The sequence below is a fragment of the Paraburkholderia caffeinilytica genome, assembly GCF_003368325.1.
Lineage (GTDB): Bacteria > Pseudomonadota > Gammaproteobacteria > Burkholderiales > Burkholderiaceae > Paraburkholderia > Paraburkholderia caffeinilytica.
In genome coordinates this window covers 919181-973714 of the sequence record NZ_CP031466.1, presented here as the reverse complement: position 1 = coordinate 973714, position 54534 = coordinate 919181, and the positions used below count along the sequence as shown (strand labels likewise).

The following is a 54534-nucleotide window of genomic DNA, read 5'->3' as shown; positions in this document are numbered from 1 at the left end:
GAAGGCAATGCAGTGCTGCGCGGGCTTGGCGTGAGATAACGCGCGCTTTACATTCCAGTTACGCCTGCCATACACCGTACCCCGCCTCGCGCAGTCCGACCGCCAATTCCACCTCCATATCCTGTGCGCCGCGGTAAGGCATAGGATTGAATACGTCATACAATTCGGGCATGAGGCGCAAGCCGTAATCGCGCACATAGCGATTTGCCTGAATCCCGGCCTTGTGCCGGTCGAATCTCAGATCCGGGTCCAGTCCGGTCATTCCCACATACACGCAGGGCTTGTCGAACCGGTAGTCCGGATTCGCGCGGCGAAAGCGCGCTTCGTTCCAGACGGTGTCGTCGAGCGCGACGACGTAGACGTAGTAGTGATGCTTGCGACGAACCATGTGTGCCGCGGCTCAGCTTCGCGAGGTTCCGTGCAGCAGCATCCGATACTCGGTCGGCGTGACGCCGACGGTCGCCTTGAATTGACGCGTGAACGCGCTGTGGTCGGTGTAGCCGCAGAGCGCGGCGACGTCGGTGACCTTGTCGTGCGAAACCAGCAGTGCCGTGGCGGCATCCAGCCGCGTTTTCAGCAGCACCTGGCGCGGCGTCAAGTGAAACACTTTGTGAAAGTAGCGCTCCAGTTGCGCCACCGACATATCCGCCATTGCAGCAAGCTGTTTCAGATTGAGCGGCTGCACGTAGTTTTCCTGGATGGACTGCACCACCGCGGCCAGCCGGCTATAAGCGGGATGACTGCTTTCATCCGCTTTCAGGTCGCGGGAGATACCGGCGAGGCCGACGACCTTGCCCGCCGGATCGCGCAACGGCTGCTTGCAGGTCAGGCACCACCCCGGCTGACGGCCGGGATACAGATGCAGCTCCAGCTGATCGATCATCTGGCTGCCGACGTTGATGATCGCTTTGTCCTGCGCGGTGTAGATGCGGCCGAAGCGGCGCGGAAAGACGTCCTCGGCGGTCTTGCCGAGCAACGCGGACTTTTCCTTGAAGCCACAGCGCGAAGCCAGCGTGCGATTGACCAGTGCGTAGCGGGCGTGCGCGTCCTTGACGAAAAACACGACGTCCGGCATCGCATCGAACACGGGCTCGAGTAGCGTGAAATGCGACAGCATGCCGGATAGCGTTGCGTCGTCCGGTTCGAGCGGATGAGCCAGCGTGTTCATCGTGCGGGTTCCGTGGTCGGTGCGGTTGTGCGTTGCCAGGTGCTTTGGTTATGCGATGCTGGTGTGCTCAGCGGTGCGTTTGCGCATTTGCCGGTTCATTTGCCGGTTCATTTGCCGAGGCGTTGCCGGTCCATTTACCGGTGCGTTCTACCGCGCAACTAGGCGGGCGCTTGCGGTCGATTATAGAGCCACGCGCTGCTGAGGATATCCAGCGGCCGATCGAATACCGGTGTCATTCGACTGACGGCTGCTCCTCGCCGGCCGCCATCAACGTGCCGATTTGGGCCGGGCTGAACGGCGGCCGCGGCGCTGCGGCTTGCCAGCCGAAATACAACGAAGCCGCGGCACCGCAAACCCGTCCCTGACATGCCCCCATCCCGCAGCGGGTATGCAGCTTGGCCTCGCGCCAATCCGGATAGGCGCGCACGTCGCCGAAGCTGACGTCTTCGCAACGGCAGAGCAGCGTGGCGTCGTCGGGTGGCGTGCGCGCGGCGGCCTGCAAGGAGAAAGCTGCTTCGACGTGCCTCGCGAAACGCTGCCATCGAGCGCGTTGCGCGTGCAGTGCGGTGCGATTTGCCGAGATGCGGCTCGCCGAGGCGCCGCTCGCGGAGAGCCCGGCAAGCTCGCCTTCCACACGAGCCAGTTCCTCGCCGCCGACGCCCGTGCATTCGCCCGCCGCCAACACGCCGCCCACTGAAGTTCGCTGCTCACCGTCGACGATAATCTCGCCCGCTTCGCTGATCGCACAGCCGAGCGCTTGCGCAAGCGTGATGTTCGGTACGAGTCCATAGCCGCAGGCGACGCGGTCGCAGTCGAGCGTTGACTCCTGCCGGCCGCGCCGGATCGTCACGCGCTCGACACGGCCAGCGCCATCCGCTTTGCGAACGATGCTGCCGGTCCAGTAACGCACGCCCGCGAAGCCGCGCGTCATGACAACGGCTTGCCGCAACTTCGCCGGTTCGCCGAACAGGGACACGCCAAAGCGGGCGACCTCGAGCGCCGAAGCCTGCTCCACTACCGCGACCACCCGCGCCCCGGCAGCACGCACGGTGGCGAGCGCCGCGATCAGCAATGGGCCGCTGCCCGCGATCACGATCCGTTCGCCGCGCACCGGCATGCCGCCTTTGACGAGTGCCTGCAGTGCGCCAGCGCCGGTCACGCCGGGCAAGGTCCAGCCGGCGAATGGCAAGAGCCGCTCGCGCGCGCCGGTCGCGAGGATCAACCGATCGTAGCTGATCGATACGGCACCATGCTCGGCCGACTCGAGCAGCAAGCCGCGCGGACCCAAAGGCGCGATCACGCGAGTCGACGGCAAATGGGCGACCCTGGTTTGCGTCTGCAAGGCGGCGAGCAATTCTTGTAGCGGCACTTGCGGCGGATGGCCGGGACCTTGCCGCCAGATTTGACCGCCGACGCGCGGATTGTCGTCGAGCAACGCGACCGTGGCACCCTCACGCGCCGCTGCCTGCGCGGCGTTCAACCCGGCCGGACCGGCCCCTACCACGACGATATCGAAGTGCTGGTTCATCGTTTGTCCGTGGCGATTGTGGGGGTAATGGTGCTGGGCGCGTTGGCTGCGTTGGCTGCGTTGGCTCCGCTAGGCCCGCTGGATAAGTTGGTCGAGCTGGATACGTTGGTTGCGTTGGCCGCGTTGTTTGCAGCCCTGGCACTGCAAACAACCTGCCCTTCGCGGCAAAGTGTCTGGCATGCCAAAGCGTGCGCCCGGCCGTCGATCGTGACGCGGCACTCCTGGCACACGCCCATCCCGCACAGTGCTGCGCGCGGCTGGCCGCTGACCGACGTCCGCGTGCCGCCCCCGCCTGCCATGGCCAGCGCCGCGGCGACGGTCGTGCCCGCTTCGACCTCGACGTTTCTACCGTCGATCGTCACGTGAAGGCGTGCTGCATTGGCGTCAGTCACAAATCACCTTTTGCGCAAAACGGACCGGCAGGTACGGCTCGGTGGAAATCCGCGCCACGTCCCCCGTGATTTGCGCGGCGAGCAACTTTGCAGTGGCCAGCGAGGTCGTCACGCCAAGGCCCTCGTGTCCCACCGCAAGCCACACACCGGGCGCAAAATCACCGGCCGGACCGATCAATGGCAAACCGTCCGGCGACGCCGCGCGAAAGCCGGTCCACGCGCGGATGCCATTGAGCGTCGGCAGAACCGGCAGATAGCGCGCCGCGCGCTGCAGCATCCGGGCGAGCACCGCCATGTCGACGGCGGAATCGGTTGTATCGAACTGGCGCGATGAGCCGATCAGCAACTGGCCTGTCGGTCGCGGCTGCGCATTGAACGCCACCGAGGTGCCCACCGCGTGATGCGCGCTCTTGATGTAGCCCAATTCGAGCAGCTGATGGCGAATGAGTCCAGGATAACGGTCGGTGATCAGCAGATGACCTTTCTTCGGTTCCAGCGGCAGCGACCTCAGCAGTTGCCGGGCGCCCAGACCATTGGCAACGATCACATGCGCCGCGCTGATGTGCTCACCGTCGGCCAGCGTCGCGCCACGCGCGCTGATGGCGGCAACCCGCGTGCCGAGCCGCACATGGATATTCTCGACTCCTGAGGATTGCGTCAGCAGCCACTCGGCAACGGTTGGCGCATACACGATGCTGTCGTGCTCGATCCTCAAGCCGCCTGCCATCGATGCCGCCAACGCCGGCTCGCACGCCCGCAACGCCGCCGCGTCGAGCAGTTGAGCGGAGACGCCCTGCGCGTCGAACGCGGCATGCATGGTGCGGGCGGCCTGCCATTCCTCGTCGTCGGCTGCGACCCATAAAGTGCCGCAGCGCGCGAACGCGTCGCGCGTGCGCAGCTGCGGCGCGAGTTCCAGCCACAAGTCGCGCGAATAGCGGCTCAACGCGAATTCCGCCGGCGAGTCGTTCATCACCACGATGTGGCCCATGCCCGCCGCCGTCGCGCCGCCGCCGATACCTTGTGCGTCGAGTACCTCGACCCGCATGCCGCGCGCGGCCAGCTCCGCCGCGCAGGCCGCGCCGACAATGCCGGCCCCGACGATCAACGCGTCCGCTGTCATGCCGTGCGGATGCCCCATGCGAACGGATCGCGCGCGTCGAAACACAAACGCCCTTCGGCCATGATGTGCGCGTGGCCGGTGATGGTCGGAATCACCGAGACGCCATCGCCGGCGTGCCGATAGCTCGCCTCGAATACGCTGCCGATAATGCTCTCCTGCCGCCACACCGCGCCTTCGGCCAGCTTGCCGTCGGCGGCGAGGCAGGCGATTTTCGCGCTTGTGCCGGTACCGCACGGCGAGCGGTCATACGCGTTGCCGGGACAAAGGACGAAGCTGCGGCTGTCGATACCTTCGCGCGAGCCAGGCCCGAAGAGTTCGATGTGGTCGATCAAGGCGCCGTCCGCGCCGGTGATGCCTTGCGCGATCAGCGCGTCGCGTATCGCCGAACTGAACGCGCCCAGTTCGGCGATACGCGACGCCTCCAGCGTGCGCCCATGGTCGGCTACGAGAAAGAACCAGTTGCCGCCCCAGCCGATGTCGCCGCTCAACGTGCCGTAGCCCGGCACGTCGACCGGCACGCCTTGCCGGTAGCGATAGGCCGGCACGTTGCGCACGGCCACACTGCCGTCCTCGTTGAGCGTCGCCTCGACGATGCCGACCGGCGTCTCGATCCGATGAAGCCCCGGTCCGATCCGTCCCATGTGCGCGAGCGAGACGACGAGACCGATCGTGCCGTGCCCGCACATGCCGAGATAGCCGACGTTGTTGAAGAAAATCACGCCGGCCACGCACGCGGGATCGTCCGGCTCGCACAACAGCGCGCCGACCACCACGTCCGAGCCGCGCGGTTCGGTGACGATGCCCGCGCGCCAGTCGTCGAAATGCGTGCGAAACACCTCGAGACGCTGAGCCAGCGTGCCGCCGCCGAGCGCCGGGCCACCCGACACCACCAGGCGGGTCGGTTCACCGCCGGTGTGCGAGTCGATGATGTCTAGGGTTTTCATGATGCACATGGTAGGAATGCCGGGCGCCGGAGTCTTGGTGCCCATAATCGTGGATTGTGACGATTTCAGCATACCTAATCCGTCCGTCCGCGCACGCTCCGGCTATTGAAATCAGGCGGAACCCGCGTCTGAACCCGCCTCTATCGGGCGAGATCGGAAGCGCATGCAAGGCCCGGTCCACGCGCTTTCGACCCATTGTGCGTCCTGTGCTGAAATAGCCGGCCTTCTTGACCTCGTCGGGCGTGCAGGCAGAATCCCTATGCTGAAATCGTCATTCACCACGCGCGAATCACGCAAGACGGCGGCATTTTCCCTGCTTACACTGCGCTTCGACTCAACACATTCAGGAGAGCAGTCGTGGCGCATATCTGGGAAGGCGTATGGCCCGCGGTGACTACCAAGTTTCACGCGGATTTCAGCATAGATCGCGAATGGACCGGCAAGAATATCGAGGCGCAGATCGACGCGGGTGTGGACGGCATCATCGTGTGCGGATCGCTCGGCGAAGCATCGACGCTCTCGCTGGACGAGAAGCTGCAAGTGCTCGACATCGCCGTCGTTGCCTCGCGCGGCCGTGTGCCCGTTTTGCTGACGATCGCCGAGAACAGCACGCTCGACGCATGCCGCCAGGCCGAAGCCGGCAGCCGGCATGGCGCGGCCGGGTTCATGGTGTTGCCCGGGCTGCGCTATCTGTCCGATCGGCGCGAAACGCTGCACCACTTTCGCAGCGTCGCCGATGCGAGCGCGCTGCCGTTGATGATCTATAACAATCCGCTTGCCTATGGCGTCGACATGACACCCGAGATGTTTGCGGAAATCGCCGACGAAAAGAAGATCGTCGCGATCAAGGAATCATGCGGCGACGTGCGGCGCGTGACCGATCTGATCAACGTGGTCGGCGACCGCTTCGCGATTCTGTGCGGGGTCGACAACCTCGCGATGGAAGCGATATTGATGGGCGCGCATGGCTGGGTGGCCGGCCTCGTGTGCGCGTTTCCGCGCGAGACGGTCGTGATTTACAAGTTACTGAAGGCGGGCCGTCTTGAAGAAGCGCGTGCGATCTATCGCTGGTTCGCGCCCCTGCTCGCGCTCGACGTCTCCTCGAAGCTGGTGCAGAACATCAAGCTGGCCGAGACGATCGTCGGGCTCGGCACGGAGCCGGTGCGGCCGCCGCGTCTGCCGCTGGCCGGGGGCGAGCGCGAGGCAGTGGAAGCGTTGATCCGCCGGGCGATTGAAAACCGGCCGACGCTGCCGCAGGTTTGAGTTGCGGCACGTTGATCGGGCGCCGCTCCCGGCCGCGACGCGGTCGGCGATGTGCCGCGGTGACTTGCCGCGGTAATTTGCCGATTTGTCAGGCCGCCTGCTTTTCCGCGGGCGCCTCGCCTTGCCGCAAATGCAGCAGCCGATAGCCGCTCTTGTACACGGGTTGCAGCCGGAAATCGTTTTGCGGCTCGATCTCAAGCAGCAAGCGCAGACGCGACACATGGCTGTCGATCGTGCGGGTGAACTCGCGGAACTCACGGCCCCATACCATCGCGAAGATGTGGTCGCGCGACATCACGCGGCCAATATTCGAGAAGAACAGTGATGCCAACCGGTACTGCGTACCCGATAACTGCACGGGCTGGCCGCGCAGCATGACGAGTTGGCGATGCGTGTCGAAATGTTATGGCCCCCGCATCGCCAGATTCTGGCGCAAAAACATAGGTTTACAGACGCTTTTGGGAGCAAGAACCGACTGTAAAAACAGGCTGGCACGTCCTAATAAAATCAATCACTTACGGAAGGTTATGAACAGGGGTGCCAAGGATCGGCAGTTCTCCTCCCCCGTGCAGGTGAGCGCCGCAAATGTCATGCAACCAGCGTACGCGTGGAGATCGGTAATCCAGTCGCCACCCATCCGTGAATAACTTTGCAAGCGAGTCAGCATCGCAAAGCGCGGAGACATTTAGAAAATTTGGAGCGATGGCTGCTGACGCGTGGCCGAGCTCATACCGCGCCAACCAGGCTCCCCATGCGCCGTTGGAGTCCGTCCACATCCGTGCGGACTCGACGAGATGGTCCGTACGCAACCATTCGCCCGTACCGGCATGCGCCACAAGTTGAGCGACAACCAGATAGCAAAGGAGCTCAACTCGCGCATCGTGATCGAGATTGGTGCCGCCAGTCATGCAGGTCTCCTAGGATCAATCCCAAGATGTTGCCAGATGGAGCCCCAAGACGAGCGCTGCAACGCTGCGGCGCTCGTTTCTTCTTGATCGCTTGCTCGTCCTTCGCACACAAGCGCGTAACCCTTTCAGCCCGCCTAGTGCAGGGGATGAAATGACAAGTCGCAAATCCCGCAGATAGGGATTTGTCGCAGCGTTGTAGCAAATCCGTAGAGACAAGATAAGCTCACTGCCGCGGGCTATTTGATTTTTTGCTCAAAATGAGCTGCCCATTTCGGGCTTCGCAAAACGTCGTTCGACTACTTGATCTGTTACATTCCCCAAAATGGCCTCTTAAAATCAATTCCGTACGACTCGTATTCGGGATTGAGGCACCGTGATGGTCCAGCCTCTGTTAGATCTGTCGCGGGCGAGACCGACTGTTGCACGAAGGCCGCCTGCCGACCGAACTACGTTGCGATGCTTTAAACTTGAGCGCGAAGGCCACTCACGATGGCCAGCGACGCAAATGTCATAATCAGTCAACGCGCCGAGTATATTGGCTCCTTTCAACACCCGGGGATCATCGTCCATGCCAGATCGTTTCCTCATCCCGAGCACCATTGACGCGCTTCCCCTTGATCGCTGCCCACATTGCAACGTCGCAAAACCGAACGTAAGCAGGCTTTCCCCAGCGTTCCAATCGAAGGATGCACGCGGAGGCTCACTGAGAAATTGGGCAATGTTTGCGTGCTCTTTCTGTGGTGGCGTTGTAACCGCTGGATGGATTTTTAACACTGATCAGTGTGAGCTTTATCCGATGCCCTCTGTTTTTAGTGCGGACGTACCAGAGGAGCCACTTGACTACCTAAAGCAAGCCGCCGAAACGTTGCATTCCCCCCGCGCGTCTGTCGTGACGAGCGCCGGCGCGGTTGATTCCATGCTAAAAGCCAGAGGCTACGCCGACGGGCCCCTCTATTCGCGCATCGAGAAAGCAGTCACCGATCATCTGCTAACTTCCGAAATGGCAGAATGGGCGCACGATGTACGATTGGATGCAAATGATCAGCGGCATGCAGATCTTAAGGCTATCCCGCCCACCACAGAAGATGCACGGCGCTGTCTTGACTTTGCGAAGGCCCTTGCCGATATACTTTTTGTTCTTCCTGCCCGAGTCACCCGAGGGACGACAGAGGCGAAATCGACGTTGGCGAAGCTGAAGGAAAAGACGAATTAAAACTCACTCGGCGGCTCTAGGATATGCGGCAAGCTTACAGTTCGATGACCGTAGGGAATGTGCATTTACAAGCGCTGCCGATGCAGCAGTATCTCCACCTTATCTGGATAGCTCTTCCCCTATAATCCATGCTGCAAATCACGTCTATGTGCAGAAACTCCATTACACCGCCACATTTTCGATCTCTCGCACGAAAAAAGCAAACCAAGCGAATGCACATTGGCCCAAGGTAGTTGAAAAGATAAACATAAAAATTCTTGATTAATGTCAATTCGGGGAGCAATTAAATGGATCACGCACTAGAAAATCTAGGGCCAGAAGAATTTCAACATCTTTGTCAAGCGTTATTGATACGGGAGTTTCCCGGTCTAACGTGTTTTCCTGTAGGTCAAGCCGACGGGGGGCGCGACGCTCTACTTTTACAGGACGCGGAAGACAGCGATAAGTTTAATGTCGCTGTCTTTCAGGTTAAATTTTCTCGCAACCCCAAACAAGCTGACGAAGCCCGGGACTGGGTGCTTGCTGCTGCAAAAGGCGAAATTCAAAAGGTAAAAACACTTATTGATCGAGGAGCAACGAAGTACTTCTTTATAACAAATGTTTCAGGGACAAGCCATCTAGACGTTGGTTCAATAGACAAACTGCAAAACGAACTGACACGTATGATCGGGCTGCCTGTTACCTGCTGGTGGCGGGACGACATTAATAGGCGGCTAGATAACTCATGGGACATTAAACTTCGTTATCCGCAAATCTTAACTGGAAGTGACTTTCTACGCCTCCTACTTGAAACCAAGTTGGGATCAGACCAGAATCGTCGGTTAATGGCAATTACAGCCTTTCTTGCCGATCAATTTGACGAAGATACCGAGGTTAAGTTTAAGCAGGTGGAACTCCAGAATAAACTTCTTGATTTATTCGTCGATCTTCCATTTCGCGTTAGATTAAAATCAGAGCTGGAGTCCTTGCATGACTTGTTCAACGACCCGATGGTTCCGCTTTCGGTAGTTGAGTATGCTTCAAAGCATCAAGTCGAATTGCATGCATCTCCGGACACGATGGTTGGAACGGCGACACTTTTGTTGCGCACGCATCATGTATCCGCGCTTGGTCAATTGGTTGTTGAGGGAGCGCCAGGACAAGGCAAATCAACACTCGCGCAATACCTTTGTCAAGTTCATCGAATTCGGTGGCTAAGGAAATTAGATGACCTAGCTTCTTTGCCTGACGAGCATAAGACGGCGCCTCTTTGTTTGCCATTCAAAGTTGATCTTCGTGATTTGGCAAAATGGATCGGGGGAGTCGATCCGTTCAGTCAGTCTGTTCCGCCGGCTTCCGCGCCCGATCATGGTACGCTCGAAACGTTTCTTGCCCACCTCGTGAAGACGCGGAGCGGAGGGCGGGAGTTTTCAGTCGACGATCTGCTTGCGGTAGCCGGAGTCACGCCGCTATTTATCGTACTCGACGGCCTTGATGAGGTTGCCGAAATCAAACGGCGGGGAGACATCGTGTCCGCGGTAACGAAGGCGGCGAATCGCCTCAAGGAAACGTGTGCAAGTCTCAGAATAATAGTCACTTCGCGGCCGTCCGCCTTTGCAAATTCGCCGGGTTTTGATTCATCTCGTTTTCCAACATTGGAGTTAGGATCCTTACAGAAAGAGCAGATAGAGGCATATGCTGAGAAGTGGATGATTGCTCGAAATTTGGACCATCGAGAGCAAGCTGAATTCCGTAAGATTCTTAATGAGCGTATGGAAGAATCACATCTGCGCGATTTGGCTCGAAATCCGATGCAACTCACGATTCTCCTAAGCTTGATCCTCACGCGCGGCGCAGCGCTACCTGACAAGCGAACCAGTCTCTACGACTACTACGTGGACCTGTTTTTTAGTCGTGAATCGTCGAAAAGTTCGACAGTGCGAAAGTATTCTGATCTATTGCGCAACATCCACGGTTACCTTGCTTGGACACTCCACTCGAATGCAGAAACGGACAGGCATGAATCGGCCGGACGCATCTCGACGAAGGATCTGCACGCGTTGCTACGTGAATACTTGGAGAAGGAGCGACACGGGATCGAGATGTTGGATGAAGTCTTTGGCGCAACGGTCGAGAGAGTATTTATGATCGTTTCTCGAATCGAAGGGACTTACGAATTCGAAGTACAACCATTGCGGGAATACTTTGCCGCGCGTTATCTGTACGACACTGCGCCGTACTCGCCGCCGGGACGGGAACGACAGGGAACTAAGCCGGATCGCTTTGACGCAATTGCGCGAAATCCCTATTGGCTCAATGTAGTCAGATTTTTTTGCGGATGCTTCAGTAAGGGAGAGCTTCAGGATTTGGCAGAGCGTCTCAAGGATTTATCCAGAGACGCCTCGCTTAAAAATTCTCGCTATCCGATAGTTTTGATCGCGATGTTACTTTCAGATTGGGTATTTTCTCAAGTTCCAAGAGCTATGAATGACCTCGCCGAGTTTATTTCAACCCGGGAGAACATTTATAAACTTTTACCAGATCTTTATAGTGATTCAGATTCCTCATCTGCCGTTCGAATCCCGGAAATGTGTGGAGGTAACATTGTCGCGGAAGCCGTGCTATCCTTGATCGTCAGCGTCGGCACGATGGGTGATGTTATACACCGCGCGGTCGCATTCCTCTTGGAAAACTGCAGCCACGACCACCTAAAATCACTCTGGATCATCTCAGCCGACTTGCTAAAGGGGAATAATCCGGCGCGTTGGGCATTTCTCGGTCGCGAGTTTAAAATGATAAAAGATGTTTCGGCGGATACGATTGAAGAGATGGTGCCGTTAGATAAATTGAATGGTAGTGATTGGTATCAAATAGCAGCAGCGGCTAGGTACGACGTGTTGCTAGCGAGTCCTGCCAGGGAAAGCAAAACGCTATCCATACTTTTGGATTCGATTGGCCCTCCGGACCTCGAGTACTCTGACTCCTTGTATCTGGTTCCCGTGTTCTTATCGGTTAGTGCAATGTGGGGATACGGACGCGGAAAATATGTCCCCGAACAGCTGCTAGCGGCGGTCCGCCGTTTTCGTGATGCCAGTGTCGCCAAATCTGTAAGCGAACAAGCCGTCGCGCCAAGCCTCTCTGAATCAATGCGGAACGTTAGCGAACGCATTGCAGGTTGCTTTAAATTGGACTCATCGACGCCTTTAACAAGCGTTGATGAGTTGGAGGTCGTCGTCGAATTAATGCGCCAGACTTGGGGCGAGAGAGCGGGAGTTATCTTGACGGCGTTGGGCTTGAGTCAAATTCCTAAGACTGGCCGTAGCAAGACTTGCGGCTTGTTTGATAGAAACTTCTCCCTTAGCCAACGAATTCGTTTCGCAAAGAGCAAGGCGAAGAACCGCGACTACTGGAGAAGCCAGCTTCGCTCCGCGCGCTTGACAGAGGACATTTATTTTTTTCACATGCTGTTTGCAGTATTTGCGCCAATTCCCATTGTCATTGAAATGCAAGAGGAAACTGCTGCGAGTCTGGACATGTTGACGAATGAACAGACGGCTCGGCTGCTGGATTTGGTAAACGCAGCGGACGTGACCTTTGAAAGAGGTGGTTCCAATAAGCAACAGTCTTTCGATGGAACTATGACGTCGGCAGCTCAGGCATGGTTGACAACTCGCGGCTCTGGACGCGCCTTCGCTAAGGCCGTTTTTCTTCAGTACCTTCGCTCAAGTCGGGACGAGGCACAACAAGTGGTTCGATTCCGCCAGCGCTGGGCGATCTACTGTGCGCTTGATGGCGACCTTCCATGGGATGAAGCGTTGGAAATAGTTCGTGAAACTTATGCTAAAACTTTTAACGGTGCCATCGCGGGTGTATCGACGCAGCGAAAAAAAGCGTTTCCTGATTCTGTTATGCAGATCATATTGGAAAATCCGGCCGACTATCCGATAGGTTTATGGGCTACTGTTGAGGCGCAGGCCACCGAACGGGGCCGTCAGCGAACTCGTCCCGTAGGAATCGTCGCTAAAAATGACGGATGGTTTGCAGATTGACATGAATTAAATTTCCGGTCTCACTGAGTAATCCGTTCTTCCCGGATTGGGAATTTATTGCGAGGAACTATGGCCCGGGAAGCGGCGCTTTACATGCCAAAGACAACAAGTGTCGACGGGTCGAGCTGGGCCGAATTCGCGGAATCACTGCGCATCATTCTGCCATCTGATGTTCGTATACGGCCGCTCGTGGTCGTCGAGAATGGCGCACCGGGCCGCCAGATCGGACGGATCTGGGTTCAACCAAGCGTCGACGTTCTCCGGCTTGATCGGGACAATGCAGCGATCATGACCGGCCGCCGCGACTTCTGGCGACAGCTCGTCAGTAATCGCAGCAAAAGACCAGAGGTCCGGTTCGTCCGGTATACGCCAGGCCTCTTTTAATCCTCGTTAAGCGGGGTGATAAGTAGCTGCCGATGTGCGAGAACAGGCGAGGCCGTTGTGCCTCCCGGCAAACTACAGCAGGTTCTGGCTGGCGCAGCCTCGCGAGTTCCAGGCTACCGCTAAATCGAATCAGCCGGTACCAACCGATGACCACATATGGCAAAAACCCAGTGCCTGGTATCCGCCTGTAGTTGATATGCTGTAAGAACACTTGGCAGGAATAATCATCCAATCGCCTGCCTGATACGTTACTCCATTGACTGTAGCGTCACCAAGAATTATAAATCGTACTACCGGACTATTATGTGCATGCGTCGGAACGTTCGTACCCGGGGCGACCGTGATATGCCGAATGTGCTTAATTCCACTGAGATCAATCGGAATGGTTTTGTTGGTTACGTCTTCAAACTCAATTTTCGACGATACAATTTTAGAATTTAAATATTTTTTGTAATTATCTTTATTTACTATTTCATCCACGAGAAAAGGGCAAACGACATCAAGAATTTCAATTTTCTTTGACGGCATTTCATTCTCCTTGTGAAATTGACCAGCAGCATAAGTTTTATGTCAAATAATTTGAATTTTTTGAAAAAGTTTGAAAATAACAATCGATCACGGCCGGTTGTGTTTTACTTCGCGACCTTCTATGCCTTTGAGAATCATATTGTTCTGGTTATCAAAGGCGGCAACACCGTAACACCTGTCACATCTTTGAAACATATCATCGTTCGAGAGTTACCTTGGTAACTCTCCAACAGACACCTCTTCAGCTAAGGCTAACGGCCGCACAGGAGCCTGCCGACGAACAGCTAAGTCGCCTATTTCGACAGCAACGGCCAAGTACATACCCAACCAATTTTACTCAAGCTGGGTTACTTGCAGGTTACGCAGACTATTTAATGACGTCAACGGTAACTTCATAAATTTTTGAATACCGCCAACCGGCCTGAGGCTAGTTGCTATGAAACTCTCCTCCAACGAGTTTCGCTACCGCCTCATCTGGACGCCATGCTGCAACGGTGGCCGTCGCAGAGGCGGTGGCGACATCGTGTATTGCGCTGGTTGTACACCGAACTTCATTCATATACGCAGAATCTACATACAGAGGACAGTCTCTTTTACGCCATTGATACGGTCTTTAGTAAGGGGGGGGGAAACGGGAATGTTCCCTCGACTGCGGTTCAGGCTGAGCGATGACGGGAACGATTAGCAATCAAATCTTGTGCGCAAGCTTTTATCGCCAATGAGCCATGCATTCGTCTTATCTGATCGCTTCGAAGAAAAATGAGGCACGCCTCTGGGTTAAACTGGGCCGTTCAAGGTCACTTTGACGTGTATTCCCGGATGGTGATAGTTCAGGGAGGAATAGCAAGCCACGCGCACACTAGCTAAGGCGCTGCTATAGCGCCATGACAAATCTCGAACAATCAAAATGAGCCCGCTAAAGCGGGCTATTCGCCTTTCAGAAGAGGCCAGCGGGTTCGTTAGCATCGTTCCAACTAAAAATAATCACTTCCTTGCGGACTGCTTCTTTGCCGCCACCGCCCACGGTGTACTTGATGTCCACCGTCTCAATGTGGAAGCCGTCGAACGCCTGCCTGATCACGGGGTGGTCATTCAGACTGATGATTGCCTTGCCCTTCAGCGCACGGATCCGATCCGCCATGGCGACATATTCCGTGCACGGAAAAGGCACGCCGTAGCCTTCAGTTTCAAAATACGGCGGATCGAGATAGAACAGAGTGTGCGGACGATCGTATTTGTCGATACACGTCTTCCAGTCAAGCCGCTCAACGAACGTGTTGGACAAACGCAGGTGCGCCGCCGACAGGGTCTCTTCGAGTCGCAGCAGGTTCAGACCCGGCGGCGTTGTAGTTGCCGTACCGAATGACTGCCCCTCAATCTTGCCGCCAAAGCAGTTCTGCTGCAGGTAATAAAAGCGGGCAGCGCGCTGGATATCGGTGAGCGTCTCCGGGATCGTGTCCTGCAACCACTTGAACACCTGCCGGCTCGACAGCGCCCATTTGAATTGCCGCACGAACTCCTCGAGGTGATGCTGCACAACGCGATAGAGATTCACCAGTTCGCCGTTGATGTCATTGATGACCTCTACCTTCGCCGGCGGCCGCATGAAGTACAACGCAGCCCCGCCCGCGAAAACCTCCACGTAGCACTCATGCGCAGGAAAGCGCGGGATGATGTGATCTGCCAGGCGACGCTTGCCGCCGATCCAGGGAATGATGGGGATTGCCATATGTGGATTGCCTTGTTGGGAATTTGTTAGAATTCGCCCCGCCTACCGGTAGGTGTCAGGGCCTTGGCTAATTCACTGGCTGATGCAGTGGAAAGGTGACCGGGGGAAATGCGCGAACATCATCCCGGTCGCCCTGTCTTCTCCCGCGCTGCGAAGGACGGTCAAAGTAACTTTATGCTGTGTGCATCGGATGGCTGATTGCCCGTGATACGCACATGTGTCATGCTGGGTCCCCGTTTCGTACGAGGAAAGGCTTGGTCATGGCACAGCCGTCTACGCACCATCACGCCGCGACGCGGCACAAGCCGAAGCCCCACGTGGCGCCGGTGTACGTGCAGCAATTCATCGATGCCCACATGGCTGCGGCGCAGGACATCCAGCGCAAGTACCAGGTGCCGGCAGGCGTCGTCATTGCCCAATCAGCCCTTGAAAGCAACTGGGGAAGGTCGGTTGTCGGCAACGCTTATTTTGGCGTCAAGGGCCGCGCCCCGAGCGGCGACAGCACAACGTTCACGACGCACGAAGTGATCAATGGCAAGGCCATCAAGATTGATGATGCGTTCCGCGCCTACGGCAGCTATGAAGATGCCGCCGACGACTATGCGCAAATGCTTCGAAACAACCCACGCTTCCGCTCTTCTTTTCTCTACACCCGCAGTTCGCAGTTTGCCAACGCGCTCGCCCACAACGGCTATGCGACAGATCCCGCTTACGCAGTCAAGCTCAACGCAATCATTCGGGCGCACAAGCTCGACCAGTACGACGCGCGCAGGACCGAGCCATGATGCGCCGCTCGATCATCATTGCAGCGCTGATCGTCAGCACGCAGGCGTGCGCCGCCCAGCAGCCGGTGACGAATGACGACATTGCAGCCACCCGTGCGGCCGACATCACGCGTACCTACGGTCTCTCAAAAGACAAGACAGAGTGCCTGCTCTTCGATACCGCCGACAAGGGCGAATACTTTCTGGTGCGGGTGCGCGAAAACCACACGGAAGCGTGCGGCGGTGCCGCCGGCGTCTCGCCTACCCTGTTCTTTCTGAAGATCCGCAAACGCGACGGCTACACCGTCACCACCGCGTACGACAGCGAGCAATACTTGCCACTCAAAACACCTGCAAAGAACTGAGTCGCAGGCCCACTGAAGCACGGTTAATAGCCCGGCGCGGACGGGCCCGACCTGCTCAATCCGCTTTAGTCTGGTACCGCGCGGACGTCTGTTCGTCGACCGCATCAGAGCGCGACACCACGGTGTCCGGCGACACCGCAAACTGCGTGATGGCTGCAGCCTGCTTGTCCGCGCGCGACGACGACCCGAAGAAATATTCTTTCGATCCAAGGACCATCGCGATCAGAATCCCAAACAGCGTATCGAGCGCGCGCATCACTCCGTCGTCGAGCTTGATCTGCTGGGCCGCAAGCAGAAACTCCAGCCCGATCACGGCAAAAAGCGCGACCGTATACATGTAGGCAAGGTTACGTGCCGTATGGTCGTGCTCCACCGCCGCAAAGTTGCGTGCGCTCGCGCGATCATCTGCCGCCACCCTGTCGGCCTGCACCTGGATGCCGGCCATATTCTCTGCGTGCGTAAAACCCGCCTGCCGCATCTTGAGCGCGAAGTCATCGTCAGCCTGCTTCAGCGCGAGCAACTGCTCGGGCGTCATCTGCTGGCCGGTCAGTGCGGATCTCACCGCATCGACCGAGGCATCGGCCAGATCGAGCTTGCCGGCGATCGCCGAAGCGGCCATCGCGGCAATGCCGGGTACGCCGCCTGTCAAAGCCGTGACAAGCCACGGCGCCACAGTTTTCAGGAAATCCATCATGCGCTCACCCCAAATGCACGATTGAGCTGCCAGCCGTATTCGAACGTCTCGTTCTCCACGCGCTTTTCGGCACACTCGATGTAATAGACAGACTGCTGTGCAGTCACCATGCCAAGCAGCACACGGTGGCCGTCCGCACCCCGCCCAGCGAGAAACGCCTTCAGCGCTGCGATCGTCATGGCACCGATGCCACCGTCGACGGCGATATCGGCAAACGCGCGCTGGTTCTGATTCAGTACGTTCAGCGCACGTTGCATGAACCGCACTCCTGTCGCCTGCCCCGCGTTCACGCCAATGTCGAACAGCTTGTCGGCAAGCGCAGGTGAAAGCGCATCGACCAGATCGAACTTCGGCTGCAGCCAATAGCGGCTGCGGTAAATCTGCACGGCCGTCGGGCGCGGCATGTCGCGCATCGCGCCGGCATAGCCGAATGCACGTGCGACCGCGACCGTGATGCCCCACATCGTTTCGCCGCCAGCATCAAGCGCGTTGTTTGAGTACCCGCCCTCGCGGCCGATCAGCGCGTCGATTTTTTCGTCAAGTTTCATTGATCAGTTCCTTATCTTGTTACCTTGGTCACGGCCTGCTCCAGCACCTCGAGGCGCTGCTGCTGCAACCGGTTGAGGATGTCGCCTTCGTTGATATGGGTGAACACCCACACGATCGAAGCCACCAGGAAGGTCTGCACGATGCCGAGCACAATCCCGAGCACCCACATCGCGCCCTTCGCCGTGTTCTTCATTGCCGCCACCCGGTCGTCGACGTCGCCGATCTGCTGCACCAGCGCGTTGCGTTCCTTCTTTCCCTCCGTGACACGCGCCCACAGCAGCTCGATATCCTTGCGTGCGTTCTGGTTGTGAATCGCCATCTCCGCAATCGCACGATCGAGCGCGGCGACCGGCTGCACTGATGTCTTGATGTCTTCAAGGCTTGCCGCGACGCTGCGCAGTTGCTCGCCAAAACGCGCGATCTGCACTGCCAGATCGTTGTTGTGCTGTTCACCCATCGGGCCGTCCGTTCAATAAAAAAACCGCCTCGCGCGAGCGCGGGCGGTTCGTCGTCCTGTATCAATTGCGTCAGTGCGGCGGCGCCGGCACCACGAGGTGGATCTTCCTGCCCTTCTTTTTCTCGTGCCCAACCTTCGCCTTGCCCTTGTTGCCGGCGTTCAGCTCGACTTGCGTTTCCCAGCTACGGCCCGCGTAGGTGTTCGTCACAGACTCGATCAGGAAATCCCCGTCCGCCTCCTTCTTGAAGCCCTTCAGCGTGACTGTCTTCTCTGCCGCGAAATCGGCCCGGCCAGTCATCGTCATCGTGCTTTTCGCGGTGTGGTGATTTAGCTTCTGCAAGCGGGCCTGTGCAGCCGCTTTCGCCGCCTCGGGGCTCGCGAATGCATGCCGCTCGGTGTGCACCGCGGATGCACCGGGGGGCGCATCGGGATTCGGGATCGTGAGGTCGATCTTCGTTCCGGTCTTTGCGTCGTGCACTTTCGTGCGCACGGCGACGAAACTCGCGCGATCAGGAAACGTGATCTCGTAATCAAGCAGCAGATCGGGCGTCAGCGTGATGGCCGGCAGCGGTTTGCCGCTCGCGCTCCTGCCGGCACCACGGCCCATCACGATCAGCTTGCCCGCCTTCACCGTCGCCGTTGCACCATGCTGCCGCGCGAGCCGCGTGATGAAATGCAGGTCGCTCTCGCCGAACTGGTCGGCACGCGGCACCTTGGCGTCGACACTGCATGCGGCCGTCCATTTGTTGCGGCGGGCCACGTCACCGACGATGTCCGCGAGCTTCGCGCTCTCCCAGCTACCGTACCGGTGCGTCTTAGCGGTGGCACGCATGTTCGCGGGCTTGCCGCGGATCACCACGGAGGCGGGCGGCCCCTTCAGCGAGATCTCGTCGACCGCGTACTCCCCCAGGAACGACAGGCCCTTGCCGCTCCAGCCGAGCGATATCTTCAGCGTGGCGCCCTTGGGCGGAAACTGGATCCTGCCGTCGCGATCGTCGAGCTCGATCTCGCACTCGTCGGACTCGAGGCCCGGCTTGTCCACCGTCCGGATGCGCAGCACGCGATCCTGAATCACGCGCGTGATGTCATCGCCGTTCGCGACGATCTGGAAAATTGCCTGCATCGACTCTCCTATGTCCAGAGCTGAACCGACTCATCACGCTGCACGTCGAGATCGGGCAGCGTGATGATGATTCCCGCAGCAAACGGCTGCGTGCGTGCGGCAAGCCCCGCATTGGCTTCGTACACCGCCTCGACCACACCCGCGAGCGACCCGTAGAACGCATAACAGATCTCGTCGAGCACGTCGCCGTCAGAGGTTCTTATAGTCTTCGCCATAGCGGCCGAACTCCAGGCTGAAGGTCTGTTTGCGCGGGGCGCCGTCCGACATCAGTGCCTCCTGCTCTTCGTCGACGCCCTGCAGATACCAGCGGCCGAGCACCTCGCCGTAGCCGGTCGTGAGCTGCACCGGCACCATCTTGTCGCCGATCGCGCGCAGTGCATCGATCTGCTTGGCTCCGGGACCGGAGGCGGCAAACACAACGCCGGAGAGCGTGATGGTCTCGCCGCCCTGGCTGACCGCCTGCAGCGCCTCCTGCCGGTTCAGACGCTCCTGCGAGGCGACCTTGTATTTCGTGGTGCGCCGCAGTTTGTCGAAGGCTGCGGTCGAGAGGTTGAAGTGGAACGTGTCGCCGGCGTCGGACGTGAGCGTCATCAGGTGAGGCGTAGCGCCCGATGCACCGCCGAGCAGACCCGACAACAGCGCCCCGGCGCCCGTCGACGTCGCAAGCGATGCGGGCGACGTCGTCTCCTTGATACCCGCCCACGCGTTGAACTTCGTGCGCACGTCCTTGAGCGCCGTGTTCACCGCGTCGGCCGCCGACTTCACGAGCGGATGACTGGACGCCGTGGCGATTTTGAGGATGCTGTTGACCGACGACTGCACGGCGTTGAAACTGCGCACCGCGGTGCCGACCTTCGGACTCAGATTGCTCGCAACCGACAGGGCACTACCCGCTGCGGAGAGCAGCTCGGCAGTGCTCGTCAGGTTGCCAGTGGCGAGCTTCTGAAGCACCGCCACCGTGTTCGCACTCGCCGCCCGGTTGCGTTCATACACGCGACTCATGCTGCTCACGCGCTCGGTCGCGATGCTCGCCTGCGTTGCGGCCTGCGTGATCTGTCTTGTGAAATCCACCTTGCCTCCTACAGATGAGGGCTATCGAACATCGCCGAGCGGTTGTTCTTCGCCAGTTCGTCTTTCATCAGGCGCTGCAACTGCGGCGACACTTTCGTGAGGAAGCGGTCAGCCGCGTCGCTGCCCGGCTCGCCCTGGAACGTGACGTGAAAGACCGGCGCAAAGGTGTTCTGCTGGTCGATCTTCGCCACGGGCCGGTCGGCACCCGGTGCCCTTTCGAGGGCCTTCGCTTTCGCGAGCGCTTCGGCCACCGCCGGCTGCGGCGCGTCGTTGCGCGAAAACGCCAGTCTCGCGATCGCCCCGAGCGCCTTCTCACCCGCGAACGCCCCCAGCGCTCCACCCGCGAGACCGCCGACCGCAGCGCCGACCGGCCCGCCGAATGCACCGATCATGGCACCGACCTTCGCGCCCAGCAGGCCCCCGGCGAGATTGCCAGCGATGCCAGCGAAACCCTGCGCCTTCGCCGCCCGCGTATCGGTGCCCGTCGCCACGGCGTACGCATTGTTTGCCGCCAGCCCGAGTTTCAGCACGGTGCCCGCGAGAGCCAGCTTGCCGGCGTACGGCATCACGCGACCGAGTACGCCGCGTGCGGCGCCAAAGACGCGGGCAAAACGCCCGGCTTTGCCAGCAGCGGCCCCCACCGAACCGCCCTTGCCCGCTGCAGCCAGTTCATCGGCAACAGCACCCACAGCGCCGCCCAGGCCGCCGCCTGCACCGCCGCCCGGCATGTTGACGACAAAAACGCGCTGCACACCGGCCGCCGCCGCGGCGCCACCGAGCGCCTCGATCGCGCGCCCCACGGGACCGCCGCCACTCTTCGCACCACCTGCGCCCCCACGCGCGACGAGAATCGACCCGCGCGCAATGTCGAGCGCGCCGCGACCGATCTGGAAAAGTGACTTTGCACCGCGATACGCGATCAGGCCGGCCGCGACGCCCGCGACCGCCATCGTCGCTTTAGGCGCAGCGTCGGTGATCTTCGTGAGCCCATTGCCCGCTGTCTTCGCCGCGTGGCCAACCGCATCGGTCACGGGGCGCAACGCGTCGCCGATACTGCGCATCGCATCGTTCCACTGCTGCCCGACTTCGCTCCAGACCTGCTTCGAGGCATCGCGCCGGTCAGCCAGGTCTTTCGCGATCTCGCCGCTCGCCTGGCTCGAATCCTTCTTCAGCTTCTGATACAGGTCTGCGTTCTGCAGGTACGCGGTGAGCGCCGCCTTCACCTGCATGTCGTTGAAGAGGTCACCCGTCTTCATCGTGTCTTCGAACGCGGCGATCTGAGCGCGGCGCTTATCCGGATCGGACTCGCCGTTTATGCTCTTCGCGGCGTCGGCGAGCTGCTTCGCCTTGGCGGGATCGGTACGCTCGATATACGCGCGCGCGAGAACGAAGGAAGCCTCGAGCGTCGACCAGCCCTTGCCGATCGCTTCACGCATTTTTGCGTCGTAGTCGACGCCAGCCTTTTTGTAGTTGCTCGCGGTTTCATTGGATCCGATTTTCGAAAACCAGTTTTTCAGGTTGTTGGCCGCTTCGTCCGCGTTGCCGGCCGTCTTCATCTGCACCTGCAGCATCGCGCCGAGCTGCGTGACCGAATCCTGCCCGGTAATGCCGAGCTTCTGCATTTCCGCGAGCAGCACCGGGAACCAGCGGGCCATGTCCGCCGATTCGAACGATCCCTCCTTGCCGAGAAACGCGATCGCCTCGAACGCCTTTTCCATCTGCTTCGGGTCGGTGATCTTCGCGTTCTGCTGCAGCGCCTGGATCATCTTCGCGGTCTCGACCGTGGTAGCCGCCTGGCCGATCGCGAACTTCGCGGCCAGCGGTGCGAAGTCGAGCGCGCGGCTCACATCCATGCCGCCCGCGACCATCTGGTTGACCGCGTCGGCGAGCTCGTTGCGGCCGATACCGTTAGCGCTCGCGTCACGGCGGATGCGCTCACCCATCGACGCTTCCTGCGCGGTGCGTGCAATACCGGCCTTGATCGCGATGTCGCGGATGATGGCCTGATAATCGGCCGAGATCGTCGCCGGCACCGCGACGGCGGCCGAGAATTTCACGGCGTCGCCAACCGCGCCGCGTGCGCCTTCCCGGCCGGCGGCGATCCGCTCCTGGCCCGTTGCCTTCAGCTCGAGACCGCGCACCGTTCGCCCCAGACGCGAATACGCCCGGTCGAGTCGGTCGACCTCGATGCCGTTCTCGCGCAGCGTGCGCAGGTTCGATTCAATCTTGCGGCGGATACCGTCCGCCGCGCGGTCGCCAGCCGCGTGCAGGCGGCGAAACTCGTCCTGCAGCTTCACCGTCTCGCCAATCGTGCGCTGCCACAGCCGCGTCTCATTCGCGGTTTTGCGGAGACCCACGATCCGCGAACTGGTTTCGGTGATCGCGCGGCCGAACGTCGCCGACACGGCGCCGCCGATCACGATCCCGAGTGCAATGTCGTTTGCCAATTCAGTCCCCCGCTAGTCCGTCAGCCACCAGATCACCTCGTCGAGCGTCATCCCGTCGATCGAGGCGGGTTGCACGCCGTGCTCCTTAAGCAGCCGCTTTGCCAGCGCCTTAAGCGTTTTCTGGCTGATTCTTGCCAGCGGATGTGAGGCGAAAGTAGGCATCCTGGACGCGGTGATAATCACCGAGATCCATGCCCTCCAGGTCGTTCGGCGACACGCCCGCGAGCGCCGCAAAAATCGCCAGTTCCTGCCCTTCTTCGTCACCCGGCGCGATTTTCTGCGCGGCCCGCATGTCGCGCACCTTCGGGCGCCGCAGTGTCAGCGCGTCGCGTACGACGCCGTCGAACGCCACCGGGTAATCCAGCCTGACCGTCACGCTGTCGACCCGATCGGCCGCACTGCCAGGCACAGTGCCAGTCACATTGCTCGCCAGGTTGCCATCCACATTGCTGTCCATCTGTTCCACCTCCAAATAGAGACGGCGGGCCGTACGGCCCGCCGTTCAGGTTAAAAAGTCACGTTTGCCGCGCGCACGCGACAGGTCGTCACATACCGATCGCCTTGCGGATCTCGGAGAGCTGGTCGACGCCGTCGATGACGCGCACCATGCCGAGCACGTCGATCTCGTGCACGACCGCGCCGTCGATCTCCAGCTTGTAATACGTCAACGACACGGTGAATTTGGCGTCGACCTTCTCGCCCGGCTTCCAGTCGCCGCCATCGACCTCGGAGAGCATCCCGCGAAACGTCGTGGCAACAGCCTTGGTCCCGCCCTTGATGTCGCGGAACGCACCGCGAAACACACCGTTGAATGCCGTCGCGTCGGCGAGGCCGAAGAACTTCAGCACGTCGCGCTCCATCGTCGACATCTGGAACGCGGCTTCGAGCGCCTCCATGCCGAGATCGATCTTCACCGGCGCATCCATCCCGCCGGCACGATGGTCGTCGGTCTTGATCTTCAGTTTCGGTAGCGTGCACTGCGTGGCCCGTCCGGCAAATCCCTTGCCGTCGCTGTACACGTTGAAGTTATAAAGTGTTTCCGGAGTCACGCATCACCTCTTACGTATTGGTATCGAGCACTTCGGTCAGCCACTGGTTGGTGACCTCGAAGCGGAAGTTGGGGTTTTCTGCAGGCGGCACGTCGGTGAAGCGGATGTTCCAGTACACCTTGCCGTCTTCGAGCTGCGTCGCGGTGTTGAGCTCCGGATCGGCATATACCTCGAAATTGATCAGCGCACCCTTGTTTTTCAGGTCGCGCATGAACGCCTGCAGCCCTTCGGTGACATCCTTCACATACGTTGCAGTGATGCCGCGGTCGACCGCCCATTTATGGCCGGCCAGCACCGCATCCATCACGATGTCGAGCGTGCGCACACGCGTGACGAACTTCCATTTCGAATCGGCCGACAGCGTGCGGTTGCCCCACAGGCGATACCCGCCGTCGCGGATGATCGTCGCGATGTTGGCGTTATTAAGCAGGTTCGCGCGACAGGTCTCGTCGCCGTCGAGAAACTCGATCGGCCGCTTCGTGCCGGTGATATCGGTAATTTCCTTGTTCGACGGCGATGCCCAGAAACCGATGTTCGCGTCGGTCTGACAGAACAGACCCGCCGCATACGACGAAGCCGGCACATTGACGTCCGCGTTGGCAGTCGTGTCCCACATCGTGGCTCCCGGATCGACCATATAGAGCCGCTTGCTGCCGAAGTTCTGCACGTAGGCGATCGCCGCTTCGTCGTCGGTGTTCGGCCCGTCGATGATGCCAATCGCACGCAGCTTGCCAGCAAGCGAGTCCATCGCCGTAGCAACCGCCTGTGTGGAAGAGAACCCGGGTGCCAGCAGCAGACGCGGCTGCACGTTGTATTTCGATTTCGCGTCGAGCAGTGATTGCAGGCCGGTGCGTGCACCGCCGGCACTGACGCCGCCGATGATCGCCGAGGTGAGCGCCGCAGCCTCACCACCAGCAGCCACGCCCGTTGCGACAATCACAGCGCTACTCTGCGCATAGATCGCGCGTGCCGCTTTCGCAATGGCGCTGGTTTCGCCGAACGCCGCTACAGCCTCGCGGTAGCTCGTCAACTGGACCGGCACATTCGGCGCGGCCAGATCCGCACTGGGCGTATAGGTGTTGACCATGCCGACGATCGACGAACTCGGCACGGCGATGGTGCGCGGCCCGGTGTCGACGAGCGACACGGTCACGCCGTGGAAAAACGATGTTGCACCCATGAATATCTCCAGGAATCAGGCAAGGAATCAGCCAAAGAAAAGCCGCCTGGGTCGGCGGCTTCGGGTGATGAAACGCGAGCGATACGACAGCAAGCGGGAATCGGGCTTCTACGTCAGGAAATCAGGAGTCGCGGGCAGTTCGACGTTTGGCCAGCCGGTCGCGTCGGCAAGATCACGCAGTGCCTGGCGGTATTTGAGGAGTGCGGCGAACTGGTCGGCCGTCAGCGTGGTGCCGTTGCCGATCAGTTTTTCGTCCTGGTGCCGGGCGACGAGCCAGTCTGTTGAGGCGAGCGCCACGTCACGCGCGGCGCGCATCGCCGCGGCCAGCTCGGCCCGCGAGGGCGGCAACGGATCGAGCAGCGCCGGTGCGCCGGTAGCGTCGATAGCCATGCGTTTGCCTTGTGCCTGACCGTCGAGCAGGTCGTGCCACTGTTGATCAGTGATACTGGCCACGGTGATGCCTTCGGGGGCCGGACTGTCTTCAGTATCGTAGAACGCAGTGATTCCGCCGGTCTGATCGTATGCAGCCTGCTTGATACCCATGTTTTAGTTCCCAATCGCAATGAACCAGACGACGCCGTTACTGACGGCCACGCCGTTTGTTGTGATGAATACGTTCCCGTACAAAGTGCTCTTCGTGGAGTTACTGGACATTTGTGCGACGCTACCGAGCCCGGTGCCATTGAGCAGGTAGTTGCAATTCGCCACCAGCAGTGCGTTAGGAAAGGCAACCGGTAATGTGAGCGACGCAATACCGGAAGCGTTGGAGCCAGCACTGCCCCACTGGACAATCAGACCGCTCGGCAGCTTGAAATAGCCGTTAGTGCCGATCGTGTAGGAGAACAGTGCGGCAAGCGACGCAATGCTCGACTCGTCGGAGTAAAGCGACGAAGTCGTGCCAAGTTCAAGCTTGATACGCCGGAATCTGACGCCGCCAATCGGTGCGACAACGTTCGTATCGGCAATCTTGAAAACCTTCACGTAAGCGCATGAGGCAGGTGTCACGCCCGTGCCCTGAACGGAAGAAAAGCCGGTGCCGAAGTTCACGGCCGTCGATGCAAAATTCGACCCCAGACTGGTTTTGGTCGAATCGTAGAAAGCGACCTTGATAAAACCCCGACCGGATGTGGCCGTGCTCATGCTCACATCGCCAGAGACAGCCAGATTGACGTTTGGACCGACAGCAATGAACGGTGAACCATCCTGAACGGTTGCAGCGTTGATAGCTGCCGCGTTCTGAAAGAGGCTCCCGCCCGCGTTGCCGTCGAGCGTGGCGCCGAAACTGGTCGCGTCCCATCCGTAATCGCCAAATTCGCCGGAGCCATTGGGCAGCAGATTCGGTCGATTGACACCGTATATTTTGCCGGCAGATTGCACGCCGGCCGCGACAAGCGCATTAACGAAGGCTGTCGACGCAGCAGCCAGACTATTGTCACCGACGGCTTGCGTCGGAACCTTGGGTGTGCCCGTGAAAACCGGTGAGGCGAGCGGTGCTTTCAGCGCGAGCGCGTTCATCATCGTCGTCGCGAAATTCGGATCATCGCCGAGCGCGTCAGCCAGCTCCTTGAGCGTGTCGAGCGCGCCGGGTGCGGCGGCAACAAGCGCATTGATCGCGGCCGTGATGAGCACCTGCGTCTCCGCCGGCGTCTGATACTGCGGATGCGGATCGGCGGCACCGGCGTGGGCTTCCTGCTGGGCCTTGAGGTACGCCGTGCGGTTCGCAAGCTGCTTTGCCTGCCGGTTATCGATCCCGTCCGGACCACCTACCACGGGGTCCGACGTTTCCAACTGATAGACCCCTTCTTCCCATTGGCTGGTTTCCACCAGATTCGCCATTATTTGGCACTCCCTCTGTTGTATTGTCCATTGCGCGTTGCCGCACCGTTATGGCGGATCGGCACAGCCGAGTAGTCGAGCGACGCCAGCAGGCTACGCGCAGGTGCGTAGCGCTCGAGCACTGACTTGAGTTTGTCCGCCTGGTCACGCGTGACAGGCTGCTGAAGCTTGACGATGTATTCGGCCCACGCATTGGCGCGTCCGTGTACATAGTCACCATTGCGCGTAATCGACCCGTCGCGGCGTCGCGCGAGGCGCCCTTCGACCAGCTCGACCTCGCCGAAGCCGAGCCTGCGGATCACCTCGCGCACCGCCCACGGCGTGCCCTTCTTACGGTGCAGCGCGAGCGAGCCCTTGATCAGTGCCCGCCTAGCGTCCTCGGATTCGGCCAGCTCCCAGCCGTCGACCGCCAGCGCCCACGCGAGCCACGGCAACCATGCGAGCGGGCATCGGTCCGCGTCCCATAGCGTGCGCAGGATTTCGGGATCGACACGCGGCGCCATGACAGTCGCCAACGCAGTTTCAAGCGGTGTCTGGTTGGCCGGCAAGAGTGCGTCACGCATCGTCCACCTTCATGTTGAGCACGATCGACGTGCAGTTGGCGAACTGCCGCGGCGTACACACAACGTGGGCTGGTGGCGATCGCAGATCGACATCGATCACGCCGGAATCGGGCGGATGCAGCGCACCGTAGATCGCGGATAGCGACATGCCGGTACCCAGCTTGCGGGCGCTGGCGATCGCCTTGTCGAGGGCCGCGCGACGCGCCTCGAAAACCGCTTCCCCACCCGGGCCGCTGCCCACGTATACGTCCGCGTCAACGACAAAATCAACGCGTGACGACGCCGTCACCAGCACGTCGTCGTTCAGCGGCCGGACGTCTTCGGGCGTGACAGCTGCCGTCACGGTGTCGATCAGCGTCTGGTCAGGCACGCCATCGCCCACCGTTGACAGGAGCGTCAGCCGGACGATGCCCGCCTCCGGACGATCCACCTTGACGTCCAGCACGTCGGCGGAAGCGTTGAGCGCCAGCGCGATGTAACTGCCGAAGGGCCCGGCGACAGTTGAACGCTCGATCGACATCTGCGTGCGCAGTTTTAGCCGGTCGTCGCCCTCGAGCGTCGGGTCGACAGGCGGAATTGCATCTGCGTCGCCAGGATCGATGGTTGCGCGCCCGATGTCGAGCAGCGCAGCCAGATGTTCGAGATCGGCGCCGGTCGAAAACGCCAGCATCACTGCCCGCGCAGCGTCGTTCACCCGCGCGCGGAACCTCACCTCGCGGTACGTTGCAAGCTCGATCAGTTTTACCACGGGATCGGACTCGAGCGCCGCGCTCCAGTCGGTGTAAATGTCTTTGAAGTGCTCGAGCTTCTCCTGATAGATGTCCTCGAAGTCGAGCGTTTCGACCAGATCCGGCGGATCGATCGCAGTCAGATCAATGGTTGTCACGTTGCCACCTCAAAAACGACGTCATCGCCCTCGTAGACGCCCTGAATACGGAACGTCACCTTGCCGTCGATCACGGACACAACACTCACGCGCGATAACTTCAGACGCGGCTCCCAACGTTCGATCGCACGGGCCGCCTCCGCCTGCGCGGATGAAATCCAGCCGCGGGAAAGCGGCAGGTCGACCATGCGGGGAATGTCGGAGCCGTATTCCGGCCGCTCGCGCCGGGTGCCCTTGCGCGTCGAGAGAATGTCGCCGACGCTCTGCTTCAGATGCGCGAGGCCGGTGATGGGTTTGCCTGTCTGTCGGTCCATGCCGACCAGCGCCGTACTCGCGCCCATGGTCAGGATCCGTCCGTCATGCGCTCGAAATCGGGATGGCGGTCAAGCGCGGCGATCTGTTCGTCGTTGGAAGCCACCGCGGTGCTCTTTTCAACGGCAAGCGTGCTGCCGTCCGCAAATACCAGCGTGCGCGATCTGAACGTGCGGTCGAGGTACGTCACTGGCTTCTGCCCCTGTACATCAGTGCGATCGTCGGTCCCAATCTCCGTCGGCATATCGATGCTCCAAATAAAAAAGCCCCGCACGAATGCGAGGCTAAAAACGACCCAGTGTCAGTCAAAGGCAATGTCAATCGACATCACCCGTTTGAGCTTGCGTCCGAAATTCCGCCGGATGGAGACGGCAGTTCAAGCGTGTGCGTACCATCAATGCTCGTCCAGTTATTCGGACGAAGGGCACCCGACGTTTTGTCGATCTTGAACTTGTCGTACAAAGCCTGAGGATCTTTCAACCACGAAGCAGGAAACAGGTAATACATCGCCGAACCGTCGTCGGCGTCGGCGTTCGTCGTCGTTACACGCTCCACAGATTGAACATCCGCCGCCTTCAGAAAGAGACGGGGTAGTTCTTTTTCACTATTCACCAATTTGAGGTATTCCGCCGAGCCAGTATCTTTGAAGTACAGACATTGGTTGCCGGCGATATCCAGCGCGCCTCGCGGGGTACGCTTAACTATTGAAAATACGACGCTATTTTCCAAGGTCATTTCCATCTCCTTTCAGACGATTTTCGCTCCAGGCTCCGACATCAACATGCGTCGGCCAGCCTCCATGCCAAAGGCCGCGCCACGCGTAACGACTTGTGCGGTGGGCCACTGGAGACGTCAATCTCTCCGGCACTGATCGGACTGTGCCTTGCCACAAGTGAACTTGAAATAGTCCTTCCGCCATGGGTTGAACGGCATGTGTATGGGCCTGAAACACAGGATCAAAATGGCCTTGAAGCCGTCAGACAGGCGAGTCAGTCAGGTCCCCGTCACCCTTACTCATATGCTTGTGACCCGGCAGCGAAATACCTTTCGATGTCACGGTGCCCGTGTAGTTCGCGTCGCCGTCGATCTCGGATGCAGGACCGCCTGCCGCGTTGCTGCCCGTCATGCCACCCTGGTACGTTAGCCGCTTCTGTGTCGTGCTGTTGCCGGTGAAGGTCGAATCCGGCGCGTCGACGAGCAGCTTCGGCGCGGCCTGCGTGATGCCGTCCGCAGTCAGCTCCATCTGCGTTGCGCCGATCCGGAAGACGATCCGGCCACCAGCGGGAACCGACAGGACATATTCGTGCGCGTCGTGGTCGTAGTGCTCACGCGCGCCGTCCGGATAGTCGGTCGCCGTCAGGTTCGCAGTGTTGCCGTTCGCACCGCCGTGCGTATCGCTATAGAAGCCAGCCAGCACGAATGCACCAGCAAGCGTGCCGGATGGCGCCAGTACGACAGCCTGCTCGCCGACGGAGGGCGGACACCACGTCCTGACCCGACCAGCAGCGAACGTCTTCCACGGCAACAGCGCGCTGACCCACTCTCCGTTGCGCACCCGGCAGCGCGGCGGGTCGTACTGAACACTGTCGATGAAGCCCGCCTGCACGATGCTCGCGATCAGGCGATCGATCTCGCCAATCTCGTAGTCGCTCATGTCGCTATCCCAAGGATGGGTCCTGCGCCGGATCCCAGTACTCTGCTGCCGGTGCACTGCCCGTATCCGGATCGACGCCCCACAGCACAGCCGAACCAGCAGGCGGGAACGGCGCAGCGACATCGCCAAGATCAAACTCGTGCGACCACTCGACGAGCCAGACGAGATACGCGTCGAGCTCCGGCTTGAACGGATCGTCACCGATCTGCACCAGCCTCGCCGGCGTCACCGGCACATCCCACGTCTGCGCGTGCACGGCACACGCGATTCGCGCGGCCAGCTGGCGCACCGCGAGATCCGCGTGTGGTGCGAGCGGATCGAAGATAGCCCGCGCCTGAAAGCGCCCGATCAGCGACGTCTGACCGGTACCGGGATCGTGCCCCGGCTCCATTTCCGACATCTCGACGGCGATGCTCGGCGTCGGAATCTTCCGGCCGATGCGCGGATACGCGTCGATGGGCGAGATATCGGGCAGCGCGGTGCGCAGACCGTCGATCATCGCGTCGTGCAGCGTTTTCAGGTTATCGAGCACGCCGGACTCCTCCAATCACCTTCTGGATTTCATAATTCACTTCCTGCTTCAGGATGACCATCAATCGCGCCTCACACATCTGGGCCGCCCGACGGAATGCCGGGTCGCCGGTCTTCGACCAGTTCACCGTCACGATCTCGAACGGCGTGCGCGCCTTGCCGGTTCGCTGGTAGATCGGCCCGTCCGGTTTCGCCTTCGTCTGCCGCCATGCGCCATCGAAGGTGAACCGACCCGCGCGCATGCCCTTGCTCGTCTCGCGCACCGAGCCGAGCCGGTGCGCTTCGACCGGATTCAGGCCCAGCCAGACCTTGCCGGTATCGGCCGAACGCATGAAAAAGTACAGCCGGCTGCGGATCACCTTCTGCGGGATCTGCGTGCCTTTGGACACTTCCTTGCCCGTCTGGCTCCTGATCCATGCTGCGGTTTTGCGCAGCGTGCGGCGCCACGCAGCCTGCATGGCGGAAGCTGACAACCCGTGAAGCGCTGCCGTCACTTCCTTGATGTCGATCTCGACCTTCAGTGCATCCATCGGCGTGGCCTCATCAACGGGGTCTTAAGAGCAGCACAGTCCACCCCGTGCCGTCAGGCTGCAGTTCGAACACAACGTATTCATCGACGCCGACCATCGCGATGCTGCCCTCGCGGATCGCAACGGCATCGGCATCCCGCACGCTCACCTGTGGATGCTCGAGCTGCGTGCGCTGCCGCCCGAGATCCGGACCGAGCCAGGGCGCAGCGAACATGCCGCGAACCGGCTCGCCGTCGACCGTGATGTCGTCGTCAGCGAGGTCGCGGATCACGGCGTCGTCGAGATCCGCGACCAGATCACGGAACGCCATACGTGCCTCCTCAGACCGTCAGCCGGATGACGGCCTTCGGACGCGTGCACAGGTGAATCGGATTCGACTGCGCCTCGATCTCGACACCCTTGCCGAAGTCCATCAACTCCTGCTTCGCGTAGTACGGCAGACCGGTCGTGTTCACCGCTTCAACGTAGTCCGCCGGCGCAAAGCGCGTGATGAACAGGTCCGGCACGCCCTCCGGCACCGCATGCGCTTCATCGTCAGCGACATAACCGACGTCACCGACGCGACCGCGATAGCGCTCGAAGGTGCAGCCGCCGATATCGAATGCGTCACGCGTGTCGCCGCGCAGCGCTGCGGCCATCGCTGTGTTGAGATACGTTTCCTTGACCGTCTTCATTACGATCAGCGCGTTCCAGAACTTCCGGCCGCACAGCACGCGTGCGCCGGTGAACGGAATATTGCCGAGCGCGTCTTCGATCGCGTCGAGCACCAGCTGGCACTTCGTGCGGATCTCAGTTCCGGCCTGGTCGAGCTCGAAGTCGATCACGGTCTGCTCGATATCAAATGCCTTCAGCAGATCCACGACGACCGATTTGCCGTCCGCATCCAGAATCTGCCCCTTGATCGCTCCGATCCGGTGGAATTCGTGCGTCGCGTCGAGCTGCCGTCGCATCTTGCCGAGCCGGCGGGTAACTACCGTGGTCAGCGCTTCGAGTTCGGTCTCCGAGCCGAACGCGCGCAGGTTCTGGATTTCGTCGGCACCGATGGTTGCGCGTTGCGGCAGGTGCACCGTGTTGAACGGCAGCATCCGACGCTTGCTCCCGACGACCACGCTGGCCGAGGATCCGCGAATGCCGGCCGGAACCAGCGCGAGCGTGTCGCCATCCTTCTCGATCTGGACCACCGTCGTCGTGATGCCCTGCTCTTCGAACAGGCCCAGTGCCGCAAGCCGGCTCGGCACAAATGGCTGCTCGTTGATCGCAGCGCTGAGCGACGACAGCGAGAACGCGTCGTCATTGAAAAGGGCGATGTCCGCCATAAAGACTCTCCTGAATAGCTGTGACGCAGCCGTCGCGATCTGGACTGGCAGGCAGCGACGGCCACATGGTCGAAACGATGGCGCCGGTTAGCGCACGATCACGTAGTGGGCAGCGAGGTCACTGCGGGCGGCCACATCGAGGCCGGTGAGACGGGCTTCTGCGACCTCAGCGAGCCGAACGATGCCGACCGTGGGGCGCGGGTTGTCGGAAGCGGACAGCGGCGCATACAGGATCGCCGTGACGATTTCGGAACCGTCTGCCGCGGTGTTGTTGTATGGCGCATATTCGCCGGTGCCGAGCGTGCCGAGCAGTTGTCCGGCCGGTAGCGCATCGCCCTTCGCAACAACGATGCGCTCACGCGAAATCTGGCCTTCGCCTTCGGAGAGAAGAAACTCGCCGGTCAGCGTGCCCTGGGTCTTGATGGTCATACGTCTGCTCCTTTCTGCGCCTCAATAGCGCCGTTATCAAAGTGACTTTGCGACGCCCTGACGGGCGGCGTAGATCGAGGACGCCTTCGGACCCGCGGAGGATCGACCGGCATCATTTGAGACCGGCTGTTGCCGGTTATTCACACGCGGCTGGGTCTGCGTGACGCGATCGAAGAGGCGCGCGCGCACCTGATCGGGATTCAGACCGTCACCCACAAACTGCGCGGTCAACTCCGGCAGCTTCGCCGCCAGGCACAGACCGGCAATATCGGTCGCGTTCCGGATCGCCGCATCGATCGTTGCGCGATCCTTCAGCGCGGTCAGTGTCACGATGCCTTCCGCGCACGCCGACAGGTTTGCTGCACGGCAGGCGGTGAACACGTGCGCGGCCAGCACGCCCGGCTCTTCCGGCACGACAACCGGGTCCGGATCCTGCGGCGCGGGCGCAGGTGGGTTTTCTGCCGGCGGATCACTGACCAGTGGCTCACTGACCGGCGGGTCATTCGCTGGTGGGTCAGTCTGCGGCGGCGCATTACCCTCTGCCTCGACCAGCGCCTGCACGGGCTCCGGCGGGTTCCTGAAGCGGGCAAGCAGGCCCGCCGCATTCGTCGACGCCGCGAGCCGCACCGGCTCCTCGATCACGTCGCAAAAGCCAAGCGACTGCGCTTCGAGCGCCGTGAGCCACGTCTCCGCATCCATCATCGCGGTCAGATCCTCATCCGTCTGACCGCTCTTGCGCCGGTACGCCGCGAGAATCCCGTCGCGCGCCTTGTCCATCATGTCGGCCGTGCTGCGAAGATCCGCCGCCGAACCAAGCGCGATCGTCCACGGGTTGTGAATCATCAGCATCGCGTTTTCAGGCATCACCACCTGGTCGCCCGCCATCACCACCAGTCCGGCCGCGGAAGCTGCCACGCCATCGACGCGCGCGGTGACCTTGCCGGCGTAGCGACGCAGCGCGTTGTAGATCGCGAATGCGTCGAAGACGTCGCCACCCGGCGAATTCACGGCGACGATCAGCTCCGTTGCGCCGGCCGCCGCATTGTCGAGCTGCGCGATGAACGTCTTGGCATCGGTGCCCCAGAATCCGATCTCGTCATAGATCCGGATCTCGGCGACGGCCACGCCCTGCGCGTTCGTCATCGCCTTGATGTCCCACCACTTACGGTTTTTCATCTACGGTTCCTGCTTTTGAATGAGCGATATCACCCGCGATGTCGCGCGAGCGTGGATCGGTGTCGTAACGCAGACCAAGCGCATCGGCCCGCGCGTTATCGGCGGCGTTTTCTCCGTCGACCTGTTCCGGGTCTTCGCCCTGTTTGAGGATCGAGGCCGAGCGGCTCGTCAGCCCGGAGCGGATCGCCAGCTTCTGCGCGTTCACGTCCTGCACCGGATGGATGTACGGCCAGCCCTGCGGCACCCATCGCACACGCAGGTATTCGCGGCGCGTACGATGAAAATCCGGCATCGGCATGGCGCCCGACAGTGAACACGCGTCAACCCACCACGCCCACGCGCGGCGGCAATACTGGTGAATGAAAATGTTCCACTGCAGCTGCTCGATCGAGCGCCGGAATTCGTTGAGCAGCACCCGCAGCACGCGGTCACCGATCTCACGCAGGTCGCCGGTGAGAATTTCGTACGGCATGCCAACGGACGCGGCGGCTGCCATCAACTGCTGGCGCATGAACGGGCTGTAATCGGCTCCGGCACCGGGCGGCGTTGCGAACCGCATGTCTTCGCCTGGTGCCAGTTCCTGCACGGTTCCCGGTTCCAGGGACACGACCGGCGAGAAACCGTCCGAGTCGAAAGCCAGCCCCTCGCCCGTCACCGGATCGCCACCCAGGCCCGGTTCTGCGTTCGGCTTGACGAGGAAACCGGCGAACAGGTTGCTGATTTCCTGCCGGAACAGCACGGCGTCGTCGAAGTTGTCGAGCGAGTGCAAACGCAGCAGCACCGTCGACAGCTCGGGCACGCCGCGGACCTGCCCCGCGCGCAACGGCTGGAACACGTGCGCAACATCGTCGGCTGAAACCGGCGTCGTCACCAGACCGCCGGTCGACATCCGGTTGTATTCGCCCGGGTGACGACGCAGCAGGTGATAGGCGACGCGACGATCATCTGCGTCGTACTCGACGCCGTTGATGATTTCCCCACCGTTCGGCCGCAGTTCATTTTTTTCGACCGGCAGCAGATCGCCCTCGATCACCTGAAGTTGCAGCGGCACCGGAAGCCCGTCATCGGGATGACGCATGCGCCGGCGCACCAGCACCTCGCCGTCGCCAAAGAACGCACGCGCAGCGAGCGTCTGCTGTCCGTAGAAATCGAGCAGGCCGTCTGCGTCGGCCTCACCGACCCAGTCGTCCCACAGTTGCTTCTGTTGCCGCCGGATAGCCGGATCCGGATGCTGCGGATGCGGCTGGATGCCGGTTCCGATCGTGTTCGACACCAGCCGCGCGATCGCTGTCTTCGCCCACGGGTCGTTGCGGATCGCATCGCGCGCCCGGCTGCGAATGAGCGGCAGGTTCTGCACCGCCGCGGCGTTCGGCCCGGCACTCGACGTCTGCCACGATCGCCCGCGCGCGCCAGCCGAGCTGGCCGCTTCGTACGCCGCCGCCTTCAGGCGTGTCGGCATGACGAATCCGCGCTGCGCAAGTGATGGATAGGAGCCCTTCATCGCAATCCCTTGCCGCCATGACGCAGGCGAAACACACGCGATCGCTGGTTCGCACGATCGAGCGACCGCACAATCTCGGTCTGCGCCTCGCGAAGCTCTGCAATCGAGCGGTAACGGACCTTGCGGTCGGCATACTGGACTTCGAGTTCGCCCTTCGCAATCGCGGACTGGATGCGGGCGAGATCCGCCGCTGTGTAAGCCATAACTGCTCCTATCGGCGTTTCAGATACGTTGACCGTCCCGTTCGACGGCCCTGAATGCGCGAAACCCCGCTCGGAGGCGGGGTTTCGGGTGTGTTGCCGGGTGCGGATGTGGCCGTCGTCGGCGGCGGATCCGGCGCCTCGATATCCGCCACCGCCGGCAGGCCGGTCGCAACGGGCACCGCGTCGAAGAGCGAGACCTGTGACAGGCGATGCTGCTCGAGCATCCAGTGCGCTTCGGTCATGAGGTGCGTCTTGATGCTGCGCGCCGCGTGCAGGGCATACACCTCACAGTCGAGCGCTTCGTTACGTGCCCCAGCCTTCTTCTGCCAGATGCGCTTGCTGCCGATGCGACCCGGCACCTTCACTTCCGCGGTGAGCTGCTGCAGATAGTCGGCACGCACGCCCCTGTACCAGTGCAGGCGTCCGGGGCCGTCACCGTCCAGTTTCAGCCGGTTGTCGAGGATCAGATCCTTGGCCTTGCTCACGCCCACCATATATGGGCGCAGACCATACTTCGCGGCCTTGCTGTTGTTGCGTACGGAGTCGACCGACGCCTTCGGCACGCTGAATATTTCCGCACCGATATCCTTCGCACCCTTGATCGCCATGATGTTGATGCCGCGTTTCTGCGCGACGCGCACATAGCGGTACACGGCATCCGACGTCGAGCCGTCCGACGAGTCGATCGACGCCGCCCTCACGCGCAGCACCCAGCCGTTCGCGTGTCGGTAGCCCTGCGTGAGCAGATCAGTCAGCGCGCCCCACACGCCACCGACCATCGGGTCGGTGCCCTGCTCCAGCACGTTGCCGTAGATTTCATCCCACAGCACCAGCCAGCTTTCTTCGCCCCGGCCCCACGCGCGCAGCACAATCGCAATCCGGTCGTGCTGCACGTCGATGCCGATCGTGAGCAGCAGCGCGCCGACCGGTACCGTAAAGACCGCATATTCAAGCGCACGCTCGGCGAGCAGATCGATCTCGGGAATATCGCTCTCGTACTTGTACGGGCGTCCCTCGGTGTTGTTGACGAACGAGCGCATCTTCGTGTCGTCGCCCGCGCGCAGCGCTTTCTCCGCGACGAGCCGCTTCTTCACAAGCTCCGCGAGTCGCGAGCCGGGAAACGGCGATACAAGCTCGTTCAGACGGAAGCCTGCGACGCCGTGAAACGCCGCGGTCGCGACCCATCGGCCGCGGCGCACGGCGCGAAACCGGGCCGTGTCATCCCACAAACTGCCGCAGAAAGGGCACGCGTAACGCGCGGACTGAGGCGTCGCCAGTCCGAACACCTCATGCGGCGCCTCGGCATTCTCGGACCATGTGACGTTGTCCCAGGCCAGTTCGTGCTCTTCGCCGCAATCGGGACACGGCACCAGATACCGGCGCTGGTCCGACGACTCATAGGCCTGAGCGATGCGCGAGAAACCATCGATCGTCGGCGTGCCGCCGAAAATCACCTTGCGGCGGCTGTCGGAGTAGCTCTTGTTGCGCTCCTCGAGCAGCGTGATCGAGTCGCCCTGCTCACGAACGTTCTGGTTCGCGTCGTCCGGCTCTTCCACTGCAACCACCGGCGCCGGCGTCGACTTCACGTCGTCCGGCGCGTTCGATGTGATGAACTTGAGAAAGCCTCGGGAAAAAGTCTTGTGGTCCCACAGGTTGTTCTTGTCGCGGCCTGCATGCACAGGCAGTTTCGCGGACAGGCGCGGCGTCACCTCGACCATCGGTTCGAATTTTTCGAGGTTGAATTTCTTTGCCGACTTTTCCTTCGCGAACATGATGATCATCGGGCACGGATCGATGTCGATACGCCGTCCGACGTAGTTCAGCAGAACACCATCGGTCCATGCCACCTGCGCCGACTTCATGCATACGACCTTCTGCACGCGCGGATCGTCGAGCGCCGCATGCATGCCGTGCACCCACGGCGTGATGTCCGGGTTGTATTTACCCGGGCTCGCCGCCGCCTTCGCGCTCAAACGGCGATAGCGTCTCGCCCAGTCCGTCGTCCCGATCTTCTCTGCCGGCGTCAGCAGCTTCGCCAGGCGCCGGATCACTGCGCGCACTGTCTGGCTCGTATCCAGCCAGCTGCTCGAGACATCCATTGATGTGTTCATTCAACAGCTCGACATCGACGTCGACCCCATAGAGCGTGCGCATCTCCTGCGCGATCTTGTCCGGCAGCGACAACAGGTCCGACTGGAACGCGCCGACCATCTGTCCATAGGCGCGTTCAAGCTGCTCTGCGTTGACGAGCTGCCCCTTCTTCTCCGCGAGCGTGAGGATCTTGATCTCGCGCTCGACACGCTCGGTCATCGCACGCTCGGTAGCGAGGTCGTATCCGCCGTCGCCCACGCGGCCGGCGGCGATGCCGCGAAGGTGCCGGATGTACTCGATACGGATGTCGTCCATCGACGTCTGCCGGTAGTCGATACCGAGCTTGTCGACGAGGCGTGAAACGGCCGACTGGTCGAGGTCCAGGTGGTCGGCGATCTGTTGCTGGGTTGGCATGAATATGACCCCCCTTGGAGAATCACCAGTAGAGAAAAAACGCGGGTGCGAGCCCCCGTGTCCCGAACGGCTATAGGGTCCCCGGTTCCCAACTGGGCGAACGCTTGGGCCCGGGTTACGAGCCCAAGAACCGAATGTCTATTCAATTCGCATAAATATGTAGTCTCAATGGCTATTTTTAGCCGACATCGTTGCAACCTACTTAAGGTGTTCCTACGATGAATTGTCGTCACCGTGACGGCACGTCATTTCTGCCTTGCAGAACAGCGATGACGCAATACAGCGCAATTAAGGAGACCAAGCATGGCCTATTACAAATACGGAAATTATCTGGTCCAGGAACAGGGACCAGAATTCGACGCTCTTCATAGCCCGGGAGGGCAGACTCCCTATTCCGGAATTTACCGTTGCGAAGCATGCGGCGGCAGCTCCGTATCGACGTTGGGGAATCCGCTTCCTCCACAGGGCCATCATCTTCACAACCCAGGGATCGGTCCTATCCAGTGGCGCCTTGTTACGAAGGCGCATTGGAAATAAAGGAGCCTAGACATTGCCTACAACGCAGTAAAAAAGCCCCGAGGCTTGCGCACTCGGGGCTCTGGGTATTCGTTACGTTTTGTTCAGGCGAGCGGACCCGCCGTACCTAACGAGCTCCACTTATTGTTGTTGTGTCTCGAAAGGGCTGCACGACTAACGCGCGGTGCCAGCGAACATCATTGAAAACGGAGTCTATGCGAATCATTTCGGATTCGCAAGTGGTTTTGCGCGCAGCTCACGACGCAGTTGCAGATCTGTCCACTCATCAAGCGCAGTCAGCATACGCAGCGACGCCTCGAACCGCTCATGCCAGTGAGCCTGATACTGGCCCAGCGGCACCTGCATCGCGTGCGCGCGCTGCGCCGGAATCTGCCAGCGTTTGCCGGTGCCACTACACACACGGCAGACCTGACGCGACATCGACTTTGCCCGCGTTGCGATCCGGCCAATGCCGGCGCACGCCGGGCATCCATCAAACTCTGTCCGCATCATCATTTCGCAAACCGGCAACCCAGTCGTCGGCGCTTCGTAACGCTGGCCCCGCTTCACCTGTTCACCGCGCGCAAGTCCATGCGGCCACGAACAGAATGGTGTGGCATGGCTACCGACTGCAACCTTGCCGGTCGCGTTGCATGTGCTGCATGCAGCGATGCCCGACTCAACACCTTCCTTGCCACCGACCGTGCCACGCCCGCTGCACGCGCCACACATGTCATCGAGCCACGCTTCGAGCACAGCCGCGGAGAATCGTTCGATCACATCGGCCATCGGAGATTGCGGCGTCGTGTGCGGAGCCTCGCGGATCTCGCGCTTGAACGCAATGTACTTGCCGCGTTTGAACCGCACACTCGAACGCTCGCGCTTCGCCAGCAGCAGTACTGCGCGATGCAGCCCCGACCGGCGTTTGTCGTCGCCGTACTTCATGCGCAGCAGCAATGCGCCGAGTTCGTCGACTTTGGCGAGCGCGCCGATCTTCAACGCGACGTCGCCGACCGAGTCGGCCGTCTGCGAGCGCGGATTGATAGCGACACCGACCTGCTCTCTCAATTCGATTTCGTACATGGTTCCTCCGGTCCTCAGTCTTCGTACTGGCCGATGTGCTGTCGGCAATAGCCGCGCCGCGTTGAACCGGCGCCGATGATGGTGGTAGCGGCATGCGTGCAGCGGCAACCGTTCCCAACGTGAGCACAGACGCGATCGTCAGCCGCACTCACGGTTTGCGACGTCGCATTAGCGGCCGTCGAGGTCAGCGCGTCATTGCGCCGACGGCGCAACTCCTCCCAGTTCTTTCGCAAACGCGCAGGTGACGTGATGACCTTCGCCCAGAACCTGTCACGATCCGCCCACGCGAACAGCCGTGCGATGTTCTGCAGGCCACGACCGTCTATGGCCTGCATCGCCTCGACTTCCCGCGCCCACTCGTCGATGTCGGGCGATGCAAAGTCATGCAGACGTGCCCGGATGCGCTCGAGCATCCAGTTCGCGAGCGACATCGCACCTTCATCCTGTTTTTCTCTCTGAACGCCCTTACCTTCGTTAACCGCTAAGGGTTGAGATAGAGAGGGTTTACTTGTATTTCTGTTTACTGGGTTATTAGTAGGAACGTGGTTCCGGTAACTTTCCGGACTGGCCGCCGGCAGGGGCTGCGCGCCGGGCACTTCCGAACAACGTTCATCCAGTTCCGCAGGGTTACCTGAACGTGGTTCCGGATTGCCTGTTTCCTGTGCAACTTCGGAACCACGTTCATCCAACTCCCCAGGGTTAGCTGAACGTGGTTCCTGATTGCTCAACATCTCGGCATCGTCCGCGAGATCAAAATCAATGGCATCACGCTGACGGCGCGCGACGTCCGCCGGGATCGACAGCCGATAGTGCGCATGCGCCCAGCGACGCGTTGGCCTGCGCGACTTCCAGCGCGTGAGCCATCCGTTGCGCTCCGCGACGTCGAGGTGATTGCTGACACAACGCTCCGAGAGGCTCGCCTTCTCGGCGATCGTTTCGACAGACGGCCAGCAGGTGTCGTCCATTGCATTGGTGTATTCGGCGATCACAAACAGCACCAGTTTCGTGGTCGACGGCAGTTCACTGCCCGTCATCGCACGGCGCCAGGTGAAGAAAGGGGACACGGTGGTCATAGATCAATATCCTGAGCCCGGGTCGGCAAAGTTTTCGAACCGGGTTATTGCGTTCTGGAATGCGAGTCGCACGGTGCCGATCGGCCCGTTGCGCTGCTTCGCGATGATGATTTCCGCAGTGCCGCGATCGGCGCTGTCGGGGTTGTAGACTTCGTCACGATAGATGAAGAGGATGACGTCGGCGTCCTGCTCGATCGCGCCAGACTCGCGCAGATCGGACATGACCGGCCGTTTGTTCGGGCGTTGCTCAAGGCCGCGGTTCAGCTGCGACAGCGCGACGACAGGCACGCGAAGTTCCGTTGCGATCTGCTTAAGCGAGCGCGATATCTCGCTCACCTCGGCCGCGCGCATGTCCGAATTGCCGCCATCGCCCGACATCAGCTGCAGGTAGTCGACGACGACAACGCCCAGGCGCCCGCACTCGCGGTGCAACCGGCGCAGCCTGCCCTTGAGCGTCGAAGGCGTGAGCGATGCCCCCTCTAGCACGTGGATCTGCGCGTCTGCCATCAGTTGCACGCCGTGCGTGATGCGCGGCCAGTCGTCGTCCTCGAGCGTGCCAGTGCGCAGGCGGTGCTGATTGACGCGGGCCGTCGACGCGAGCATGCGCATCGCGAGCTGCTCGGCGGGCATTTCCATCGATACGACCGCGACGGGCAGCCCGAGCTGCATCGCCACGTATTCGCCGATGTTCATGGCGAACGACGTTTTGCCCATCGAGGGCCGACCGCCCACGATGATGAGCTCGCCTTCGTGCATGCCGTCGAGCCGACTGTCGAGATCGACAAAGCCCGTCGGCGTACCAGTAACGCCGCCCTTGTTTTCCCTGTGGAAAAGCTCGTCGATCCTTTCGATCACGCGTGTCAGTGCCGGCACGAGTGGCTTGAACTCGTCGTCCTTGCGACGATCGGTGTCGGAGAGCCGCAGAAACGCAGACTGCGCGTGATCGACGATTTCCGATACCTCGCGTCCAGCGGTGTTGTGACACATATCGATCACCTGCATCGCCGCGCGACGACAGCCGCGCAGCATCGACCGATTCCGGACGATCTCCGCGTATCGCGCGACGTTCGCCGCACCCGGCGTCGACTGGACGATCTCATTGAGGTACTGCAGCGGCTGTTTGATCCGTGCGCCCGTCGCCTGCAGACGCTCAAACACCGTAATCGCGTCAGCCTGCTTCTGCCCAAGGATCAGCTGCGTGATTGCCCGGAAAATGAGGCGATGATCTGATACCGTGAAATCGTCTTCCGCCAGCAGCTGGCCGATCCGATCGTACGCGCTGTTATCGAGCATGAGTGCGCCCAGCACAGCCTGCTCGGACTCAGTCGATGCGATAGGCGCGTGCGCTTCCAATGGGTCTTTTGCACCCATGTATTCTCCCCGGTGAGCGAAACGCGACTTACTGTCGATTGATGCCGGCGGCAGCGCGTGCAGTCGTGATCGTCTGCTCGATCTGGCGCTGGCCATCGCGCCCGATCCGTTCGATCGCCGCAACTTCGTGTGGATCGATTACGCCATCGAACGCTGCACGCCGAACCTCCTCCGCGAGGCGGCCGGTCTTGTCGCTCACGCCGAGCGCAGCGGTAACGAGCGCGGTGATACCCTCCTCCGCATCAGGCCGCTCATTCAGCGCGGCCACCAGTCCGAAGCGGGCATTGAACGCGTGCACGGCATCAAGCGCGTGCGGCTGGTTTTTCTCGAGCATCCATTCGACGAGCAGCTCGAACATTTCACCCGAGATCCGGGCGCCCTCCACTTCGCGCAATTTCAGACGAAGCGATTCGCCAGTAATGCGGATGCCGCGACGGTCGGTGAGAAAGCGCGCGGCATCCTCAACCTTGCCCGGCGTTTTGAGTACTGACGTATAGAGGACATCGATCCATGTTGTATCGCTGTATCTGCAGGTCACGCTAACCCCTTGTGAATAACTGTTTTTCATGCTGTTTACGCGAGGTTCTTTTTTCTACGATTGGCCCTCAACAACGGGACGAAAAAATGAACCGACTTGAAGACTCAAGGTGCTGTGAGAAAATAGTTGCGCATCAACAAACAACGATCGAAAAAAGGAAAACAAATGGAAAAGCCCGCCGCACGCACATCCGCACGTCGTTTACTGCTGAAAATTCTCGAAACTCAACCGAACCTGATGCAATTCAACGGCGGGCCTCAGAACCGAGGCGACGACGCAGCAAACTTCTGCATCAAGTTCATCGAAACGTACTCGGACTGGCTCCTGAAAAATCCAGTACAGGACTAGCCGCCGAAAGAGGGAACCGGCCGGACAACGCGACTCCGGCGTCGTCCGGCTGGAAGTCGGTCCTATGGCAAACGATCGATAGGCAAGAGCCCGGGTCGCTATCAATATCCGCAAGCCGGGTTACCGCCCGTTTCTTTGGTGCGGAGACGCTTCATGCGTAGACCTGTCATCAATCGCACACCAGGTAGCCAACGTTTCCACCGCAAGACAAAACTCGTTATCAGCCAAGGCTCGCAGCAACGACATGCTGAGCGCGCGTTTCGAAAGTTCATGGCTGCGGTGTTGGAGCCTCTCCGCCCTCGGCTTTGCGAACCGCTTCCGGATCGAGCGCACGGAACGCCACCATCCAGGAATCCGGGATGTGATTACTGCTTGTCCACTGCGAAATGCGGCCTTTGCTTAGGCCGGTTATGTCCATAACCCGGCGCCGGCCACCCATCGCTTCGATAACTTTGGTCGCATTCATGGACCGCAGTATAGAACGCTAAACTAAACCGTGACAAGCTTTCTAAACCACATTTGGTTTAGATTCTTAAACCATGACGCTCAGTGAACGCATCCAAACCATCCTCGACGAAACCGGCGTAGACAGCGTCACGCTCGGCCATCACGCAGGTGTCTCAAAGGGCACCGTAAGCCAGTGGCTATCCGGTCAAATCAAGTCCATCAAGCTCGAGTACGCTGTCGGCATCCAAAACGCGCTCGGCTACAACCCGGTGTGGATCGTCATGGGCAAAGGAAACAAGAGAACTCCGGGGATAGAGCACAATGAAATTGAATGGAATCCGTTACCGGTTGCCCCTAGTCGCGCCATCCCGGTCCTAGGCATGGCGCAGCTAGGAGACAACGGATACTGGGCCGACATCGAATATCCAGTCGGACAAGGCGACGGTTTTGTTGACTTCCCGTCGTCAGACCCAGATGCATACGCGCTGAAGTGCACCGGGGACTCGATGCGGCCGCGCATTAAAGACGGCGAATACGTAATCATCGAGCCGAACAGGGTTGTCGAACCTGGCGATGAGGTTCTTGTGAAAGCAACCGATGGCCGGGTGATGATCAAGGAATTGGCCTATTCACGGGCAGGTCGCATACACCTGCTTTCGACAAACGAAGCACATGCAACGATCGCCCTTCCGAAAGAGAGCATCAGCAAGATGCATTACGTCGGGGCGATTGTGAAAAAGTCATCCTGGCGACCTTCGTAAAGGTCCCGTACATATCCAGAACCCGCATCTCGCGGGTTTTTTTTCGTCCAGCGCACCAAACAGTTTAGTTTTCTTGACCGACTGAGGTTTAGTGTTCTATCCTTCGTCACGTTTCCCATGGAGATGCGTGATGAAAAGTTACCGCTGCTATTACCTGATGAAGGGCGAAGAACCGAGTGCGCTCCGTTCGTACATCCAGGTCCAAGCCGCTGACGCAGTCAGCGCCGCTCAACAAGCCATGCACGTCACCGGCTGTGTTGCCGTGACTGATGTCGTTCGCGTGCAGGGCTAAACCATGGCACGTCTTCACTCGAACAATCAGAGAATCCTGCCGATCTGGGCGATCTGGATCATCGCGGCCCTCGCGAGTTTCGCGCTGGCGGCCATCAATCCTGATAGCGACATCGCATCAGCCGCGCGGCCCCTATCAGCTCACCATATCTGAGGCGAGCAATGGACAGGAGTCCGCTGCCGCGCCATCTACTACGTGTCGAGTGGCAACTGCTGCATATGGTCGGCAACTTCGACTCAGCGATTCAGAAACCCGAGGTTCGCCAGACGCTCGAATCGTCAGCGCGCGCACGCGAACTCCGCGAACAGCGGCGCCTTCGTGAACGAGGCGACGTGAAGCGTCGCGCCAGCGGCGATTTCGACGACTGACTATGACTCGATACCACGTTCGCTGCCGCCAGTGCGCGACTCGCCGCTGCCTGCGCAAACACCCCGACCATTTCGCCCGGTTACCGCGGTGCGACTGCGAAGGCTACTGGCTTCCGCATCGCCAAGGCTCTATTTTCCGCGGGTATCGCAGCGACGGCAGTGGCCGTTTCCCAGGCGACACAGACTTCGCCGACCGCAATTACGACGGCCTCGCGGCCTGACAAGCAACCATGGCAAACATATCGCAACTCGCCGGCATGCTGCCGCGCGATCCCAAATTTCGCGAGTGGCTGTCGTCCGAGGCACAGGTCGAGCAACTGACCGCCGACGAAGCCGCGGAAGTTATCCGCACCGTCTGTCAGATCGACAGCCGCCGGGCGCTGGCCACCGACAAAGCTGCGGCAGAGCGCTTTCACAACCTCTTGCGCCGCCCGTTCGCCGAGTGGCGCGCAAAGCAGCACTAACCCCACCTTGAACGGAGAAGCGCAATGTCCCTGTTTGCATCGCTGTACCCACTCGCGAAACGCACGACCCTCACGCTACTTATCACCGCCGAAGGTGACCAGTTGCGCGTGAACGTCACACCACGCGCCAATGACGACACGAAGGGCGAAAAACCGCTCTACCCGCTGTCCATCCTCGCGACGCCTGACGAACTCGATCGCGATTTCGCTGAAGCGGTTTCGATCTACGAGCCCAGCACACTGTCGGTGCTCGACCAGGCGCGCGCCGCGAGCACCGCGAACGGTACTGTCGATGCAGGAACGAAAGGACAGTCCGCGCCGACGTCGAGAGGCAAAGGTGGCCGCAAGCGTGCCGCAGAACAGCCGGCGCCGACAGAGAACGACAACGGTGACGGTGCTGGCGATACGCCCCCGACCGACCCACGCCAAACGCAAATTCCCGGCATCGAACCAGCCGCCGAGACCGCCACTTCCGAAATACCTGCAGTAACTGCGGAGCAGGATTCCAGCAACGCGCAGTCCGCCGCCGGGGATGACGGCGTCGACCTGCTTTAAGGAGCGACCGATGAAAACCGAAACGCTCGCTCGCGAATTCCGCTACAACGGCGCCAAGCTCACGGATCCGTCGCCGACCTTCTCGCTTCATCAGGTGCGCGACTTCTATGGCAATACCTATCCGGAGATCGTCAACGCCGAGATCGAGGGGCCGGAAGTCGTCGGCAACAAGAACATCTACACGTTCCGCCGCGCTGTCGGCACAAAGGGCGGCGCCATGACGCTCGAGCAGTTGCGCGCCGAGCTCGAGCGCGGCCCGCTGACACCATCCGGTGAGCACCGGATCGAGGCGCGGGCCGCTGAGGACCAGCTCGCACGCCGCCTGCATGCCCTCGCGTCGCGGCGCGTCGCCGGCGTGCGTCTGCAACTGCCCGTTTCCAGTATGCCGGTGCTGCCATGAGTTTCTCGCCGATTGCCCTGCCTTCCCTCACCGATATTCCGGGCGTGTACACGATCAGTTCGGGCGAGTCGCTTACATACCCGCTCGCCAGGTCGCTTCTCGAGTCCGGCGTGATCGAGGCCGAAGATGTCGCGCGCCGGCCCCGCTCGGAACTCGCACTCGCGACGACCGCGCTCACCCGCCGCTGGAATCGCATTACCCACGGTATGCACCTGTTCGACTGGAATCTCCAGCTCGAACAGGCGCTCGATGGGTATTTCCCCGACTCGCTCAAACGGACTGATCAGTTGTGGGCAATGGTGCAGACCACGAATGGCCCAATCTCGTGCCCTCAAGTTTGCGTTGGCGGTGCGATCACTGTGCTGGAACAGTTGCGCGAAGGGCTGGGCCAGACGTTACTTGCCGCGCTCTATGACGCATGCAGCATGCTGCCGACCATCTGCACGCCCGCTTACGCCCTCGGCATCGCCCAATACACCTACTGGTACGGCGAGTCCGACGAGTCTGTCGCGATAGAGGAAGCGATGAGCCTGCACGACTGTCAGTCCCGCGAAGAACTGATTGAGACGTTCGATTTCTTCACGCGAGACAAGTTCTTCCGCGGCATGCCAGAGTGGGCGGCATCGCCGAAGCGTGTTCTTTCGCGTGCCCAGGTCAAACGCGCCGCAGGTCGCGATGAATTCGCTGCCGAGGTGGTCGCGGCGATGGACACCGTCTGGAACATTGCGCGTTTCTACGGGCCGTTCGCGGATGTCGGAACCGGCGGTGCCGGTCTCGATGCCATTGACCTTGCCCTCGTCGTGCGGTGGACCGAAGACGACGTTGTCGGCCGCGTGGTCGATGATTTCCTGCAATACATAGCCGACGGCGAGTTTCTCAGCGCAGCATCCGCGACACCGCTTGCCATCGTCGGCGGCGACATCGCGACATGGCTTAAGCAGATGGAAGCAACTGCGCTTCTGGCCAAGGCTGTCGAGCACCTTCTCGGCATACTTGGCCGCGAAGAATACCAGGCAAAAACACTTGTGCGGGTGTTCGCATGAAGTCCGTCGTGATCGCCCAGGACAACGACGTGGAGCTGCAGCTCGACAGCGCGCTGCTGTTCTACCGCTCGGAAGGCACCCAGTATGTCTACGCGACGCAGCACTCAGCCCGGGTCGTCAACGGCCTTCCGACGTTGCTACCCGGCGTGCCGATCACACTTGACCAGTTGGCTGAGATAGCCGAGATCGCCGCCCGCAAAACCAGCTATCGCGGTTTCGTGCACGAGCGTGTCGTCTATTTCGCCCCGAACATGCTGGCGTGGTGGATTCCCGCCTGCACGCGCCGCGTGTGGTTCAAGTCGACCGACAAGATCGGCGAGCGTGCCGGCGACGCCAGACATCCGCCGCTGGTGTTCATTGTCAACCGTGACAGCTGGTCGATTTTCGCGCTGCGCGACAACGAGCGGCCGGGCCCGACGACGAAGCTGTACACCGCGCCCTATTACAACGTCTGGGAAAACGGCGAGATCTGCGTCGGCAATGTCACGACTCCAGACGCCGTCAATACGGCCAGCATCAAGCCGTTCGAGGATGCATTTTTCCGCAGCCGCTTTACCCACCCCAATAACGAACGACTTATCCACAGACGCGGCGGCGCTGAGCGTCTTTGGCTCGACCTGCTCGACGGCGCCGAATTTCCCCTTGACCGCCTGATCGACACGAAGCGAACGCTCGCGGACGTGATCGACAACATCACCACTCTGGACTGACGCCATGGAAAAACTACTCACCCTGTTTCAAGACGCAACGCAGGCAGGCCTGCGCGACATCGCAACTGCACTCGACCGGTTTTCGCAAGGCGTCGCCGACGAGATCGCGCGCGCCAAACCGCGTGCGATCGCCGCGGCAGAAGACGACGAGGCGTTCCCGCTCGACGTCGCGCTGTTCGATAGCGCCCCGACGGTCGCCGTGCCGAAGCACGCACAGTTCGCTCCGCTGCTCGACGTCGGCCACCGCTTCCTGATGACCGCCGAGGGCGTGTTCGTCGAGGTGCGCCGGCCGTGGCTCCATGTGATCCAGCAATTGGCGAAGCACAGCGAGACTGGCCCGCGCCCGCCATATGGCGTGGTCACGCCGAAGATCGAACTCGCGTTTGGTCGGCTCGGCGTCGCGCTGCCGTTCGTGCAGGCGTTCGCGGAGGAAGCACAAAGCGCCCTGCCGAACGAGCATGCCGCGTGGATGGTGTGGGATAAGGAAAAGCAGGCACTCACCTATAAGCCGCTTCATGTTTCGTCCACGTCGCCCGACGAGATCAAGTTCGACCGACCGGTGCTGGAGCCGCACGAATCGCTCGCGATCGACCTCCATAGCCATGGCGCCGCGCCCGCGTACTTCAGCCCAAAGGACGATAAAGACGATGCCGGCGAAGTGAAGATCTCGGCGGTGCTTGGCGGCCTCGGGGATGGCGGAACGCCGAGCGTCGCGTTCCGTCTCTGCGTGCTCGGCATGGTCATTCCGCTGAAAGTGCCGGTGTCCGCCGTATTCAAGGTTCCGGAGCCGGCATGACGCACATCACGCCCGCGCATTTTCTCGATCGGCGCGTGAACATCGCGCTGATCGGCTGCGGTGGCAATGGCTCGCAAATGCTGACAGGCCTCGCGCGACTCAATCATGCGCTGACCGCCCTCGGGCATCCGGGCTTGCACGTCACCGCGTTCGACGGCGATACGGTCAGCGAAGCGAACATCGGCCGTCAGATGTTCAGTCCAGCCGACATCGGCATGCACAAGAGCATCGTGCTGGTTCACCGACTCAACGCGTTCTTTGGTCTCGACTGGCATGCTCGCCCGATCCATGCGAGTACCAGCGAACTCGTGCATCTGGGCGCGGGCATCGCGATTCTGTGCGTCGACAGCGCAGCTGCTCGAGCAAAGCTTGCAACAACAATCGGGAAGACCGCGGCGTATGTGATGGATCTAGGCAATCGCGCCAGCGACGGGCAGGTCATCTTCGGATCGAGGCCAACCGCGGCGCGCGAAGGCAGCACGCCACTGCGCTGGCCATACGACGTGCTGCCCGAGCTGATCGACACAACGGTTCCGGAAGACGATGCGCCCAGTTGCGGCCTCGCCGAAGCGCTCGAGCGGCAGGAGCTTTTCATCAACCAGGCGATCGTGACGCCGGCGCTCGGGATCCTGTGGGAGTTTTTCCGACACGGTCGGCTCAGCTGGTGCGGCGCGTTCGTCAACCTGAAAACCGGGCACGTTCGGCCGCTGGCCGTGGATAGCTTGCCTGGGCACGCCGAGGTGACAAATGCCGCTTGATCCGATCAGCGGCAATCATGCCGGCCCGCTGCCCGCAACAGCACAACAAATTCTCAAAACCATGCACAAATCCCGGGAGGTCAAATGAAAGTCAGGTTGGATGAGTGGTTGAAACGCGAGTTCGATCCGCCGCCGGCGATCCGCACCGCGCGCCTTTGGATCAACGCAGGGAAAATCTTTCCCACGCCGGTGAAGGTCGGCCGCTCTTACTACGTCGAACAGAACGCCGTCTTTCAGGACGGCACGGTTCGCCCACGCCTTGCGCAACGAATTCCTCAATAACTATGGCAGCACGACCACGCATCCGGCGCCGCGCCAACTGGCCGGCCAACATGCACGAACCACGCCCCGGCTACTACACCTGGCGCGACCCGCGTGACGGGAAGACGTATGTCCTCGGGCGCATCGATCTCGCACTCGCGATCTTTGAAGCGCAGGAGGCGAACGCCAAGGCAGTAGCCGGCAAGGTGACAAGAAGCCTGAGTGAGCGGCTGGACACGCCGCGAGAGACTATCGGCGATCTATTGGACAAGATGCCCGTTGGCAAGGCGAAGCCCGAGACGGTGCGCCACAGGAAGTATGTGGATTCCGCGATTCGCGACGAGATCGGGAAAGTCCCGTGCGCAGCCCTGACGACGAAACACGTCGCCGACATGCTGGAGAAGGTCGAAGCTCGCGGCAAAATGCAATGGGCTGTTCACATCCGCAGTCGCATGCGCGCCGTGTGTCGCCGGGGCATGGCACTTGGCTGGATGGACAGGAACCCCGCCGACGCGACCGACAAGGCAAAGGTTACGGTGAAGCGCCGACGACTGACGTTCGAGGAATTCCAGGCGATCTACGAGAAGGCGCCGCAGGTAGCGCTGTGGCTGCAAAATGCGATGCTGCTGGCGCTCGTTTCCGGGCAGGACCGTTCCACGGTAGCACGCTGGGAGCGCAGCTTCCAACAGGACGGCCATGCAGTGCTAACGCGCGGCAAAACAGGCGTGCGCATCGCGATCCCGGTTGAACTGCGCATGGACGTGCTCGGGATGTCGCTCTCCGACGTAATCGCGCGCTGCAGGTCCACAGGGATCGTCAGCAAATACCTGATCCACCACATCAGGCCAAACGTAAACGCGCCCAAAGGAGCGGCGATCAAGATAAAGACCTTCACGTCGAAGTTCAAGGAAGCACGCGACCTTGCCGGCATCACGGGCGACGACGCGCCGACCTTCCACGAAATGCGCAGTCTGACGAAACGACTTTACATGGAACAGGGCGGCGTCGACACCAAAGCGCTACTCGGGCATATGACAGACGTGATTGCTGACCTGTATGCAAATTCGCGTGGCCTTGAACCTCTGAAGGTGAGAATCAGCACAAGGTGACGGGAGTTGGTATCCAGGCGCATATGGATCGTCACGCAATGGGCCGTGGTCGTGCCGCAGCTTCCGACCCGCCAGCCATCTGCCCCGCTCGAAAGCCGCCCTTCGGGGCGGTCAGCGGTGCACCTTGCAGACTTTATATTTTAACCAAGCCAGGATGTTCTGATCGGTAACTGCTTTGGGATGCGTATCATTGAGCGTCAGATACCCGTAGAATCCTCCATTTTGGTCGACGATCACCGGCGGATCAGATGCTATGTCATTGCAAGGGCTTTCAGAAGAAATGTCTGACCCGTATTGGCCTATGTCATTGAAGATGCTCTGCGGCGAAATGTCTGAACCGTATTGGCCGATATCATTGTGGACTGAATCCGGTGCCACATCTGAGCAGTTCAGACAGCCCAAATAAACATCATGGCTCGTGCCCCCGAACAACATGAGTTTGACCTCTGCCTGCGCTATGTCGGAAGCTGTTGCCAACATAACCAACAATAATATCTTGCTTACATTCATATCTAATCTCCTTCTTGGTTATCGATTACGCCCGTTGGCCGAGTTTGCCCCTGAGCGCGCGATCACCAAGCCACCTACCCTCTAGCGGGGCTATCGGCGCTTACCGGTGCGTATTTCTTCGGAGATACGATCCATCTCCGCGACAGCTGCTCGATGGTCTGCATCTGCGGCGTCAAGTTCTTCTAGGTCCACATCTGTGGGTGCCCCGTTGCCTTGTGGTGCGAACTGTTGATGGACCTTGATGAATGCTCGTTGGCGCCGCTCAAACGCACGCCGTTCGTTGTCAATTGCAGCCCGCTCTTCTGCCCGCTGCTCGTCGATACTTGTCATTGTCGCCTCCAGTTAGACCACGAAACAGATGGCTACAGTAACCCTTTGATTGAGGACACAATGCCTATCGCACCAAAAAGCAATGCGAAAAACGTCCAAAGCCAATGCTCTTTCGCAAGCTCAACGATCGCAACAGGATGCAGACCACGCGCCTCCCACCAAGTGGCCGCGGTTTTTAGCGACCCATCCAGCACGCGTTCCAAAATGTTGGACATCACGTCCACTTTGCGCAGTGTCGATTGGTGAAGGGCGACGAACTGATTGTCATCGAACGCGCGAGCTTCCTCTTTGCCGTTCATGGCGTCTTTCGCCGTGATCTTGTTCAGGTCCATAAGGCTGAATAGGCGGCCGTGTTCCCCGTGAGGCGCATAGCCGGGGCCATAGATCGCGATTAGCTCTTTAGCCATGTCGAACTTGCGGGCGTCGTCAATCACAAAAGGGTCGCCCTTCAGCACCTTCAGCCTGTGCTCTATAGCCTGGAAGCCGAAGTTGTTATCCCGCATGTTCCAGTGGATAAAGTTGAACCCACCTTGAGAGCGCACGAATACAAAGTACTCATCCAGCATCATCCGTTCTAACTTATCGTAGTCGTTCGGAATGTCAGCCGCGCTTACGCCGCTTTGTTCGGCGCATTTGTGAATCGAAAACGAGTGCGTTTGACCCGAAGCGAAATTCCGGATGGCAATCGAAGTGATGCGCGGTGTTCGCCCGTCCTTAATGTCATAGAACGATTCACACGAGTAGTGGACGATCAGATAGGCGTCGCGCTTCTGGTTGATATTCTCGAATCGTCTTCTGGCATCCCTACTACGTTGCATCTTGATCAGTTGTGCGCCCACGTGCTCCCCCGGGAGTTTCTGTGTTTTGTGGCGCTATCCTACCGCGCACGGCGAATCGGCACTGGGAGTTTTGAACGAATTTTGAACAACTATTGAACAACCCTTGCTGGATAAGGCTTTGCGGGCGACGGGACATGTCGAAATGGTACGGGCCGACATCGAAACTCGCGGCGCTGAAGCGATCCGGATAAGCACGACGCAGCAATGCCGCGACACGCTCGCGGAACTCGCCCGGACGCAGCGGCAGCCCGACATAGTCGTCTGCTCCGCTGGCAAAGGCGCGCACGACGCTATCCTCGGACGTCTCGGCCGAAGCGAACAGGACCGGCAGGCGGTCGCCGCCGACCGCGCGCACCGACCTCAGGACTTCGGAGCCGGACAGGCGAGTGCCTTGCCAGTCCAGCACCAGCATGTCCACGGTGGAACGGGCGAGCGCTTTCGACATGGTCAGACCGTCGTCGTAGACCATACACGTATGGCTGGCGCTCATAAGGACCTTTTCGATCGACTGACGCATGACGGGGTCACGCTGAAGGATGGCAATGCGCATGGGATAACTCGTAACGAATAAGCTCGGACGCGATTCTCAGAGGGACGCCCAAGCCATCCCATAGGAGCATTCCTAATTTGCGCGCCGATCGCCCCCTTCCGACACGTGTGCACTGGATTCCTACACACAACCGCTACGGCTCGGACAACGCACCGCCCTCACGATCCTGGCCGCCATCGAAAGGGCACGTTTCGGGGAACTTTTCCCAATCTAATTAAGCACTTCCCGAGGCGACCGGCTTCCATCCTGTAAAATCCCCGCCCTGGCCCCAGTCGTCATCGCGCCTGCCCTACCCGGGCCGGCGCGCCGGTGTCCCGTGCTCTACCCGCGCTTGCCACACTTCTCGCCCGACGACCGCCGTATTTCCACGCGCTACGTGTGGTTCCCAATTCAAGACACGACACAAGCAATGCAAGCGACAAATCTGGGTGGAGCGCAGGCTGTCACCCCACGCCCTCTTGGGCGAAGCGATTACAAGACGCTCGGCCTCGCCGCACTCGGCGGGGCGCTGGAGTTTTACGACTTCATCATCTTCGTATTCTTCGCGCCGGCAATCGGCCAGTTGTTCTTCCCGGCCGCGATGCCGGACTGGCTGCGTCAGGTGCAGACCTTCGGCATCTTTGCCGCGGGTTATCTGGCGCGGCCGCTCGGCGGCATCATCATGGCGCACTTCGGCGACCTGTTCGGCCGCAAGCGCATGTTCACGCTGAGTGTGCTGCTGATGTCGGTGCCGACGCTGATGATGGGTCTGCTGCCCACCTACACCAGCATCGGCGTGATGGCGCCGGTGCTGCTGCTGGTGTTCCGCGTGATGCAAGGCGCGGCGGTCGGCGGCGAAGTGCCGGGCGCATGGGTATTCGTCTCCGAGCACGTGCCGCAACGGCACGTGGGCTATGCGTGCGGCACGCTGACGGCCGGCCTCACGGCAGGCATCCTGCTCGGCTCGCTGATCGCATCGGCGGTGAACCGCAATTTCGCGCCGGCGGAAATCTCCGCCTACGCATGGCGCATTCCGTTTCTCGTCGGTGGCGTATTCGGCATGTTCTCGGTTTATCTGCGCCGCTGG

65 protein-coding genes and 3 pseudogenes (2 of these 68 only partly in view) are annotated in these 54534 nt (G+C 60.6%); 21 read left to right on the top strand and 47 right to left on the bottom strand.

From position 1 onward, the window contains the following. Positions 1-39: the final stretch of a hypothetical protein gene (locus tag DSC91_RS04410; protein ID WP_115777003.1), read on the top strand. 222 nt of this gene lie to the left of the window's left edge; only the last 39 of its 261 coding nucleotides appear in the window; the start codon falls outside the window, past its left edge; its stop codon occupies positions 37-39. A gap of 19 nt (positions 40-58) precedes the next feature. Here DSC91_RS04410 and DSC91_RS04405 read toward each other — a convergent pair whose 3' ends face one another. The 6 genes and pseudogenes from DSC91_RS04405 to DSC91_RS04380 form a co-directional block, all read right to left on the bottom strand. Then, entirely contained in the window at positions 59-388 is a 330-nt protein-coding gene (locus DSC91_RS04405) for a hypothetical protein (RefSeq protein WP_115777002.1), read from the bottom strand. A gap of 12 nt (positions 389-400) precedes the next feature. Next, positions 401-1168: an AraC family transcriptional regulator gene (locus DSC91_RS04400; RefSeq protein WP_115777001.1), complete on the bottom strand. Its 768-nt coding sequence runs from the start codon at positions 1166-1168 to the stop codon at positions 401-403. A gap of 232 nt (positions 1169-1400) precedes the next feature. Then, positions 1401-2696: an FAD-dependent oxidoreductase gene (locus tag DSC91_RS04395; protein WP_115777000.1), complete on the bottom strand. Its 1296-nt coding sequence runs from the start codon at positions 2694-2696 to the stop codon at positions 1401-1403. 146 nt (positions 2697-2842) lie between these two features. Beyond that, a pseudogene (locus DSC91_RS38155) lies at positions 2843-3088 on the bottom strand (2Fe-2S iron-sulfur cluster-binding protein); the annotation flags it as partial. Continuing rightward, positions 3081-4208: an NAD(P)/FAD-dependent oxidoreductase gene (locus tag DSC91_RS04385; RefSeq protein WP_115779686.1), complete on the bottom strand. Its 1128-nt coding sequence runs from the start codon at positions 4206-4208 to the stop codon at positions 3081-3083. The pseudogene DSC91_RS38155 and the gene DSC91_RS04385, both read right to left, overlap by 8 nt. Further along, entirely contained in the window at positions 4205-5161 is a 957-nt protein-coding gene (locus DSC91_RS04380; RefSeq protein WP_115779687.1) for a 4-hydroxyproline epimerase, read from the bottom strand. Before DSC91_RS04380 ends, DSC91_RS04385 begins: the two co-directional genes overlap by 4 nt. Positions 5162-5509: 348 nt before the next feature. Between DSC91_RS04380 and DSC91_RS04375 the strand changes: the two genes are divergently transcribed. Further along, on the top strand, positions 5510-6415 hold the full coding sequence (locus DSC91_RS04375) for a dihydrodipicolinate synthase family protein (RefSeq protein ID WP_115776998.1): 906 nt from the start codon (positions 5510-5512) through the stop codon (positions 6413-6415). Positions 6416-6503: 88 nt separating this feature from the next. Here the strand turns inward: DSC91_RS04375 and DSC91_RS04370 are convergent. Together DSC91_RS04370 and DSC91_RS04365 are read right to left on the bottom strand one after the other, a co-directional pair. Beyond that, positions 6504-6815 (bottom strand): annotated as a pseudogene (locus DSC91_RS04370) (winged helix-turn-helix domain-containing protein); the annotation flags it as partial. Between the two features lie 115 nt (positions 6816-6930). Further along, a complete protein-coding gene (locus tag DSC91_RS04365) occupies positions 6931-7323 on the bottom strand; it encodes a hypothetical protein (protein WP_115776997.1) in 393 nt (130 codons plus the stop codon). A gap of 568 nt (positions 7324-7891) precedes the next feature. Between DSC91_RS04365 and DSC91_RS04360 the strand changes: the two genes are divergently transcribed. Next, complete coding sequence (locus DSC91_RS04360; protein WP_115776996.1) at positions 7892-8536, top strand: DUF4145 domain-containing protein; 645 nt, start codon at positions 7892-7894, stop codon at positions 8534-8536. A gap of 287 nt (positions 8537-8823) precedes the next feature. Beyond that, a complete protein-coding gene (locus tag DSC91_RS04355) occupies positions 8824-12564 on the top strand; it encodes a hypothetical protein (protein WP_162831336.1) in 3741 nt (1246 codons plus the stop codon). A gap of 154 nt (positions 12565-12718) precedes the next feature. Here the strand turns inward: DSC91_RS04355 and DSC91_RS38150 are convergent. The 3 genes and pseudogenes from DSC91_RS38150 to DSC91_RS04345 all read right to left on the bottom strand — a co-directional run. Then, positions 12719-12936, bottom strand: a pseudogene (locus tag DSC91_RS38150) (SOS response-associated peptidase family protein); the annotation flags it as partial. Positions 12937-13077: 141 nt separating this feature from the next. After that, complete coding sequence (locus DSC91_RS37345) at positions 13078-13476, bottom strand: cupin domain-containing protein (RefSeq protein WP_162831335.1); 399 nt, start codon at positions 13474-13476, stop codon at positions 13078-13080. A gap of 937 nt (positions 13477-14413) precedes the next feature. Continuing rightward, positions 14414-15205: a DNA adenine methylase gene (locus DSC91_RS04345; protein ID WP_115776994.1), complete on the bottom strand. Its 792-nt coding sequence runs from the start codon at positions 15203-15205 to the stop codon at positions 14414-14416. 260 nt (positions 15206-15465) lie between these two features. Between DSC91_RS04345 and DSC91_RS04340 the strand changes: the two genes are divergently transcribed. Continuing rightward, positions 15466-15990: a glycoside hydrolase family 73 protein gene (locus DSC91_RS04340; protein ID WP_229758293.1), complete on the top strand. Its 525-nt coding sequence runs from the start codon at positions 15466-15468 to the stop codon at positions 15988-15990. Continuing rightward, entirely contained in the window at positions 15987-16334 is a 348-nt protein-coding gene (locus tag DSC91_RS04335) for a hypothetical protein (RefSeq protein ID WP_115776992.1), read from the top strand. The genes DSC91_RS04340 and DSC91_RS04335 overlap by 4 nt, the downstream gene beginning before the upstream one ends. A gap of 55 nt (positions 16335-16389) precedes the next feature. Here DSC91_RS04335 and DSC91_RS04330 read toward each other — a convergent pair whose 3' ends face one another. The 32 genes from DSC91_RS04330 to DSC91_RS04175 form a co-directional block, all read right to left on the bottom strand. Continuing rightward, positions 16390-17028 (bottom strand): hypothetical protein, encoded by a 639-nt coding sequence (locus tag DSC91_RS04330; protein ID WP_115776991.1) that lies wholly within the window; start codon positions 17026-17028, stop codon positions 16390-16392. After that, the gene (locus tag DSC91_RS04325) at positions 17025-17576 is read right to left on the bottom strand and encodes a glycoside hydrolase family 108 protein (RefSeq protein WP_115776990.1); all 552 of its coding nucleotides are present in this window, start codon (positions 17574-17576) and stop codon (positions 17025-17027) included. Before DSC91_RS04325 ends, DSC91_RS04330 begins: the two co-directional genes overlap by 4 nt. Positions 17577-17587: 11 nt before the next feature. Next, a complete protein-coding gene (locus DSC91_RS04320) occupies positions 17588-18034 on the bottom strand; it encodes a hypothetical protein (RefSeq protein ID WP_115776989.1) in 447 nt (148 codons plus the stop codon). Positions 18035-18104: 70 nt separating this feature from the next. Further along, positions 18105-19157: a phage late control D family protein gene (locus tag DSC91_RS04315; RefSeq protein WP_115776988.1), complete on the bottom strand. Its 1053-nt coding sequence runs from the start codon at positions 19155-19157 to the stop codon at positions 18105-18107. 8 nt (positions 19158-19165) lie between these two features. Then, positions 19166-19372 carry a tail protein X gene (locus DSC91_RS04310; RefSeq protein WP_115779685.1) on the bottom strand — a complete coding sequence of 69 codons (207 nt, stop codon included), beginning with the start codon at positions 19370-19372 and terminating at the stop codon, positions 19166-19168. Next, entirely contained in the window at positions 19347-20228 is an 882-nt protein-coding gene (locus tag DSC91_RS04305; protein WP_115776987.1) for a phage tail protein, read from the bottom strand. Before DSC91_RS04305 ends, DSC91_RS04310 begins: the two co-directional genes overlap by 26 nt. An 8-nt stretch (positions 20229-20236) precedes the next feature. Beyond that, positions 20237-22675, bottom strand: a complete 2439-nt coding sequence (locus DSC91_RS04300; protein ID WP_115776986.1) for a phage tail tape measure protein — start codon at positions 22673-22675, stop codon at positions 20237-20239. A gap of 109 nt (positions 22676-22784) precedes the next feature. Beyond that, positions 22785-23132 (bottom strand): phage tail assembly protein, encoded by a 348-nt coding sequence (locus tag DSC91_RS04295; protein ID WP_115776985.1) that lies wholly within the window; start codon positions 23130-23132, stop codon positions 22785-22787. An 88-nt stretch (positions 23133-23220) separates the two neighbouring features. After that, entirely contained in the window at positions 23221-23724 is a 504-nt protein-coding gene (locus tag DSC91_RS04290) for a phage major tail tube protein (RefSeq protein ID WP_115776984.1), read from the bottom strand. Between the two features lie 10 nt (positions 23725-23734). Beyond that, the gene (locus DSC91_RS04285; RefSeq protein ID WP_115776983.1) at positions 23735-24904 is read right to left on the bottom strand and encodes a phage tail sheath subtilisin-like domain-containing protein; all 1170 of its coding nucleotides are present in this window, start codon (positions 24902-24904) and stop codon (positions 23735-23737) included. A gap of 108 nt (positions 24905-25012) precedes the next feature. Next, positions 25013-25447 carry a phage tail assembly chaperone gene (locus DSC91_RS04280; RefSeq protein ID WP_115776982.1) on the bottom strand — a complete coding sequence of 145 codons (435 nt, stop codon included), beginning with the start codon at positions 25445-25447 and terminating at the stop codon, positions 25013-25015. 3 nt (positions 25448-25450) lie between these two features. Further along, positions 25451-26740 carry a gp53-like domain-containing protein gene (locus DSC91_RS37990; protein WP_175172102.1) on the bottom strand — a complete coding sequence of 430 codons (1290 nt, stop codon included), beginning with the start codon at positions 26738-26740 and terminating at the stop codon, positions 25451-25453. After that, positions 26740-27303, bottom strand: coding sequence for a phage tail protein I (locus tag DSC91_RS04270; RefSeq protein ID WP_115776981.1), 564 nt, complete (start codon positions 27301-27303; stop codon positions 26740-26742). Before DSC91_RS04270 ends, DSC91_RS37990 begins: the two co-directional genes overlap by 1 nt. Further along, a complete protein-coding gene (locus DSC91_RS04265) occupies positions 27296-28189 on the bottom strand; it encodes a baseplate assembly protein (RefSeq protein ID WP_115776980.1) in 894 nt (297 codons plus the stop codon). Before DSC91_RS04265 ends, DSC91_RS04270 begins: the two co-directional genes overlap by 8 nt. Further along, on the bottom strand, positions 28186-28530 hold the full coding sequence (locus tag DSC91_RS04260) for a GPW/gp25 family protein (protein WP_115776979.1): 345 nt from the start codon (positions 28528-28530) through the stop codon (positions 28186-28188). Before DSC91_RS04260 ends, DSC91_RS04265 begins: the two co-directional genes overlap by 4 nt. Positions 28531-28532: 2 nt before the next feature. Further along, on the bottom strand, positions 28533-28745 hold the full coding sequence (locus DSC91_RS04255; RefSeq protein WP_115776978.1) for a hypothetical protein: 213 nt from the start codon (positions 28743-28745) through the stop codon (positions 28533-28535). 83 nt (positions 28746-28828) lie between these two features. Next, on the bottom strand, positions 28829-29236 hold the full coding sequence (locus tag DSC91_RS04250; RefSeq protein WP_115776977.1) for a hypothetical protein: 408 nt from the start codon (positions 29234-29236) through the stop codon (positions 28829-28831). Between the two features lie 241 nt (positions 29237-29477). Beyond that, the gene (locus DSC91_RS04245; protein ID WP_115776976.1) at positions 29478-30155 is read right to left on the bottom strand and encodes a phage baseplate assembly protein V; all 678 of its coding nucleotides are present in this window, start codon (positions 30153-30155) and stop codon (positions 29478-29480) included. 4 nt (positions 30156-30159) lie between these two features. After that, complete coding sequence (locus DSC91_RS04240) at positions 30160-30687, bottom strand: hypothetical protein (RefSeq protein WP_115776975.1); 528 nt, start codon at positions 30685-30687, stop codon at positions 30160-30162. Continuing rightward, the gene (locus tag DSC91_RS04235; RefSeq protein WP_115776974.1) at positions 30677-31216 is read right to left on the bottom strand and encodes a phage tail protein; all 540 of its coding nucleotides are present in this window, start codon (positions 31214-31216) and stop codon (positions 30677-30679) included. Before DSC91_RS04235 ends, DSC91_RS04240 begins: the two co-directional genes overlap by 11 nt. Positions 31217-31229: 13 nt before the next feature. Then, positions 31230-31526 (bottom strand): head-tail joining protein, encoded by a 297-nt coding sequence (locus DSC91_RS04230; protein WP_115776973.1) that lies wholly within the window; start codon positions 31524-31526, stop codon positions 31230-31232. 10 nt (positions 31527-31536) lie between these two features. Further along, positions 31537-32532 (bottom strand): major capsid protein, encoded by a 996-nt coding sequence (locus DSC91_RS04225; protein ID WP_115776972.1) that lies wholly within the window; start codon positions 32530-32532, stop codon positions 31537-31539. A gap of 87 nt (positions 32533-32619) precedes the next feature. Continuing rightward, complete coding sequence (locus DSC91_RS04220; RefSeq protein WP_115776971.1) at positions 32620-32961, bottom strand: head decoration protein; 342 nt, start codon at positions 32959-32961, stop codon at positions 32620-32622. A gap of 36 nt (positions 32962-32997) precedes the next feature. Further along, on the bottom strand, positions 32998-34137 hold the full coding sequence (locus tag DSC91_RS04215) for a head maturation protease, ClpP-related (protein ID WP_115776970.1): 1140 nt from the start codon (positions 34135-34137) through the stop codon (positions 32998-33000). Beyond that, on the bottom strand, positions 34124-35638 hold the full coding sequence (locus DSC91_RS04210; protein ID WP_115776969.1) for a phage portal protein: 1515 nt from the start codon (positions 35636-35638) through the stop codon (positions 34124-34126). Before DSC91_RS04210 ends, DSC91_RS04215 begins: the two co-directional genes overlap by 14 nt. After that, on the bottom strand, positions 35635-35841 hold the full coding sequence (locus DSC91_RS04205; RefSeq protein ID WP_115776968.1) for a phage head-tail joining protein: 207 nt from the start codon (positions 35839-35841) through the stop codon (positions 35635-35637). The genes DSC91_RS04210 and DSC91_RS04205 overlap by 4 nt, the downstream gene beginning before the upstream one ends. Before the next feature lie 8 nt (positions 35842-35849). Next, a complete protein-coding gene (locus DSC91_RS04200) occupies positions 35850-37892 on the bottom strand; it encodes a phage terminase large subunit family protein (protein ID WP_341869798.1) in 2043 nt (680 codons plus the stop codon). Further along, entirely contained in the window at positions 37783-38346 is a 564-nt protein-coding gene (locus DSC91_RS04195) for a helix-turn-helix domain-containing protein (protein ID WP_175172101.1), read from the bottom strand. The genes DSC91_RS04200 and DSC91_RS04195 overlap by 110 nt, the downstream gene beginning before the upstream one ends. A gap of 738 nt (positions 38347-39084) precedes the next feature. After that, on the bottom strand, positions 39085-39945 hold the full coding sequence (locus tag DSC91_RS04190; RefSeq protein WP_115776966.1) for a hypothetical protein: 861 nt from the start codon (positions 39943-39945) through the stop codon (positions 39085-39087). Between the two features lie 14 nt (positions 39946-39959). Next, positions 39960-41018 (bottom strand): helix-turn-helix domain-containing protein, encoded by a 1059-nt coding sequence (locus tag DSC91_RS04185; RefSeq protein ID WP_208645731.1) that lies wholly within the window; start codon positions 41016-41018, stop codon positions 39960-39962. 3 nt (positions 41019-41021) lie between these two features. Continuing rightward, positions 41022-42389: a replicative DNA helicase gene (dnaB, locus tag DSC91_RS04180; RefSeq protein ID WP_115776965.1), complete on the bottom strand. Its 1368-nt coding sequence runs from the start codon at positions 42387-42389 to the stop codon at positions 41022-41024. Between the two features lie 28 nt (positions 42390-42417). Continuing rightward, on the bottom strand, positions 42418-42927 hold the full coding sequence (locus DSC91_RS04175; protein WP_175172100.1) for a phage regulatory CII family protein: 510 nt from the start codon (positions 42925-42927) through the stop codon (positions 42418-42420). A 165-nt stretch (positions 42928-43092) separates the two neighbouring features. Between DSC91_RS04175 and DSC91_RS04170 the strand changes: the two genes are divergently transcribed. The 14 genes from DSC91_RS04170 (at position 43093) to DSC91_RS04110 (ending at position 51239) form a co-directional block, all read left to right on the top strand. After that, the gene (locus tag DSC91_RS04170) at positions 43093-43275 is read left to right on the top strand and encodes a hypothetical protein (RefSeq protein WP_115776963.1); all 183 of its coding nucleotides are present in this window, start codon (positions 43093-43095) and stop codon (positions 43273-43275) included. Positions 43276-43814: 539 nt separating this feature from the next. After that, positions 43815-44483 carry an XRE family transcriptional regulator gene (locus DSC91_RS04165; RefSeq protein ID WP_115776962.1) on the top strand — a complete coding sequence of 223 codons (669 nt, stop codon included), beginning with the start codon at positions 43815-43817 and terminating at the stop codon, positions 44481-44483. Positions 44484-44613: 130 nt separating this feature from the next. Then, the gene (locus DSC91_RS37340) at positions 44614-44775 is read left to right on the top strand and encodes a hypothetical protein (protein WP_162831333.1); all 162 of its coding nucleotides are present in this window, start codon (positions 44614-44616) and stop codon (positions 44773-44775) included. A gap of 3 nt (positions 44776-44778) precedes the next feature. Beyond that, complete coding sequence (locus DSC91_RS37335) at positions 44779-44928, top strand: hypothetical protein (RefSeq protein ID WP_162831332.1); 150 nt, start codon at positions 44779-44781, stop codon at positions 44926-44928. 8 nt (positions 44929-44936) lie between these two features. Beyond that, positions 44937-45143, top strand: a complete 207-nt coding sequence (locus tag DSC91_RS04160; RefSeq protein WP_115776961.1) for a hypothetical protein — start codon at positions 44937-44939, stop codon at positions 45141-45143. A 230-nt stretch (positions 45144-45373) separates the two neighbouring features. Beyond that, entirely contained in the window at positions 45374-45607 is a 234-nt protein-coding gene (locus DSC91_RS04150) for a hypothetical protein (protein WP_115776959.1), read from the top strand. Positions 45608-45631: 24 nt separating this feature from the next. Next, entirely contained in the window at positions 45632-46162 is a 531-nt protein-coding gene (locus tag DSC91_RS04145) for a PRTRC system protein E (RefSeq protein ID WP_115776958.1), read from the top strand. A gap of 10 nt (positions 46163-46172) precedes the next feature. Then, positions 46173-46562: a PRTRC system protein C gene (locus DSC91_RS04140; protein WP_115776957.1), complete on the top strand. Its 390-nt coding sequence runs from the start codon at positions 46173-46175 to the stop codon at positions 46560-46562. Beyond that, positions 46559-47605 (top strand): PRTRC system protein F, encoded by a 1047-nt coding sequence (locus tag DSC91_RS04135; RefSeq protein ID WP_115776956.1) that lies wholly within the window; start codon positions 46559-46561, stop codon positions 47603-47605. Before DSC91_RS04140 ends, DSC91_RS04135 begins: the two co-directional genes overlap by 4 nt. Positions 47606-47613: 8 nt before the next feature. Further along, a complete protein-coding gene (locus DSC91_RS04130; RefSeq protein WP_162831331.1) occupies positions 47614-48315 on the top strand; it encodes a PRTRC system protein B in 702 nt (233 codons plus the stop codon). Positions 48316-48319: 4 nt separating this feature from the next. Next, positions 48320-49111, top strand: coding sequence for a PRTRC system protein A (locus DSC91_RS04125; RefSeq protein WP_115776954.1), 792 nt, complete (start codon positions 48320-48322; stop codon positions 49109-49111). Then, positions 49108-49869 carry a PRTRC system ThiF family protein gene (locus tag DSC91_RS04120; protein WP_115776953.1) on the top strand — a complete coding sequence of 254 codons (762 nt, stop codon included), beginning with the start codon at positions 49108-49110 and terminating at the stop codon, positions 49867-49869. The genes DSC91_RS04125 and DSC91_RS04120 overlap by 4 nt, the downstream gene beginning before the upstream one ends. Before the next feature lie 84 nt (positions 49870-49953). Next, a complete protein-coding gene (locus tag DSC91_RS04115) occupies positions 49954-50151 on the top strand; it encodes an excisionase (RefSeq protein WP_073430134.1) in 198 nt (65 codons plus the stop codon). A gap of 50 nt (positions 50152-50201) precedes the next feature. Further along, positions 50202-51239: a phage integrase central domain-containing protein gene (locus DSC91_RS04110; RefSeq protein ID WP_244218020.1), complete on the top strand. Its 1038-nt coding sequence runs from the start codon at positions 50202-50204 to the stop codon at positions 51237-51239. A 111-nt stretch (positions 51240-51350) separates the two neighbouring features. On the opposite strand, the gene DSC91_RS04105 is transcribed toward DSC91_RS04110, so the two are convergent. From DSC91_RS04105 to DSC91_RS04090, 4 genes are all read right to left on the bottom strand, one after another. Then, positions 51351-51749 carry a hypothetical protein gene (locus DSC91_RS04105; protein ID WP_115776951.1) on the bottom strand — a complete coding sequence of 133 codons (399 nt, stop codon included), beginning with the start codon at positions 51747-51749 and terminating at the stop codon, positions 51351-51353. Between the two features lie 90 nt (positions 51750-51839). Beyond that, positions 51840-52079, bottom strand: coding sequence for a hypothetical protein (locus DSC91_RS04100; RefSeq protein WP_115776950.1), 240 nt, complete (start codon positions 52077-52079; stop codon positions 51840-51842). Positions 52080-52111: 32 nt separating this feature from the next. Beyond that, the gene (locus DSC91_RS04095; RefSeq protein WP_115776949.1) at positions 52112-52918 is read right to left on the bottom strand and encodes a hypothetical protein; all 807 of its coding nucleotides are present in this window, start codon (positions 52916-52918) and stop codon (positions 52112-52114) included. Next, positions 52887-53468 (bottom strand): response regulator transcription factor, encoded by a 582-nt coding sequence (locus tag DSC91_RS04090; RefSeq protein WP_115776948.1) that lies wholly within the window; start codon positions 53466-53468, stop codon positions 52887-52889. Before DSC91_RS04090 ends, DSC91_RS04095 begins: the two co-directional genes overlap by 32 nt. A 409-nt stretch (positions 53469-53877) precedes the next feature. On the opposite strand from DSC91_RS04090, the gene DSC91_RS04085 reads away from it, so the two are divergent. Further along, positions 53878-54534: the 5' portion of an MFS transporter gene (locus DSC91_RS04085; RefSeq protein ID WP_115776947.1), read on the top strand. Its footprint extends 645 nt past the window's final position; only the first 657 of its 1302 coding nucleotides appear in the window; the start codon lies at positions 53878-53880; its stop codon lies off the right edge, out of view.

Excerpts from the sequence above, each read along its gene's own strand:
- DSC91_RS04270 (WP_115776981.1), bottom strand. The coding sequence starts at position 27,303 with ATGCGTGACGCACTCTTGCCGGCCAACCAGACACCGCTTGAAACTGCG.
- DSC91_RS04365 (WP_115776997.1), bottom strand. The coding sequence starts at position 7,323 with ATGACTGGCGGCACCAATCTCGATCACGATGCGCGAGTTGAGCTCCTT.
- DSC91_RS04125 (WP_115776954.1), top strand. The coding sequence starts at position 48,320 with ATGGAAAAACTACTCACCCTGTTTCAAGACGCAACGCAGGCAGGCCTG.
- dnaB (WP_115776965.1), bottom strand. The coding sequence starts at position 42,389 with ATGGGTGCAAAAGACCCATTGGAAGCGCACGCGCCTATCGCATCGACT.
- DSC91_RS04255 (WP_115776978.1), bottom strand. The coding sequence starts at position 28,745 with ATGCCGACGGAGATTGGGACCGACGATCGCACTGATGTACAGGGGCAG.
- DSC91_RS04405 (WP_115777002.1), bottom strand. The coding sequence starts at position 388 with ATGGTTCGTCGCAAGCATCACTACTACGTCTACGTCGTCGCGCTCGAC.
- DSC91_RS04110 (WP_244218020.1), top strand. The coding sequence starts at position 50,202 with ATGCACGAACCACGCCCCGGCTACTACACCTGGCGCGACCCGCGTGAC.
- DSC91_RS04295 (WP_115776985.1), bottom strand. The coding sequence starts at position 23,132 with ATGGACAGCAATGTGGATGGCAACCTGGCGAGCAATGTGACTGGCACT.
- DSC91_RS04340 (WP_229758293.1), top strand. The coding sequence starts at position 15,466 with ATGGCACAGCCGTCTACGCACCATCACGCCGCGACGCGGCACAAGCCG.
- DSC91_RS04395 (WP_115777000.1), bottom strand. The coding sequence starts at position 2,696 with ATGAACCAGCACTTCGATATCGTCGTGGTAGGGGCCGGTCCGGCCGGG.
- DSC91_RS04250 (WP_115776977.1), bottom strand. The coding sequence starts at position 29,236 with ATGACCTTGGAAAATAGCGTCGTATTTTCAATAGTTAAGCGTACCCCG.
- DSC91_RS04310 (WP_115779685.1), bottom strand. The coding sequence starts at position 19,372 with ATGGCGAAGACTATAAGAACCTCTGACGGCGACGTGCTCGACGAGATC.
- DSC91_RS04115 (WP_073430134.1), top strand. The coding sequence starts at position 49,954 with ATGAAAGTCAGGTTGGATGAGTGGTTGAAACGCGAGTTCGATCCGCCG.
- DSC91_RS04165 (WP_115776962.1), top strand. The coding sequence starts at position 43,815 with ATGACGCTCAGTGAACGCATCCAAACCATCCTCGACGAAACCGGCGTA.
- DSC91_RS37335 (WP_162831332.1), top strand. The coding sequence starts at position 44,779 with ATGGCACGTCTTCACTCGAACAATCAGAGAATCCTGCCGATCTGGGCG.
- DSC91_RS04325 (WP_115776990.1), bottom strand. The coding sequence starts at position 17,576 with ATGAAACTTGACGAAAAAATCGACGCGCTGATCGGCCGCGAGGGCGGG.
- DSC91_RS04315 (WP_115776988.1), bottom strand. The coding sequence starts at position 19,157 with ATGCAGGCAATTTTCCAGATCGTCGCGAACGGCGATGACATCACGCGC.
- DSC91_RS37345 (WP_162831335.1), bottom strand. The coding sequence starts at position 13,476 with ATGCCGTCAAAGAAAATTGAAATTCTTGATGTCGTTTGCCCTTTTCTC.
- DSC91_RS04285 (WP_115776983.1), bottom strand. The coding sequence starts at position 24,904 with ATGGGTGCAACATCGTTTTTCCACGGCGTGACCGTGTCGCTCGTCGAC.
- DSC91_RS04205 (WP_115776968.1), bottom strand. The coding sequence starts at position 35,841 with ATGGCTTACACAGCGGCGGATCTCGCCCGCATCCAGTCCGCGATTGCG.
- DSC91_RS04245 (WP_115776976.1), bottom strand. The coding sequence starts at position 30,155 with ATGAGCGACTACGAGATTGGCGAGATCGATCGCCTGATCGCGAGCATC.
- DSC91_RS04355 (WP_162831336.1), top strand. The coding sequence starts at position 8,824 with ATGGATCACGCACTAGAAAATCTAGGGCCAGAAGAATTTCAACATCTT.
- DSC91_RS04140 (WP_115776957.1), top strand. The coding sequence starts at position 46,173 with ATGAAAACCGAAACGCTCGCTCGCGAATTCCGCTACAACGGCGCCAAG.
- DSC91_RS04090 (WP_115776948.1), bottom strand. The coding sequence starts at position 53,468 with ATGCGCATTGCCATCCTTCAGCGTGACCCCGTCATGCGTCAGTCGATC.
- DSC91_RS37990 (WP_175172102.1), bottom strand. The coding sequence starts at position 26,740 with ATGGCGAATCTGGTGGAAACCAGCCAATGGGAAGAAGGGGTCTATCAG.
- DSC91_RS04385 (WP_115779686.1), bottom strand. The coding sequence starts at position 4,208 with ATGACAGCGGACGCGTTGATCGTCGGGGCCGGCATTGTCGGCGCGGCC.
- DSC91_RS04215 (WP_115776970.1), bottom strand. The coding sequence starts at position 34,137 with ATGAAAAACCGTAAGTGGTGGGACATCAAGGCGATGACGAACGCGCAG.
- DSC91_RS04100 (WP_115776950.1), bottom strand. The coding sequence starts at position 52,079 with ATGACAAGTATCGACGAGCAGCGGGCAGAAGAGCGGGCTGCAATTGAC.
- DSC91_RS04280 (WP_115776982.1), bottom strand. The coding sequence starts at position 25,447 with ATGGGTATCAAGCAGGCTGCATACGATCAGACCGGCGGAATCACTGCG.
- DSC91_RS04145 (WP_115776958.1), top strand. The coding sequence starts at position 45,632 with ATGTCCCTGTTTGCATCGCTGTACCCACTCGCGAAACGCACGACCCTC.
- DSC91_RS04345 (WP_115776994.1), bottom strand. The coding sequence starts at position 15,205 with ATGGCAATCCCCATCATTCCCTGGATCGGCGGCAAGCGTCGCCTGGCA.
- DSC91_RS04120 (WP_115776953.1), top strand. The coding sequence starts at position 49,108 with ATGACGCACATCACGCCCGCGCATTTTCTCGATCGGCGCGTGAACATC.
- DSC91_RS04105 (WP_115776951.1), bottom strand. The coding sequence starts at position 51,749 with ATGAATGTAAGCAAGATATTATTGTTGGTTATGTTGGCAACAGCTTCC.
- DSC91_RS04330 (WP_115776991.1), bottom strand. The coding sequence starts at position 17,028 with ATGATGGATTTCCTGAAAACTGTGGCGCCGTGGCTTGTCACGGCTTTG.
- DSC91_RS04160 (WP_115776961.1), top strand. The coding sequence starts at position 44,937 with ATGGACAGGAGTCCGCTGCCGCGCCATCTACTACGTGTCGAGTGGCAA.
- DSC91_RS04235 (WP_115776974.1), bottom strand. The coding sequence starts at position 31,216 with ATGGATGCACTGAAGGTCGAGATCGACATCAAGGAAGTGACGGCAGCG.
- DSC91_RS04320 (WP_115776989.1), bottom strand. The coding sequence starts at position 18,034 with ATGGGTGAACAGCACAACAACGATCTGGCAGTGCAGATCGCGCGTTTT.
- DSC91_RS04360 (WP_115776996.1), top strand. The coding sequence starts at position 7,892 with ATGCCAGATCGTTTCCTCATCCCGAGCACCATTGACGCGCTTCCCCTT.
- DSC91_RS04220 (WP_115776971.1), bottom strand. The coding sequence starts at position 32,961 with ATGACCATCAAGACCCAGGGCACGCTGACCGGCGAGTTTCTTCTCTCC.
- DSC91_RS04210 (WP_115776969.1), bottom strand. The coding sequence starts at position 35,638 with ATGAAGGGCTCCTATCCATCACTTGCGCAGCGCGGATTCGTCATGCCG.
- DSC91_RS04195 (WP_175172101.1), bottom strand. The coding sequence starts at position 38,346 with ATGCCAACCCAGCAACAGATCGCCGACCACCTGGACCTCGACCAGTCG.
- DSC91_RS04230 (WP_115776973.1), bottom strand. The coding sequence starts at position 31,526 with ATGGCGTTCCGTGATCTGGTCGCGGATCTCGACGACGCCGTGATCCGC.
- DSC91_RS04225 (WP_115776972.1), bottom strand. The coding sequence starts at position 32,532 with ATGGCGGACATCGCCCTTTTCAATGACGACGCGTTCTCGCTGTCGTCG.
- DSC91_RS04170 (WP_115776963.1), top strand. The coding sequence starts at position 43,093 with ATGGAAAAGCCCGCCGCACGCACATCCGCACGTCGTTTACTGCTGAAA.
- DSC91_RS37340 (WP_162831333.1), top strand. The coding sequence starts at position 44,614 with ATGAAAAGTTACCGCTGCTATTACCTGATGAAGGGCGAAGAACCGAGT.
- DSC91_RS04190 (WP_115776966.1), bottom strand. The coding sequence starts at position 39,945 with ATGTACGAAATCGAATTGAGAGAGCAGGTCGGTGTCGCTATCAATCCG.
- DSC91_RS04380 (WP_115779687.1), bottom strand. The coding sequence starts at position 5,161 with ATGTGCATCATGAAAACCCTAGACATCATCGACTCGCACACCGGCGGT.
- DSC91_RS04260 (WP_115776979.1), bottom strand. The coding sequence starts at position 28,530 with ATGGGCGCGAGTACGGCGCTGGTCGGCATGGACCGACAGACAGGCAAA.
- DSC91_RS04150 (WP_115776959.1), top strand. The coding sequence starts at position 45,374 with ATGGCAAACATATCGCAACTCGCCGGCATGCTGCCGCGCGATCCCAAA.
- DSC91_RS04335 (WP_115776992.1), top strand. The coding sequence starts at position 15,987 with ATGATGCGCCGCTCGATCATCATTGCAGCGCTGATCGTCAGCACGCAG.
- DSC91_RS04135 (WP_115776956.1), top strand. The coding sequence starts at position 46,559 with ATGAGTTTCTCGCCGATTGCCCTGCCTTCCCTCACCGATATTCCGGGC.
- DSC91_RS04400 (WP_115777001.1), bottom strand. The coding sequence starts at position 1,168 with ATGAACACGCTGGCTCATCCGCTCGAACCGGACGACGCAACGCTATCC.
- DSC91_RS04185 (WP_208645731.1), bottom strand. The coding sequence starts at position 41,018 with ATGACCACCGTGTCCCCTTTCTTCACCTGGCGCCGTGCGATGACGGGC.